Source organism: Klebsiella sp. RCJ4, from assembly GCF_009025755.1.
Lineage (GTDB): Bacteria > Pseudomonadota > Gammaproteobacteria > Enterobacterales > Enterobacteriaceae > Klebsiella > Klebsiella michiganensis.
The window spans coordinates 1-57,671 of sequence record NZ_WCIN01000010.1 but is presented as its reverse complement, the minus strand read 5'-3'; the positions used below and the strand labels follow the sequence as shown (position 1 = coordinate 57,671).

Below are 57,671 nucleotides of genomic sequence, written 5' to 3'. Positions count from 1 at the left end.
CGCCAGCGGTATCAGCTCCAGATCCCAGGGCCGCAGCTGCGCATAGCGGCTGACCTGACGCAGCGCGGCGTTACGCTGCTTCACCAGGCGCTTCAGGTTGCTCCAGGCGGTAAAGAATCCGGCTTCGTTGTGGAAGCATCCCCAGTCAAGGAACGCTCTTCTGTATTTGGGGCCGCCGTTGAGTAAAGTAAACCCCTCGGGCGTAATCAGCTGCATCGGCATCAGGTGCGCCAGCTCCGCCACTTTATGCCCGTCGGTACCATCGATACGCACCTTGCTGTCGCCCTGCTTATCTTTTGTCAGGCCGATAGATACTTCTCGCTCTTCGCCCTGCAGGCGACCGTGCAGAACAAATGACTCCTGCTCGTGACGAATCACGCGGCCAATCTGCAAACTACGAAACGCCCGACCGTGGCCAAGCGTGTAGATAGCTTCAAGCACGCTGGTTTTGCCGCTGCCGTTAGCGCCAACCAGGAAGTTAAAGCCGGGGGATAGGGCGAGATCCGCATTTTCAATATTGCGGAAGTCTTTGATTAGAAGTCGGGATAGCGACATATCAGCTCATAACCAGGGCGTTATCGGCGCAGTTAGTCTGGTTACGGCCAGCGCGCAGCAACCGGAGCGTACTAAAGTACGTGAGGATTGCGAGCACTGCCCGGAGCCAGAATAACAAGTAAGATAGCCCGATATTTTCTACAGCCTCATAGGCATGACGACATAGGCTGCGGATTGCGAAGCCGCATCCTCAATCTGCACGCTCGACACGGAATCGGTCAGCAGAATACGCACATTCTCGCACTTCAGCGCGTTAAGCACATCCAGTACATAGCTGACGTTAAAGCCGATTTCCATCTCAGTCCCGGCATAGGTGACGTCCAGAATTTCTTCCGCTTCTTCCTGTTCCGGGTTATTGGCGGTGATTTTCAGCTGATTTTCACTGACGTAAAGGCGCACGCCGCGGAATTTTTCGTTAGAAAGAATCGCCGCGCGGGCAAAGGCCTGCTTGAGAATATCGCAGCCGGCGTCCAGGTGCTTATCCGGGTTTTTCGGCAGTACGCGGCGATAGTCAGGGAAACGACCATCCACCAGCTTTGAAGTGAAGATAAAGTCGCCAACGTGAGCGCGGATATTGTTGCTGCCGATCTGCACGCGCAGCGGGGTATCGCCGCCGTCGAGCATACGCATCAGCTCAATCACGCCTTTACGCGGTACGATCACCGAATGATTGGGCAGGGACTCTTCCAGCGGCATCGAGCAAACCGCCAGGCGGTGGCCGTCGGTCGCCACGGTGCGCAGTTCGCTGCCTTCGGTTTCAAACAGCATGCCGTTCAAGTAATAGCGAACGTCCTGGTGAGCCATCGAAAACTGCGTCGCCTCGATCAGGCGCTTCATGGTCGCCTGCGGCAGGGTAAATTCAACTTCGCTCTGCCAGTCATCAAGGTTGGGGAAATCCGCTGCTGGCAGCGTAGAGAGCGAGAAGCGGCTGCGACCGGAACGCACCAGCATACGCTCGCCTTCCAGCTGTACCGCAATCTCCGCGCCTTCAGGCAGGCCGCGGCAGATATCAAAAAATTTACGCGCCGGAACGGTTGTTGCTCCCGCTTCGTGCGGCTGAATCAGCGCAACGCGCGCGACCATTTCCATTTCCAGATCGGTACCGGTCAGCGACAGCGCGCCATCGGTAACCTGAAGGAGCAGGTTGCCAAGAATCGGTAGCGTCGGACGACCACCTAAAGGACCGCTCACCTGTTGCAGCGGTTTTAATAAATGTTCACGTTCTACGGTAAATTTCATAGCGTCACGAGGATAATGTTCTGATTAAATTGGAAAAATCTTCTTTGATATCGTGGCTTTCTTCACGCAGTTGCTCAATCTTACGGCAAGCGTGCAGGACGGTGGTATGGTCGCGGCCGCCAAACGCATCGCCGATTTCCGGCAGACTGTGGTTGGTCAGCTCTTTTGCCAGCGCCATCGCCATCTGGCGGGGGCGCGCCACCGAACGGGAGCGGCGTTTAGACAGCAGGTCCGCTACCTTAATTTTGTAATACTCCGCCACCGTCTTTTGAATATTGTCGATGGTGACCAGTTTTTCCTGCAAAGCCAACAGATCGCGCAGCGCTTCGCGTACGAAATCGATGGTGATCGCCCGGCCGGTAAAGTTGGCGTTGGCGATAACGCGGTTCAGCGCCCCTTCCAGCTCACGTACGTTAGAGCGCAGGCGCTTGGCAATGAAGAACGCCACTTCGCCCGGCAGGCGGATGTCGTTTTCATCGGCTTTTTTCATCAGGATCGCCACGCGGGTTTCCAGCTCAGGCGGCTCGATCGCAACCGTCAGCCCCCAGCCGAAGCGTGATTTCAGACGATCTTCAACCCCGTTGATCTCCTTCGGATAGCGATCCGACGTCAGGATGATCTGCTGATTGCCTTCCAGCAGGGCGTTAAAGGTATGGAAAAACTCTTCCTGCGAGCGCTCTTTATTAGCAAAAAACTGAATGTCATCGATCAGCAGTGCGTCAACGGAGCGGTAATAGCGCTTAAATTCTTCAATGGCGTTGTTTTGCAGGGCTTTTACCATGTCCTGTACAAAACGCTCGGAGTGCATGTAAACCACTTTCGCATTGGGTTTACGCGCCACAATTCCGTTACCCACCGCATGTAAAAGGTGCGTTTTACCCAGGCCGGTGCCGCCATAAAGAAACAGCGGGTTGTACGCGCCGCCGGGATTATCCGCAACCTGACGCGCCGCCGCGCGAGCCAGCTGGTTGGATTTACCTTCGACGAAGTTATCAAACGTATGTTTGACGTTGACGTTAGAGCGGTAGGTCGGTTCTGCCGGCGCCGGAACGTTATCCCAGCCCGGACGCACGATAGTGGGCGCAACGCGCGCCGTCTGGATCTGCTGCGCAGGCGCTGCGGCCGCAACGCTTACCGTACCTCTCTGCATCTGAACGGCAGGCTTAGCGCCCACCTCAAACCGCAGCTGTGGGGCATCCGCACCGCAAAAATCATTGAGGAGTCCATTGATATTATTGAGGTATTTATCCCTTACCCAATCGAGCACAAAACGGTTTGGCGCATACAGTGCCAGCGTGTTATCGCTCAATTCCGCCTGCAAAGGGCGTATCCACATGCTGAATTCTGTGGCTGGTAACTCATCCTGCAATCGGGCAAGACACTGCTGCCAAAGCGAAAGTGACACGGCGGACTCCACTCGAACAAAAATCGATATATAAAGAGAAACTGAAACAATCGTGATTGTTGGCACACGTCGACAAGACCCTGCATAGCTGAAAAGCCCCTGCACAAAAGGGGTGACGTGCGAACCGCTATCTGCGGTTATTACCCGATGCGGATCTCTGGATCCCGATCGGGACCGGGGATCATAGCCTAAACTGAGAAAGAGATCTTGTGTTTCTCAACAGATTCTTCCCGATTTATCCACAGGAAGGATCGAAGCTGGGTAAGTGTAATCGATCCTGGCTGGAGTGGGGCACGATTTCAGCCGCATATTGGAAAAATTAATGAACTATCCTGGTTTTGGGCTTAATCGATCTAACAAAGATCCTTTGCGATCCTTGCGCTTTATCCACCAGGTCGTATAATCCACCACCCGGCGCGTAAAGCCCGTTTTCCGCAGCGTGCCATCGCCTGTTTTTTGTGCGGCAAGGTGCGAGAAATAAGGAAAGAGAATTGACTCCGGAGTGTACAATTATTACAATCCGGCCTCTTTAATCACCCACGCTGAGGCGTAGGCCGTTCGAAATTCGTTCGGATTTACGCGAAAGTCAGTGAAATTATTCAAGTTTAGGTAGAAATCGCCATGAAACGCACTTTTCAACCGTCTGTACTGAAGCGCAACCGTTCTCACGGCTTCCGTGCTCGTATGGCTACTAAAAATGGTCGTCAGGTTCTGGCACGTCGTCGTGCTAAAAGCCGCGCTCGTCTGACCGTTTCCAAGTAATAAAGCTAACCCTGAGTGGTTAAGCTCGCATTTCCCAGGGAGTTACGCTTGTTAACTCCCAGTCATTTCACTTTCGTCTTCCAGCAGCCATTACGGGCTGGCACGCCGCAAATCACCATCCTCGGCCGCCAAAATTCGCTGGGGCATCCCCGCATCGGTCTTACCGTCGCCAAGAAAAACGTCAAGCGCGCGCATGAACGCAATCGGATTAAACGTCTGACGCGTGAAAGCTTCCGTTTACGTCAACATGAACTCCCGCCAATGGATTTCGTGGTGGTGGCGAAGAAAGGGGTTGCCGACCTCGATAACCGTGCTCTCTCGGAAGCGTTGGAAAAATTATGGCGCCGCCACTGTCGCCTGGCTCGCGGGTCCTGATAGGCCTGATTCGGGTCTATCAGCGCCTGATTAGTCCGCTACTCGGGCCGCACTGTCGTTTCACGCCGACCTGTTCTCAATACGGAATTGAGGCATTGCGCAGGTTTGGATTGATAAAAGGCAGTTGGTTGACGGTGAAACGCGTATTAAAATGCCACCCTTTACACCCTGGTGGTGACGATCCCGTCCCGCCTGGACCATTTGATACCAGAGAACACTAACGATGGATTCGCAACGCAATCTTCTTATCATCGCTTTGTTGTTCGTGTCTTTCATGATCTGGCAAGCCTGGGAGCAGGATAACAATCCTCAACCCCAGCAGCAGACCACGCAGACAACGACCACAGCAACGGGTAGCGCCGCCGACCAGGGCGTACCGGCCAGTGGCCAGGGGAAACTGATTACGGTAAAAACCGATGTGCTTGACCTGACCATCAACACCCGCGGTGGTGATGTTGAGCAAGCGCTGCTTCTGGATTATCCGAAAGAGCTGAAGTCAACTGAGCCGTTCCAGCTTCTGGAAACCACGCCGCAGTTTACCTATCAGGCGCAGAGCGGCCTGACCGGTCGTGATGGCCCGGACAACCCGGCTAACGGACCGCGTCCGTTGTATAACGTCGATAAAGATGCGTTTGTGATGGCTGATGGCCAGAACGAAATCGTCATTCCTCTGACGTACACCGATAAAGCAGGCAACGTATTCACCAAAACTTTCACCCTGAAGCGCGGTGAATATGCGGTGAACGTCGGCTATAGCGTGCAGAACGCCAGCGAAAAACCGCTGGAACTGTCGACCTTTGGCCAGCTGAAGCAAACCGCCAACCTGCCGACGCATCGCGACACGCAGACCGGCGGTCTGACGACAATGCACACCTTCCGTGGCGCGGCGTACTCAACGTCTGAAACGAAGTACGAAAAATACAAATTCGATACTATCGTCGATAACGAAAACCTGAACGTCAGCACCAAAAACGGCTGGGTTGCCATGCTGCAGCAGTACTTTACTACCGCATGGGTTCCGCAGAACACCGGTACTAACAACTTCTACACCGCGAATCTCGGCAACGGTATTGTGGCAATCGGCTACAAATCTCAGCCGGTTCTGGTGCAGCCGGGTCAAACCGATAAGCTGGAAAGCACCCTGTGGGTCGGCCCGGCTATTCAGGACAAAATGGCCGCCGTTGCGCCGCATCTTGACCTGACCGTCGACTACGGCTGGCTGTGGTTTATCTCTCAGCCGCTGTTCAAACTGCTGAAATGGATCCATAGCTTCCTGGGCAACTGGGGCTTCTCCATCATCGTCATCACCTTTATCGTTCGTGGCATCATGTACCCGCTGACTAAAGCGCAGTACACCTCCATGGCGAAGATGCGTATGCTGCAGCCGAAGATTCAGGCAATGCGCGAGCGTCTGGGCGACGACAAGCAGCGTCAAAGCCAGGAAATGATGGCCCTGTATAAAGCTGAGAAGGTTAACCCGCTGGGTGGCTGCTTCCCGCTGATTATCCAGATGCCAATCTTCCTTGCGCTGTACTACATGCTGAGCGCCTCGGTTGAACTGCGTCATGCGCCGTTTATCCTGTGGATCCACGACCTGTCTGCGCAAGACCCGTACTACATCCTGCCGATCATCATGGGCGCGACGATGTTCTTCATCCAGAAGATGTCTCCGACCACCGTGACCGACCCGATGCAGCAGAAGATCATGACCTTTATGCCGGTCATCTTCACGGTGTTCTTCCTGTGGTTCCCGTCCGGTCTGGTGGTTTACTATATCGTCAGCAACCTGGTCACCATTATTCAGCAGCAGCTGATTTACCGTGGTCTGGAGAAACGTGGCCTGCATAGCCGCGAGAAGAAAAAATCCTGATACTCTTGAATTATTTTGAGTATTTACGGTAACGTTAATGCCAGAGAAGGCGGTCATTAGACCGCCTTTTTTACATCTACATAGAGAGTCACCATGAGCCATAACGACACTATCGTCGCCCAGGCAACCCCACCGGGACGCGGTGGTGTGGGCATTCTGCGCATCTCTGGCCTGAAGGCGCGCGACGTTGCGCAGGCGGTGCTGGGCAAGCTGCCGAAGCCGCGCTATGCCGACTACCTGCCGTTTAAAGACAGCGACGGCAGCGCGCTGGATCAGGGGATTGCGCTGTGGTTCCCCGGCCCGAACTCCTTTACCGGCGAAGACGTGCTGGAGCTTCAGGGCCACGGCGGCCCCGTTATCCTCGACCTGCTTCTGAAACGCATTCTGACGCTGCCGGGCGTGCGCATCGCCAGGCCCGGCGAGTTCTCCGAGCGCGCGTTTTTAAACGACAAGCTCGACCTGGCACAGGCAGAAGCCATTGCCGACCTGATCGACGCCAGCTCCGAGCAGGCGGCGCGTTCTGCGCTGAATTCGCTGCAGGGCGCATTCTCCACTCGCGTAAACCATCTTGTGGAAGCGCTGACGCACCTGCGCATCTACGTGGAAGCGGCCATTGATTTCCCGGACGAGGAGATCGACTTCCTCTCCGATGGCAAAATCGAAGCCCAGCTAAACGACGTTATCGCCGATCTTGACGCCGTGCGCGCCGAAGCGCGCCAGGGCAGCCTGCTGCGCGAAGGGATGAAGGTCGTCATTGCCGGGCGGCCGAACGCCGGGAAATCAAGCCTGCTGAACGCGCTGGCGGGCCGGGAGGCGGCTATCGTCACCGATATTGCCGGTACCACCCGCGACGTGCTGCGCGAGCATATCCATATCGACGGTATGCCGCTGCACATCATTGATACCGCCGGCCTGCGCGATGCGAACGATGAGGTAGAGCGTATCGGCATCGAACGCGCCTGGCAGGAGATTGAACAAGCCGATCGCGTGCTGTTTATGGTCGATGGTACCACCACCGATGCGACCGATCCGGCAGATATCTGGCCAGATTTTATCGCCCGTCTACCGAAAAACCTGCCGATTACCGTGGTGCGCAACAAGGCGGATATCACCGGCGAAACGCTGGGGCTGATCGAAGTGAATGACCACTCACTTGTTCGCCTTTCGGCGCGTACCGGCGAGGGCGTAGACGTGCTGCGTAATCATCTCAAGCAGAGCATGGGCTTTGAAACCAATATGGAAGGCGGCTTTCTGGCGCGCCGCCGCCATCTGCAGGCGCTGTCCGACGCCGCAGAGCATCTTCAGCAGGGTAAAGCGCAGCTGCTGGGCGCCTGGGCTGGCGAGCTGCTGGCGGAAGAGCTGCGCCTGGCCCAGCAGAGCCTGAGCGAAATCACCGGCGAGTTTACCTCCGACGACCTGCTGGGACGCATTTTCTCAAGTTTCTGTATCGGTAAATAAGCTCAGTATGTGAGCATTGACTAACCCGCATTAACGTCCTGTTAAAGCGGGTTAATTTTTTCCTTTAGCGTCTTCACGGCGTATCGCTTTGTCTATTACCCTTATCGGTACCCCCACTTACCGGATACGACAATGATGGCTGATTACACCTTTATTGATACCGTCCCTTCGGCGGAAGATTTTTGTCGCCTGCGCGTCATATCAGGTATGTCGCCGCGCCCGCTGGAAGGCGCCCGCGCGGGTCTGCCGCGTAGCTGCTACGGCGTGCATATCCTCTATGCGGGCGTGCCCGTTGGTATGGGGCGCATCGTCGGCGACGGCGCGCTGAACTTTGAAATCGTTGACGTCGCCGTGGACCCGGCCCATCAGGGAAAAGGTCTCGGTCGCCAGATCATGCAGAAAATCGTCTCCTGGCTGGATGAAAACGCGGTTAAAGGGGCATACGTCTCGCTGGTGGCGGATGTTCCCGAACTGTACGCCAAATTTGGGTTTTCCAGCGTCAGGCCAGAAAGTGAAGGTATGGCCAAGATCTGGAAATAATGCGGGACGCGATCGCTTGATTGGAAATATCAAAAAGCGATATAAAAACAAATAATTAAATTATATCCGCACATCTTCCAACCGTTTTTCCTCCCGGGAAATCGTTGTTGTCCAAATGGCAACTCGTACTCCCGCACGAACCCCACTATTCTGTACGGCATTCTTATGCGAGGGGTTCTATGGCACGCTTTCTTATCTGCAGTTTTGCGCTGGTTCTGCTTTATCCATCCGGCATCGATATGTATCTGGTCGGTCTGCCGCGCATTGCGCAGGATCTGGGGGCCAGTGAAGCGCAGCTGCATATCGCCTTTTCGGTTTATCTGGCGGGAATGGCCGCGGCGATGCTGTTTGCGGGTCGTATCGCCGATAAATCAGGGCGCAAGCCGGTGGCGATTTTCGGTGCCGTGGTCTTCATACTGGCCTCCCTTCTCTGCTCGCAGGCGCAGGTCAGCGCCCACTTCCTGATTGGGCGTTTTATTCAGGGGATTGGCGCGGGCAGCTGCTACGTCGTCGCCTTTGCGGTGCTGCGCGATACCCTCGACGATCGCCGCCGGGCGAAGGTACTTTCCCTCCTTAACGGTATCACCTGCATTATTCCGGTTCTGGCGCCGGTACTCGGCCACCTGATTATGCTGAAATACCCGTGGCAGAGCCTGTTCTATACCATGACAGGCATGGGCGTTCTGGTGGGACTGCTCTCGGTCTTTATCTTGCGGGAAACGCGCCCCACAGCCGCGCCACATGCGGCGATGCAGCAAAATAATGTCCCCGAGTCGCTGCTTAACCGCTTTTTTCTCAGCCGAATAATCATAACCACCCTGAGCGTGACGGCTATCCTGACTTACGTTAACGTCTCCCCGGTGCTCATGATGGAAGTGATGGGCTTCGATCGCGGCACCTATTCCATGGCGATGGCGCTAATGGCGCTTGTTAGCATGGTGGTGTCGTTCTCAACGCCGTTCGCTTTGACGCTATTTAAGCCCCGCACCCTGATGCTGACCTCGCAGGTGCTGTTCTTTATCGCCGGCGTGCTGCTGAGCCTCTCCACCAGCCAGACGATGACGATACTGGGTCTGGGGTTGATTTGCGCCGGGTTCTCCGCCGGCTTTGGCGTAGCAATGAGTCAGGCCCTTGGGCCATTCACCCTGCGCGCCGGCGTGGCGAGTTCTGTTTTGGGAATTGCTCAGGTCTGCGGCTCTTCACTGTGGATTTGGCTGGCGGCTATCATCGGACTCAGCGCGATGAATATGCTGATCGGGATACTTATTGCCTGTAGCATAGTGAGCATTGTTCTGATTATGGTCACCTCTCCGGCGCGGGCCGCGCAACGCTATGAAGAAACCCCTGTCGAGTCTCGATCTTAACCTGCTGCTGTGCCTGCAGCTCTTAACCCAGGAGCTCAGCGTCACCCGCACGGCGAAGCGGATGAACGTTTCGCCGTCGGCGGTGAGTAAATCGCTGGCTAAACTGCGCGCCTGGTTTGACGATCCGCTGTTTGTCAAAACGCCTCTGGGACTGTCACCCACGCCGCTGATGAGCAGTATGGAGCAGGATCTGGCGGACTGGATGCAGATGGGTAATCAGATCCTCGATAAACCTCATCACACCATGCCGAGCGGGTTAAAGTTTGAGCTGGCGGCAGAGTCGCCGCTGCTGATGATCCTGCTGAATACGCTTTCGCAGCGGATCTACCAGCGCTATCCGCAGGCGCTGATCCGCCTGCGTAACTGGGATTATGATTCGCTGGATGCGATTATTCGCGGTGAAGTCGACATCGGTTTTTGCGGCCGGGAAACCCATCCTCGCTCCCGTGAACAGCTCAGCCTGCTGCCCTGGTATATCGATTTTGAAATCCTGTTTACCGATCTCCCGCAGGTATGGCTGCGCGCCGATCATCCCGCGCTGAACGAAGAGTGGGATCTGGACACTTTCCTGCGTTATCCGCATATCAATATCTGTTGGGAACAAAGCGATACCTGGGCGCTGGATGATGTTCTGCACGATCTGGGGCATAAACGCACCGTGGCGTTGACCGTTCCGGGTTTTGAGCAGTCGCTGTTTATGGCGGCCCAGCCTCATCATACGATGTTGGCCACCGCCCCGCGCTATTGCCAGCGTTACAATCAACAGCACCATCTGCCGCTGGTTTCACTCCCGTTGCCGCTGGAGCCGTCCCAGCTGGAGAAAATACGCGTTCCCTTCACCCTCCTGTGGCATAAGCGCAACAGCTACAATCCGAAGATCGTCTGGCTGCGAGAAACGCTCAGGCAGCTCTATGTTGAACCGCTCTAGCGTTGGATTAGCCCGTCTTGCGCAATAAATTGTAAAATTTATGCAATTTATTGCGCAAGGAGTGATTTCCGCATTAAAACCTGGCAATTCTGAGCGATAATATAATTCGCAATTTTTATCATTGACCATTAATCACGGAGCGACGAATGGCAACGCATTTTGCAAGAGGGATACTCAACACCCGGGAACCGCTATCAACACGCCTGTCAGCGGCCTGTCATCAATCCGCCAGCCGCCTGCCTGAGTACCGACAAAGCCGCTATCGCGCATCACGGTCACTCCTCGCAGAACTCCTCTTTATGCTGTACGGCATCAGCGAACTTCCTGAAATTATTGACGAAGAGAATGGAAAACCCGCTTTCCGCGACGAAAATCTCCCGCGTTTTTCCATCTCCTATGCCGGGAATATTGTCGGCGTCGCGTTATCCACCGAAGGTGATTGCGGCCTGGATATGGAATTACCGCACGCCTCCCGCAGTTTACATGCCTCGCCCGACGCCGACCGCTACGTCTTTAACAGTAATGAGCGGGTATGGATTAGCAACCAGCACGATCCTGATGAAGCGCGCGCTCAGCTTGACGCACTCCGCAAAAGCGTCATGAAACTGACCGGTGAAAACGCCGTTAACCTCCAGCTTCTTCCGGGCTCCGGACGATTACGGACAAGCGGGACGCAGTCAATCGAAGCGGTGTGCGATGCCGAAACGGTGCTGGTCTGGTCCATCGCCGCCAGTCCGGATATCGGCCAGCTGAAAGTCTGGGAATATAATGGTAAAGAGGGCTGGCGCAGCCTGCCCGACGCGCAGGCTCGCGCCAAAGAGCCGTCCGCCCGGCTGATGCGTTTCACTCATTTACCGGTAGAAAAAGCCTTCTCCCTCAACTGACCGGATAACCCGGCCATCATGATGCAAAGGAGCAATCATGTCTGATACGTTGAAAGTTGTTACGTTACTCGGAAGTCTGCGCAAAGGCTCTTTTAATGCCATGGTCGCGCATACCCTCCCCGGCATCGCACCCGCAGGAATGGCGGTTTCCGCGTTACCGTCCATTGGCGATATTCCTCTCTATGATGCCGACGTCCAGCAGGAAGAGGGATTTCCACAAAGCGTTCAGGATATCGCTCAGCAAATTCGCGAGGCTGATGGTGTGGTTATCGTTACGCCGGAATATAACTACTCGGTTCCCGGCGGTCTGAAAAACGCCATTGACTGGCTGTCTCGCCTGCCGGAACAGCCGCTGGCCGGTAAGCCGGTACTGATTCAAACCAGTTCAATGGGGGCTATTGGCGGTGCGCGCTGTCAGTATCATCTGCGTCAGATTCTGGTATTCCTCGACGCCATGGTGATGAATAAGCCCGAATTTATGGGCGGCGTGATTCAGAACAAAGTGGATCCGCAGGAGGGGAAAGTCGTCGATCAGAGTACACTCGACCATCTGTCCGGACAGCTTAGCGCTTTTGCCGAATATATTCAGCGGGTTAAAGCCTGATAGACGCCGTCACTCTCGCCAGAACGGCTGAGTGTGACGGCGCGGGTATTAATGCGCGTCAATAAATACAATTTTCAGCACAAACAGCAGCGAAACCACAATCACGCATGGGCTGAGGTCGCGCAGTCGACCGGTACCGATCTTCATTACGCAGTAAGAGATAAAGCCTAAGGCAATACCTTCCGTAATGGAGAAGCTAAACGGCATCATCACGGCGGTAATAAACGCCGGCACTGATTCGGTTAAATCATCCCACTTCACGCGCGCCAGGCTGGAGGTCATCAGGACGCCAACGTAAATCAGCGCGCCGGCTGCGGCATAGGCCGGGACCATACCCGCCAGCGGTGACAGGAAGATCACCAGCAGGAACAAGAGACCAACGACCACGGCGGTTAAGCCGGTACGTCCGCCTACGGAAACGCCCGAGGAAGATTCAATATAGGCGGTTACGGAAGAGGTGCCGATAAAGGAGCCCGCAACGGACGAGACGCTATCGACAAACAGCGCCTGCTTCATCCGCGGGAACTTGCCCTGCGCATCGGCCAGACCGGCTTTATCGGTCACGCCGATCAGGGTGCCGGAGGAGTCGAACAGGTTCACCAGCATAAACGAGAAGATCACGCCCGCCAGGCCGAGATTCAGCGAGCCTGCCAGGTCAACATGCCCAATGACCGTCGTGACGCTCGGCGGCATGGATACGATGCCGGTGTAGTGAACGTCGCCCAGCAGCCAGCCCAGCAGCGTGGTAACCACGATAGAAACCAGCACCGCGGCGTGGATGTTGCGGGAAGCCAGAATCGCAATAATAAAGAAGCCAAGAATGCCCAGCAGTACGCTGTGGGACGTCAGGTTGCCGATGCTCACCAGGGTTTCCGGGTTGGCGACGATCACGCCGGCGTTCTTCAGGCCCATCATACCGATGAACAGGCCAATACCGCTGGTGATACCGATACGCAGGCTAACCGGGATATTGGCGATCATCCAGTAGCGTACGCGGAAAATCGTCAGCAGCAGCAGGCCAACCGCCCCCCAGAAAATCGCGCCCATCCCGACCTGCCACGGCAGGCCCATTGCCTGTACCACGACAAACGCAAAGAAGGCGTTCAGTCCCATCGCCGGCGCCAGGGCCACCGGAAGGTTAGCGAACAGGCCCATCATGATGCTGCCGAACGCGGCGATCAGACAGGTTGTGACGAACACGGCGCTGGTATCCATACCCGCCACGCCGAGGATCTGTGGGTTAACAAAAACGATGTACACCATTGTCAGAAAAGTGGTGAAACCTGCAATCGCTTCGGTGCGTGCCGTCGTACCGTGTTCACGTAGTTTGAACACGCGCTCCAGCAGACCCGGGCCAGATGACTGGCTGGTTTGTTGTTGACTCATTATCGGTTTCCGAACAAAGGAGGGAAAATTCGTCGCTATCCTATACCAAAATGCGACAATAAGGGCGGTTGTGAGATACTTTTTTTCATCGATTTTGCTTATACGGCAACGATTGCGTCTCACTAATCAGCAAGACGAAAACGTTAACTTATTAAAATGGAAACGACATGACCCAACCAGAAGCAGTATTTTTCGACTGTGACGGCACGCTGGTCGACAGCGAGGTGATCTGCTCCCGCGCCTACGTTCACATGTTCAGGGAATTCGGCATTACGCTGGATTTAGACGAGATTTTTAAGCGCTTCAAAGGCGTCAAGCTGTACGAGATTATCGACACCATTAACGCGGAGTACGGCGTTAATCTGGACAAGGCGACCCTTGAGCCGGTGTACCGCGATGAAGTCGCGCGCCTGTTTGATACTGAACTGGAAGTCATTTCTGGCGCACAGGCGCTGCTGGACGCGGTCAACGTGCCGATGTGCGTGGTCTCCAACGGCCCGGTGAGCAAAATGCAGCACTCTCTCGGTAAAACCGCAATGCTGCACCATTTCCCGGAGCGTCTGTACAGTGGCTACGATATCCAGCGCTGGAAGCCCGATCCGGCCCTGATGCTGCATGCCGCAAAAGCGATGAACGTTAACGTCGAGAACTGCATTCTTGTCGACGACTCCAGCGCAGGCGCGCAGTCGGGGATCGCCGCCGGCATGGAAGTGTTCTACTTCTGCGCCGATCCGCATAATAAGCCGATCGAACATCCGAAGGTGACGACGTTTACCCGCCTGGAAGAGCTACCTGAGCTATGGCAGGCGCGCGGCTGGAATATAACGCGATAAACCTGGAGCGTAGCGCTATCAGGGCGCGTCCCGCCTGCGCTACGCTGAAAGTGGATTACGGTTGACTCAATTCCGCAGCTGCCGCTTTATCAGCCACAATCACCAGGGAAGGATGTAATTTCAACACCGAAGCCGGAACCCGCTCGCTGACTTCGCCTTCAATCACCTGCCTTAGCGCCTGCGCTTTTGCCGCGCCGCTGACGATAAGCAGCAGGTTTTTCGCCGCCATGACGCTTTTTGGCCCCATCGTGACGTAGCTATCCGGCACCGCAGAGAAGTCGCCGCCCATCTCGCCGTGAGCGACAAGATCCACCATATCGCCGACGATAGGGACTTCCACCGTCGCATCGTGGAAGCGCGTGGTATTCGGCAAATTACCGCAAAAATGGCCGTCAGCGCCGAGGCCCATCACTATCAGATCGAGGCCCCCTTCGTCCTGTAACCGCTGGTCGTGATGCCTGAAGTTTTCATGGCTGAGCGGGTGGATATTCTCTTCAGGGATTTGCGCGGGGGTGAAAAACAGGCTGCGCAGATTAGAAATGGTCACGCCTTCACGATCCTGTCCGCGGAACGGAATCTCGTCAAAGTTGTAATAATGGACCTGAGAATAGAACGATTTACCTTTAACCGCGTCCGTCAGATGTTCATACATTTTCTTCGGCGTACTTCCTGCCGTTACCGCCAGGTTCACCCTGCGCGGCGCGGTGATGTAGCCCAGAACGTGATGGCTGGCGACCAGGCTCATCTCGGCATAATCTTCCGTCACGATTAATTTCATATTGTCTCCCTCAAGGTATTGAAGATAAGGAGCCAGCGAACTGGCTCCTTCATGTTATTTGAACAACTTCTGTACAAATTCGGCGTAGGCGGGACGCCAGACGTCCATTTCATGGTTCAGGCCCGGATACTCATGGTAATCAAAGTTGATTTTCTGCTTCTCCAGCTCCGCTTTCAGCCCGGCGATATCCTTGCCGGTAACCACGTCTTTCTCGCCCACGACGACGGTAAAGTTACGCAGCTGCTTGTTGATCGTCTGTGGGTTGTGTAGCTGCGCCTCGACGCCGGCATCCGGTACCGTGGTTGTCGTTACGCCGCTGAACGTCGCCAGCCAGCCGAAGCTCTCCAGATGGTTCATTCCGGAGACCAGCGCCTGATAACCGCCCTGCGACAGCCCGGCAAGCGCCCGGCCGTCCGCGTCTTTACGCACGTTAAAGCGCGCATCAATCAGCGGAATAATATCGTTCATCAGCTCTTTATCAGCCGCTTTCGCATTCAGCGGATAGAAGGTTTTACGCCGCTCCTGCGGCGGGAAGTTTTCCGCAACCGCGTCAGGAATATCGGTTTCGGTATCCGGCACCACCACCAGCATGGGCTTGATTTTGCCTTCCGCCAGCAGGTTATCCATGATTTGCGGAATACGGCCCTGGTCGATGGCCGACAGTCCGCTGTCGCCAAAACCGTGATAGAAATAGAGCACCGGCAGCGGTTCGCCGGTACCGGTATAGCCTGGCGGCGTCCACACGTAGACGCGACGCTCAGCGTTCAGCGCCTTTGAATGATAGGTCAGGGTTCGTAGCTCGCCGTGAGCGACCGCGCGATCGTCAAGAATGCTGCCGGGGACCAGGATCAGGCTGGTATTCACCTGACGCTGTGGCTTCTGATAGCGGCTACCGGTATCGACGGAACGGAATCCGTCGACATCAAAATAGTATTCGTAGAGATTGGGAGCCAGCGCATCGCTTTTCCATGTCCAGACCCCCTGCTCATCTTTACTCATATCATGCGAGACAAAGGTATCCGGCGTTGCCCCCGTTACCACGGACACCCGTTTTGCATCCGGGGCAAACAGGCGGAAGGTGATACTCTTATCGGCGTTAACCTGGGTAATATACTGGCTGACCGGGATCGCCGCGCTCGGCGTGGCCGGAAACGGCGCGGCATGAGCGGTAAACGCCGCGCCCGCCAGCGCCAGAGCGAAGTAAATAGCATGTCGTTTCATCGTTAATCCTCTTTAGAATTTTGTCCTGACCGTTGCCAGCCTTACCACCAGATTTCAGCCTGAGCGCCAACGGCAAACTGATCGTTCTTACCATCTTCAAAAATGCTGCTGGTATTGCTGTTAGCCGCCTTATCCAGGTCGATATCCTTCGCTTTAATATAAGTCGCATAGAAACGAATTTCCGGGCGGGAGGTCAGCATACTGGTATTCACTTTAAAGGTATGGAACAGGGTAGTTTTGTAGCCGGATTCGTTATATTTCTTGCCGGTACTATCTTTGTTCTGCTGCTTGAAATAGCCCAATTCAACGCCGGTCTGATTATATTTATCCCAGATCCAGGCCGGGCGCACGACGGCGCGAAGAGACTCAAAATCGGAGTGCGCGCCGGTCTCGTAGCTGTAGACATCATTACCAAAGGAGTAAACGATGGCGTTCGCCATAATGATGTCATCACTCAAATAGGTTTCCCCCTGCGAGGTCAAGCGAACGGCGGTGCCGTTGGTATGATCGCCATAGTATCTGCCGTTGAATGTGGTATACGGGCTGGATCCCGCGTAGCGCGAGAAGCTGCTGGCGATGGAGTTATTTGCCAGCAGGAAGGAAAATTCGTTAAATCCGCCGTTATCAAATTTCTGCGTTAACGACGTCCCCGCCATCCAGGTATCTTTCCATTCATAATATCCATTATTACCTTCATTATATTTCTCGGATGAGCTCTGATTTGCCGCGACATACCGGCCGCTGACCATCAATGACGCCTTATCCCAAAGCGGGATCTCTTTATAACGAATATCAATAGTATTGGTGTTAATTTGCTGGCTTTTGGTCAATGTACGGTTGTAGTCATCAACATCCTCGCGCACCAGCGCGATATCAAATTTACCCGCGCCCACTTTCCAGTTTTCAAGACCAACGCCGGCTGCGGCATCGGTTCTTTGCGTTTTCCAGTCCAGCATCTGGATTTCAATTTTCGGCGCACCGTGCTTACCCACCCAGAAATCCGCTTCCGGCGCGAATGGCAGGAAACCTTTGGTGTTGACGTACATATCAGAGAACTGCATATAGTTCTCGCCGCCAGCGTTATCGCCAAACCAGCCGGAGGAATACTGCTGCCCGACGTTGCCGTCAAGCATCACGATCGCATCAACCCGCTTATTGCCTTCCTGATAGACCCGCTGCTTAAGTTGTAAATCAAACCAGCCCGAATATTCATTACCAAAGCGACCCAGCGAGCCAATCGCCCAGGACTTAGGTGAACCATGGGATGCGGTCCCCCAGCCGGAACGGTAATAGCCGTTATAGCTGAAGCCAATTTCATCCTTCACAAACTTGCTGAAATCCTTCATTGTCATCGAGCTATAAATGGACTCACCGTTAGCCGCGGGCTGTTCGTTTTTCACCAGAACCGCCGCCGGTTTTGCAGCGCCGCCGGCCGGTGCGGGCGCGCTGACAACCTGCGCGGACGCACTCTGCTCAGGTGCGCCAGGCTGCGTACTGGCAATCCAGAGTCGATTTCTGGCCTTCTCTTCATCTTGATATTTTTTTAGTTCGCTCTGCGTATCTTTAAGCGCCTTCTCCAGAAGCTCAAGACGCTGTTCAACGGTTAGCGATTCCGCCATAGCATGGGTTGTATAAGCGAGCGGCGCCATAATAAGTATGGCCGAGGTAATCAGATTTTTTTTAAACATAAGTTCCCTTTATATAAAAACAGGTGCAACTGAATATCGCGATAAAATGTCAACTAACGCGAAGGCGTATTTTTATTTTTCTATCGAACAAAGCTTGTTACCGAAAAGGTGCTTCCCCTTAAGGAAAAAAGAACGTTATTAAAACCAGCACTATTATTTATTCGGTTAATACCATCCTGGTTTACCCACAAACAGCCTTGCATTAAATCAAAAAAAACCTGAAGCAATCCCCCTGCAGAAAACAGAAGAGGCTTGCTTCAGGTTTTGCCCGCGCTGCGGTAACAATCCCTTTCATCGGCTGATAGCGGATTATCTGGCAAAAAAAAAACCTGACATCACCAGGTTAACGGTGATGTCAGGTTTTGCCTGCTTGCGCAGTAACAATCCAGAGTTTTATTCGAGCCTTGCCGCAACAAGTCACTCGATTAATGTACCGCATTGTTACGCTATTAAAATCAAACCACAATTGATGAAATTATTATTTGTGACGACAATCGCACCAATTTTGTTAATTAAAAACAGGAGTAAGATTAATCATAACTAATTCTGATAAATCCTTTATCAGAATTAGTCTCTGTGATTTATTACTCTTTAGGATCTTTCCCGGCCAGCAGTTTATCCAGCTCGTCGCCGCCAACGTGACGGAAATCCTGACCTTTAACGAAGTAGAAAATATATTCGCAGATGTTCTGACAACGGTCGCCGATACGCTCAATCGAGCGGGCGCAGAACAGGGCGGTCAGGACGCTTGGAATGGTGCGCGAATCTTCCATCATATAGGTCATCAGCTGGCGCACGATGCCTTCATATTCCTGGTCGACTTTCTTATCTTCGCGATAAATACGCACCGCTTCATCAAGGTCCATACGCGCAAAGGCGTCCAGCACATCATGCAGCATCTGCACGGTGTGGCGCCCCAGCGATTCCAGGCTCACCAGCAGCGGCTGATGCTGCTGGGAGAATTTTTCCAGCGCGGTGCGGCAGATTTTATCCGCGACGTCGCCGATGCGTTCCAGCTCGGCGATGGTTTTAATAATCGCCATCACCAGACGCAGGTCGCTGGCGGTCGGCTGACGCTTGGCGATGATGCGCACGCAGGCCTCATCGATCGCCACTTCCATCATATTGACCTGCTTGTCGCCGTCAATAACGCGCTTTGCCAGTTCGCTGTCCTGGTTATGCATCGCGGTGATCGCATCAGAAAGCTGCTGCTCCACCAGCCCACCCATGGTCATGACCTGGGTGCGGATGTACTCCAGTTCAGCATTGAACTGGCCGGAAATATGTTTGTTAAGATTTAGGTTATCCATAGTATCTCCTGATTGCCCAATAGGTTAGAGCCTGGTAGCAGAAGGGCAATCAACCGTAGCGGCCAGTAATATAATCTTCAGTTTGCTTCTTAGCGGGCTTGGTAAACAGATCGTCCGTGTTGCTGAATTCAATCAGCTCGCCAAGATACATAAATGCCGTATGGTCGGAGCAACGCGCGGCCTGCTGCATGTTGTGGGTCACGATAACGACGGTGTAATCCTGTTTCAGTTCAGTGATCAGCTCTTCAATACGCCCGGTAGAGATCGGGTCCAGCGCCGAGCAGGGCTCATCCAGCAGCAGAACTTCCGGACGAATAGCGATACCGCGCGCGATGCACAGACGCTGCTGCTGGCCACCGGAGAGAGAATATCCGCTCTGATGCAGTTTATCTTTGGTTTCATTCCACAATGCGGCTTTGGTCAATGCCCACTGCACGCGCTCATCCATATCCGTGCGGGAAAGCTTCTCAAACAGGCGCACGCCAAAGGCGATGTTGTCATAAATCGACATCGGGAACGGCGTCGGCTTCTGGAACACCATCCCCACTTTGGCGCGCAGCAGGGCGATATCCTGGGTGTTGGTCAGAATATTATCGCCATCGAGCAGAATTTCGCCTTCCGCACGCTGCTCCGGGTACAGCTCAAACATTTTGTTGAACGTACGCAGCAGCGTGGATTTACCGCAGCCTGACGGTCCGATAAACGCCGTAACCTGGTTTTTGGTAATATCCAGGTTGATGTTTTTCAGGGCATGGAATTTTCCGTAGTAGAAATTCAGGTTACGAACTGAAAGTTTACCCGGGGTCGCATTCACCATACTCATCTCGTTCTTTTCCTCATTCGGCGCCGCGTTTCGCCGCGCCGCAAAAATTAACCGTGTTTATTCTTCGCGAAAACAACGCGCGCCAGAATGTTCAGCAGCAATACGCACAGGGTGATAATCAAGACCCCGGCCCATGCCAGTTGCTGCCACTCCGCAAAGGGACTCATGGCAAATTTGAAAATCGTCACCGGCAGGTTCGCAATCGGCTGCATCATGTCGGTGCTCCAGAACTGGTTGGAGAGCGCGGTAAACAGCAGCGGCGCCGTTTCCCCGGCGATACGGGCGATGGCCAGCAGAATACCGGTCATAATGCCCGATACCGATGCTTTCAGGGTGATCGCAGAGATCATGCGCCACTTCGGCGTACCCAACGCATATGCCGCCTCACGCAGGCTGTCCGGAACCAGCTTCAGCATGTTTTCAGTGGTACGAATAACGATAGGTACCTGCAGCAGCGCCAGCGCAATCACGCCCGCCCAGCCGGAAAAGTGCTGCATCTGCGCAACGACGATGGTGTAAACAAACAGACCGACGACAATCGACGGCGCGGAAAGCAGGATATCGTTAATAAAACGAATCACTTCGGCCAGCAAGGATTTACGGCCATATTCCGCCAGATAAATCCCCGCCAGAATCCCCAGCGGGGTACCGATAACCGTCGACCAGAGGATCAGCAATCCGCTGCCCGCCAGGGCGTTTGCCAGACCACCGCCCGCCGTATTTGGCGGCGGCGTCATTTCAGTAAACAGCGCCAGGCTCATGCCGTCGATGCCGCGGGTGACGGTGGACATCAGGATCCAGATCAGCCAGAACAGACCAAACGCCATGGTCGCCATCGATAGCGTCAGGGCGAGACGGTTTTTCATGCGGCGTTTTGCCTGCATTTTGCGACGGGATTCCGCCAGCTCCGCGGTGGTTTGTAATTCAATCGTCGCCATTAGCGAGCCCCCTCATTCTTAGCCAGGCGCATGATCATAAACTTCGATGCGGCCAGAACAATAAAGGTGATAACGAACAGAATCAGGCCCAGCTCCATCAATGCGGCAACGTGCAGTCCGGTTTCCGCTTCGGCAAACTCATTCGCCAGCGCGGAGGTGATGCTGTTGCCCGGCATATATAACGAAGCGCTATCAAGCTGGTAGGTGTTGCCGATAATAAAGGTCACCGCCATGGTTTCCCCCAGCGCGCGCCCCAGACCGAGCATTACCCCGCCGATCACGCCGTTTTTGGTGAAAGGCAGAACGATACGCCAGATAACTTCCCACGTTGTGCAGCCGATACCGTAGGCGGACTCTTTCATCATCACCGGCGTCTGTTCAAAGACGTCACGCATAACGGCCGCGATGTAAGGAATGATCATGATGGCCAGAATCACGCCCGCCGCCAGAATACCGATACCAAATGCCGGGCCCGCAAAGAGCGCGCCAACGAACGGAATGGTCGACAGAACGTTGCCAACCGGCTCCTGAAAATAGGTCGCAAACAGCGGGGCGAAAATAAACAGGCCCCACATGCCGTAAACGATACTGGGGATCGCGGCCAGCAGCTCAATAGCGATACCCAGCGGACGCTTCAGCCAGGCGGGTGACAGTTCCGTCAGGAACAGCGCGATACCGAAGCTCACCGGTACGGCGATCAGCAGCGCGATAAATGAGGTGACCAGCGTCCCGTAAATGGGTACCAGGGCGCCGAAAATCTGGTTCGGTGCATCCCACTCTTTGGTCCACAGAAAGGCAAAGCCAAATTTCTCAATGCTTGGCCAGGACGAGATGATAAGGGAGACGATGATGCCGCCAAGCATCAATAGCACAATCAGCGCCGCCAGTTTTACCAGCACGCTGAAAATTATGTCACCCTTTTTCCCCGGAGGGTTAAATGCCGGCTTGGTTGCAGCCATAAGTTACTCTTCAGTTTCGGGCCAGAAAAAATCGTAGTTTACTGATCTTTCTGGCAAAGGTAATGCCATACCCTAAATAATTCGAGCTGCAGGCAGGCAGCTGGCTTGTGGATCCCCGGGAACATAGATGGGCTATGTGACCGGGGTGAACAAGCGCTGCCAACGCACCTGTAGCTCGAAGGCTGACGGGTATTAGTACAGCGCTTTACCGCTGCTGTCCTTTACGTTGGTCTTCCATGCCGCGCGAACTTGCTCAACCACGCTTTCCGGCAGGGTGGCATAATCCAGCGCGTTGGCTTCTTTACCGCCGTTTTTATACGCCCAGTCGAAGAACTTCAGCACTTCGGCGGTCTGCTCTGGCTTGTTGGAAGCCTTGTGAACCAGAATGAAGGTGGTTGAAGTGATCGGCCATGCGTTGTCGCCTTTCTGATTCGTCAGATCCTGTGCAAAGGATTTGCTCCAGTCGATTTCTTTCGCCGCGTTAGCGAAGTTATCTTCAGTCGGGCTCACCGGCTTGCCATCGGCGGACAGCAGTTTGGTGTAAGCGAGGTTGTTCTGTTTTGCATAGGCATATTCTACGTAGCCGATAGAGCCCGGCAGACGCTGAACGAACGCGGCGATGCCGTCGTTGCCTTTACCGCCCAGACCGGTCGGCCAGTTAACGGTTGAGCCCGCGCCGATTTTAGATTTCCACTCTTCGTTCACCTTCGCCAGATAGCTGGTGAAAACGAAGGAAGTACCGGAACCATCGGCACGACGAACCACCGCGATGTTCTGAGAAGGCAGCTTCATGCCCGGGTTGAGCTTAGCAATCGCCGCGTCATCCCATTTTTTGATTTTGCCCAGGTAGATATCACCCAGCGTTTTACCGTCAAGCACCAGCTCACCGGATTTCACGCCAGGCAGGTTAATTGCCAGCACTACGCCGCCGATAACGGTCGGGAACTGGAACAGACCTTCCTGAGCCAGCTTGTCATCAGCAAGAGGGGCATCAGAAGCACCGAAGTCTACGGTGTTGGCCGTAATTTGTTTTACGCCGCCAGAGGAGCCGATACCCTGGTAATTGACTTTATTACCCGTTTCCTTGTTATAGGTATCTGCCCATTTGGCATACACCGGCGCGGGGAAAGTTGCACCTGCGCCAGTCAGGCTTGCTGCTGCAAAAACAGAGAAAGCGCTCATCGATAAGGTCGCGGCGACAACTGTTGCGACGGTGGTACGCATAACGTTCATAATGTCTCCTGCTGGATTCGTAAACCATTGTTTCGAAGCTATGGTGAGCAAAATAGGACAAACAGGTGACAGTAAAATGTACGAATTATTACAGTTTTATGACAAGCAAAAAGACGGGAATTTACGTTAAATAAAAACAATACAAATCATATTGTTACTATGGTTAATGATAGAAAGATTAGCGGAAAATTTTATTTTTATGACAGCGAAAAAGCGTCTCAAAAATGACAGGCTGTCATAAAGCGGGTGGGATCTCGCCGTTCACCGCAAATAAAAAGGGCCGCCGGACGGCAGCCCTTTCAACGCTGTAAAATCGTTATTCCACGGTAACGGATTTCGCCAGGTTACGCGGCTGGTCAACGTCAGTCCCTTTGATCAGCGCGACGTGATACGCCAGCAGCTGCAGCGGTACGGTATAGAAAATTGGCGCGATCGCCTCTTCAACATGCGGCATCTCAATGATGTGCATATTGTCGCTGCCGGTGAAACCCGCATCGCCGTCAGCAAAAACGTACAGCTGGCCGCCGCGAGCGCGAACCTCTTCAATGTTGGATTTCAATTTTTCCAGCAGTTCGTTGTTCGGCGCGACCACCACCACCGGCATTTCAGCGTCAATCAGCGCCAGCGGACCATGCTTCAGCTCGCCGGCAGCATAGGCTTCCGCATGAATATAGGAGATCTCTTTCAGCTTCAGTGCCCCTTCCAGGGCAATGGGATACTGATCGCCGCGGCCAAGGAATAGAGCGTGGTGTTTGTCAGAGAAGTTCTCAGCCAGCGCCTCAATACGCTTGTCCTGCGAAAGCACCTGCTCAATGCGGCTCGGCAGCGCCTGCAGGCCATGCACGATATCATGTTCAATCGACGCATCCTGGCCTTTGAGTCGCGCCAGTTTCGCCACCAGCATTAGCAGAACGGTCAGCTGCGTCGTGAAGGCTTTAGTCGAGGCGACGCCGATTTCCGTCCCGGCGTTGGTCATCATCGCCAGATCGGACTCACGCACCAGGGATGATCCAGGCACGTTACAAATCGCCAGCGACCCCAGATAGCCCAGCTCTTTCGACAGGCGCAGGCCGGCGAGGGTGTCCGCCGTCTCGCCGGATTGAGAGAGGGTGATCATCAGGCTGTTGCGACGCACGGCCGATTTGCGATAGCGGAACTCGGAGGCGATTTCAACATCGCACGGCACCCCTGCCAGCGACTCAAACCAGTAGCGGGACACCATACCTGAGTTGTAGGAGGTGCCGCAGGCGATGATCTGAATATGCTCGACCTTAGACAGCAGCTCGTTAGCCTGCGGGCCCAGCTCGCTTAAATCAACCTCGCCGTGGCTAATGCGCCCGGAGAGGGTATTTTTGATGGCGTTCGGCTGCTCGTAGATCTCTTTCTGCATATAGTGACGATAGATACCTTTATCGCCCGCGTCGTACTGCAGACTGGATTCAATATCCGGGCGCTGCACTTCGGCGCCGGATTTGTCAAAGAGAGTCACGGAACGGCGGGTGACTTCCGCAATATCGCCCTCTTCGAGGAAGATAAAGCGGCGGGTAACCGGCAGCAGCGCCAGCTGATCGGAGGCAATGAAGTTTTCCCCCATCCCCAGGCCAATCACCAGCGGGCTTCCTGAACGAGCGGCCAGCAGCGTACCCGGATCGCGGGAATCCATGATCACGGTGCCATAAGCGCCGCGCAGCTGCGGGATAGTCCGCAGAACCGCATCACGCAGAGTACCGCCCTGTTCCAGCTCCCAGTGAACCAGGTGCGCAATAACCTCCGTGTCAGTCTCGGAGGCGAAAACGTAGCCCCTCGACTGCAACAGCTCGCGCAGCGGCTCATGGTTTTCGATAATCCCGTTATGCACCACCACAATATGGTCAGAAACATGCGGATGCGCGTTACCTTCAGACGGTTCGCCGTGCGTCGCCCAGCGGGTATGGGCAATCCCGGTACCGCCGTGCAACGGATGTTCTTCCAGCGCCTGGGCCAGCATCTGTACTTTCCCGAGACGGCGAACGCGGTTCATATGACCTTCGTTATCGACGACGGCCAGACCGGCGGAGTCATAACCGCGGTATTCCAGACGACGTAAACCTTCGAGAAGGATTTCAGCAATATCACGCTGCGCGACTGCGCCAACAATTCCACACATAGTTTTTAATTCCGATTTTGGCTGTATGCCATACGTTGTCGGTCAACCTGTTTACCCGTATTTTCGGGCGCCCCGAGCCTTGTAGAGAGTGGGGTTATTTTTATGGGTACTGCCGTGGGGGGAGGATTATTTTATCCCCTCACCCCGCTCTTTCCCCCGAAAAGGGCGAAAGAGAAATAGCGTTACTTTTTCTTCACCGGGCGCTGCCAGCCCTGTTTATGAACCTGCGGCACGCGGCTTAACACTAATTCATTATCGGCAACGTTACGCGTTACCGTTGTTCCTGCGGCAATGGTGACCCCCTTGCCGACGGTCACCGGAGCGACCAGCTGGCTGTCTGAGCCAACAAACACGTCATCACCGATCACTGTTTTATGCTTATTTGCACCATCATAGTTACAGGTGATGGTGCCCGCGCCGATATTCACGTTATCGCCTATCTCGGCGTCTCCGAGATAGGAGAGATGCCCGGCTTTCGTGCCTTTACCCAGACGCGCCTTTTTAATTTCAACAAAGTTGCCGACGTGCGCGCCTTCGAGAAGCTCAGCGCCTGGGCGCAGCCGCGCGAACGGCCCAATGGTACAGGCGGCTGCCAGATGAGCATCCTCTACCACGGTATAGGGGCTGATCTCGCAATCATCACCAATGATGCTGTTCTTGATGACGCAGCCGGTGCCAATCTTTACCCGATCCCCCAGCACCACGTCACCTTCGAAGATAACGTTAGTATCAATTTCGACATCGCGCCCGTGTTTCAGCACGCCGCGCAGATCAAAACGCGCCGGATCGCGCAGCATAACGCCCGCGAGCAGCAGTTCTTCAGCCTTTTCAGACTGCCAGACGCGCTCAAGACGAGAGAGCTGCAGGCGGTTATTCACGCCTTCCACTTCGCTTAGACGCTGAGGATGAACAGCGGCAATTTCACGACCTTCTTCATAGGCCATGGCGATAATATCGGTGATGTAGTATTCACCCTGAACGTTGTTGTTGGTGAGCTTAGCCAGCCAGCGTTTAAGATCCGCGCCATTGGCGACCAGAATCCCGGTATTAATTTCCTGAATCCGGCGCTGCTCGTCGCTGGCGTCTTTATGCTCGACAATGCCCGTCACCGCTCCGTTATCGCGCGTAATGCGGCCGTAGCCGGTCGGATCGTCAAGCTTCACCGTCAACAGACCGATGCCGCCCTGCGGTTTCGCTTCCCGCAGACGCTTCAATGTTTCGACGGAAATGAGCGGCACGTCGCCGTACAGCATCAGGATATCTTCATCATCGCTGAAGAACGGCGCCGCCTGCTGCATGGCGTGGCCGGTACCTAGCTGTTCGGCCTGCAGGACCCAGTTGAGGTTGTCTTCGTGCAGCGTCTGGCGAAGCAGATCGCCGCCGTGTCCGTACACCAGATGTACGGCGGAAGCGCCTAATTCTTTAGCTGTATCAATAACATGCTGCACCATTGGCTTCCCGGCCAGCGAATGCAACACCTTAGGAAGATCGGAATACATGCGGGTACCTTTGCCAGCGGCAAGAATAACCACGCTCATCGGACTGTTTGACATACGCATCCTGACTGCTGTTGGAACGAAAAGTAAAAGCCTTTCACGTTGAAATATCTACATATTTTTCATCATGAAACGAGACGAAGATAAAATGCACAAGCGTAACGCTATACACCATTTTAGGTGGGTATTTTTAGTCAGCGCAAACCCGTTTAGCGCAAAAAAAGCATTTTAATGAGTGGCAATGCCGGCTATCCCTCTGCTTTTGCTGTTTTTTTGGCGGGTAAATAAAGAAAACCCATAAAATAAAACACAGTTTTAATATTCATTAATTGTGACGTGATAAATAGAAACGCCATTTCATTTTCCTGATAATGCCGGTTAATAATTACCCAGGAGAAAAGAATGAATAACAAAATACCTTTGGCATTAACCCTTTGCAGTACGATGATCGCGCTACCGCTGCAGGCCAACGAAGGTCATCAGTGGCGGGCAATCGCCTTTGGGCAATCTACCGACAGCAATTTTTCCTCGAATGTTCTGCCGGAAAAAATTGGCGTCAACGATGTCACCATCGCCGGCAAAAAACTGACGCCGCAGGACGTCGCCGACCTCAGCCAGCCCATTACCATCGAGAGCCGGGGAGGTAAAATAGCCAATTCTCACGACGGACTGACCTTCTTTTATACCAGGCTACCGACCAGCCAGAATTTTATCCTGCAGGCTACGGTGACCGTCAATCAGTTTGGCCCGGAAAATGGCGCGCGTCCTGCGGCACAGGAAGGAGCAGGACTACTGGTGCGCGATGTAATAGGAGTTCCGCGTCAACAGCCGCTGAAGGTCGGTTACGAAGAGTTTCCGGCGGCATCCAATATGGTGATGAACGCCATTATGACGCAGGATAAAAAAGATGGCTCACATATCAAATTGCAGGCTATCAGCCGGGAAGGGATAACCCAACCGTGGGGCAATGCGGGCGCATCAATAAAGCGTCAGAGCTATAAAGAGAAAATTGATATCCAGCAAACGCCGACGTTCCAGCTCAGACTGGAACGCACCAACGACGGGTTTATTACCTCATGGGCAGCAACGGGCAGCGAGGAATGGGTGAGCCAGCAGGTTCCGCACGCCGATCTGGTTGCCCGGCAGGATAAAGAACATTACTACGTCGGCTTCTTCGCCTCACGTAATGCAAAAATCACCGTCAGCAACGCCTCGCTCACCACCTCAGCGGCACATACGGTTCCCTCCGCGCCGTATGTCGCTAAAGGCTGGCCGCCGGTTATGCAAATTGCTTCGGGAACAGTAAGCCAGAGCAAAGCTTACATCCTACAGGCGCGCACCAACAGCGATGGGCGCATCACCGTTCGTCAGGATGAAGTGGTGATCGGGCAGGATAAAACCGTGAAGGCCGGGGAAATGTTTACCCAGCCTGCCGTACTGAAAGATAAAAGCACGTTCGAAATCCGCTTCACTCCGGCCACCGGCGCGGAAACGCTGACCCAGACGCTGACGGTTGAACAGAGTCCCCAAGTGACAGGCAATACGCTCTACGCCGCGCCAGAGGGACAACCTCAGGCAAAAGGGACGGCGGACTCGCCGCTGGATTTCGTCTCCGCTATCAAACTCGTCCCGCCCGGCGGGCAAATTGTATTAGCCGCCGGAGATTACCCGCAAACGGCCATTCCTGTCAGCGCCAGCGGCCTGAAGGACAAAATCAAAACGCTAAAAGCCGACGGAAAAGCGGTGATTCACGGGCTGCTGCTGGATGCCAGCTACTGGCATATCGATGGGATTGAGATCACGGACAAGAGCCTGCGCGTACAGGGCAGCCATAACCTGATCGAGAACGTCACCGCGTATCGTAACGATGATACCGGCATTCAAATTTCCTCTCCGGCCGATGTTGGACGCCCGCTGTGGGCCAGCTTTAACCGGGTAGTGAATTCTGAATCCTTTAGTAACGAGGATCCGGGCAAAATTAACGCCGACGGCTTCGCGGTGAAAATGCGCGTAGGAGAGGGTAACCGGCTGGAGGGCTGTTACTCGCACGATAATATCGACGACGGTTTCGACCTGTTTAATAAAATTGAGGACGGTGCAAACGGCGTTGTGGCGATCGAGAACTCTATTGCCCGCAATAATACCAGTAACGGGTTTAAGCTCGGTGGGGAAGGGCAGCCGGTCGCCCACGAGGTACGTAACAGCATCGCCATCGATAACCATCTGGACGGTTTTACCGACAACTTTAACCCCGGCAAGCTGGTGGTGGTTAACAACGTCGCGGTAGATAACCAGCGCTTTAACTACCTGTTCCGCCCGAGTCCGTACGGTGCGCCGGAAACGCAGGGCACCTTCAGCGAGAACCTTTCCCTGCGCAGCCAGCCTGGGAAATATGACGATGCCGTTGTCGGGAATGTTGACGATAGCAACTATTTTATCCACGGCGGCAGAAGCATCAACGCTCAGGGCAAGCGCATTAACAGCGCCGATTATCAGACGCTGGCGCTGCCGGACCCGCTGACGCGTGAGGCCGACGGCAGCTTCAACACCGGTAACTTCCTCAGCCGCAACTAACCCGCTATACGTGAAAAACATAAAGGTCGCCCTGGGGCGACCTTTTCACTTTCTGTCTGTTTCACACCGCATGTGTTGTCGTTTTAGTTAGCGGTACAGCGCAAAAACAGTCTGGAAAGTTGACTTCTTAGTGGTTGAACGTACCGAAGGTTACGTTCATAGCACTGAAGAAAGCGACGATTTTATTAAGCAGTTTCATGATCTCTTCCTGGATAGCGATTACGTTTTTGATGAATTTTTTTGTGACTCACATCACAAAAACAAGTCTACGCTTCATCTTTTAAACGATCAACAAAAATGAGACATGCATCACAAAATTTTTAAACCCGCTTTTTAGTTTTGCTTTTTCTGAAACGAAGCCATAAAAAAAGCCAGCCTGGAAACCAGACTGGCTTTTAGCGTTCAAGCCGGTGTTACATCGCTTTTTTGGTCAACTCGATAACGCGCAGTTTAGCGATCGCTTTGGCCAGTTCCGCAGACGCCTGAGCGTAGTCCACGTCACCATGAGAGCTCTTAATGTGCTCTTCAGCCTTACGTTTCGCTTCCAGGGCTCGCGCTTCGTCGAGATCCTGGCCACGAATTGCCGTATCAGCCAGAACGGTCGTGCTACCCGGCTGCACTTCAAGAATGCCGCCTGACAGGTAGATAAATTCTTCGTGACCGTGCTGCTTAACGATGCGAATCATACCAGGCTTAATGGCGGTGAGCAGCGGCGCGTGCCCCGGGTAAATACCCAGTTCACCTTCGCTACCCGTTACCTGGATTTTCTCGACCAGACCAGAGAACATTTGTTTCTCTGCGCTGACGACGTCCAGGTGGTAAGTCATTGCCATATCACCCTCCGATTAAGGCGTTAAAGTTTTTTGGCTTTTTCCACGGCTTCGTCGATAGAACCGACCATGTAGAACGCCTGCTCCGGCAGGTGATCGTATTCGCCTTCCATGATGCCTTTAAAGCCACGGATAGTGTCTTTCAGGGAGACGTATTTGCCCGGAGAACCGGTAAATACTTCTGCCACGAAGAACGGCTGGGACAGGAAGCGCTGAATCTTACGCGCGCGAGCTACCACCAGTTTATCTTCTTCAGACAGTTCATCCATACCCAGGATGGCGATGATGTCTTTCAGTTCCTGATAACGCTGCAGGATGGACTGAACGCCACGAGCGGTGTCGTAGTGCTCCTGACCAACAACCAGCGGATCCAGCTGACGGCTGGTGGAGTCCAGCGGGTCAACTGCCGGATAGATACCCAGAGAAGCGATCTGACGGCTCAGTACCACGGTTGCGTCAAGGTGCGCAAAGGTGGTGGCTGGAGACGGGTCAGTCAAGTCATCCGCGGGTACGTATACCGCCTGTACGGAAGTGATAGAGCCGGTTTTGGTGGAGGTGATACGTTCCTGCAGAACGCCCATCTCTTCCGCCAGAGTCGGCTGGTAACCTACCGCTGAAGGCATACGGCCCAGCAGTGCGGATACTTCAGTACCGGCCAGGGTGTAACGATAGATGTTATCGACGAACAGCAGAACGTCACGACCTTCGTCACGGAACTTCTCAGCCATGGTCAGGCCGGTCAGCGCAACGCGCAGACGGTTTCCCGGCGGCTCGTTCATCTGGCCATACACCAGGGATACTTTATCGATAACGTTGGAGTCGGTCATTTCGTGGTAGAAGTCGTTACCCTCACGAGTACGTTCACCTACGCCCGCAAACACGGAGTAACCGGAGTGCTCGATCGCGATGTTACGGATCAGCTCCATCATGTTTACGGTTTTACCTACACCCGCACCACCGAACAGACCAACTTTACCGCCCTTCGCAAACGGACACATCAGGTCGATAACTTTGATGCCGGTTTCCAGCAGTTCCTGAGAGTTTGACAACTCTTCGTAGGAAGGTGCTGCGCGGTGGATAGCCCAACGCTCTTCTTCACCGATGTCGCCTTTCATGTCTACCGGTTGGCCCAGTACGTTCATGATACGACCCAGCGTTGCTTTACCTACCGGGACTTCGATCGGATGCTCGAGGTCTTTTACTTCCAGACCGCGACGCAGACCGTCGGAAGAACCCATGGCGATGGTACGAACAATACCGCCGCCGAGCTGCTGCTGAACTTCCAGCACCAGATTCTCACTACCATTTTGTACCTCAAGAGCCTCGTACACGCGCGGTACGGCATCCTGAGGGAATTCGACGTCGACCACGGCGCCGATTACCTGGACAATTTTTCCAGTAGCCATCTTGAATCCTCTACGAATTAACCTGGTTATACCGCGGATGCTCCACCGACGATCTCGGTGAGTTCCTGAGTAATGCTGGCCTGACGAGCTTTGTTGTATACCAACTGCAGCTCTTTAATCAGGCTGCCGCCATTGTCGGTCGCGGCTTTCATCGCCACCATACGTGCGGCCTGCTCGCTGGCCAGGTTTTCTACCACGCCCTGATAAACCTGAGATTCCACATAACGGCGCAGCAGGGTATCCAGCAGCGCTTTCGGATCGGGTTCATACAGGTAATCCCAGGATTTACGCTTCAACTCACCATCTTCTGAAGCCGGTAACGGCAGCAGCTGAGTGATGGTTGGAACCTGAGACATGGTGTTAATAAATTTGTTGCTGACAATATACAGCTTGTCCAGACGGCCTTCATCGTAGGCCTGCAACATCACTTTTACCGGACCAATCAGTTCGGACAGGGATGGGTTATCCCCCATACCCGTCACCTGGGCGACAACATTACCGCTAACGGAATTAAAGAACGACACGCCCTTGGAGCCGATCATTGCGAGTTCGCACTGAACGCCTTTATCGGACCATGCTTTCATTTCCGCCAGCAGCTTTTTGAACAGGTTAATGTTCAAGCCACCGCACAGACCACGGTCGGTAGACACCACCAGGTAGCCCACGCGTTTAACGTCGCGTTCTTCCAGGTAAGGGTGCTTATATTCCAGATTACCGTTCGCAAGGTGACCGATCACTTTGCGCATCGTATCTGCATAAGGACGGCTGGCCGCCATACGCTCCTGCGATTTACGCATTTTGGAAGCGGCGACCATTTCCATCGCTTTAGTGATCTTTTGCGTGTTCTGGACGCTTGCGATCTTACTACGTATCTCTTTTGCGCCGGCCATGAGCTTCTCCTCAATGCCTTGCGGCCTGCCCTAGAGCAAGCCGCCAGACTTTACCAGGATTGGGTTGCTTTGAAGGAATCGAGGATGCCTTTCAGCTTGCCTTCGATTTCGTCGTTATAGCCACCGGACTGGTTGATCTCTTGCATCAACGGAGCGTGATCACGGTCGACGTAAGCCAGCAGAGCGGCTTCAAAGCTACCGATTTTCGACAGCTCGACATCCGCCAGATAACCACGTTCTGCCGCGAACAGAACCAGAGACTGCTGCGCAACGGACATCGGCGCATACTGTTTCTGTTTCAGCAGTTCGGTCACTTTCTGACCGTGGTCCAGCTGCTTACGGGTTGCATCATCAAGGTCAGAGGCAAACTGGGAGAACGCCGCCAGTTCGCGATACTGTGCCAGAGCGGTACGAATACCACCGGACAGTTTCTTCATGATCTTGGTCTGAGCTGCACCACCAACACGGGATACGGAGATACCCGGGTTAACCGCAGGACGAATACCGGAGTTAAACAGGTTGGTTTCCAGGAAGATCTGACCATCGGTAATGGAAATTACGTTGGTCGGAACGAACGCAGAAACGTCACCCGCCTGGGTTTCGATAATCGGCAGCGCAGTCAGAGAACCGGTTTTACCCTTCACTTCACCTTTGGTGAAAGCTTCAACGTATTCGACGTTAACACGTGCAGCACGCTCCAGCAGACGAGAGTGGAGGTAGAATACGTCGCCCGGGAATGCTTCACGTCCAGGCGGACGGCGGAGCAGCAGGGAGATCTGACGATAAGCAACGGCCTGTTTAGACAGGTCATCATAAATGATCAGCGCATCTTCACCGCGGTCGCGGAAGTATTCACCCATTGCACAACCGGCGTACGGCGCCAGGTATTGCAGTGCGGCAGATTCAGATGCGGTTGCAACCACAACGATGGTGTTAGCCAGCGCGCCGTGTTCTTCCAGTTTACGTACCACGTTAGAAATCGTGGACGCTTTCTGGCCGATGGCTACGTAGACGCACTTGATGCCGGAATCACGTTGGTTGATGATGGCGTCGATAGCCAGCGCGGTTTTACCGGTCTGACGGTCGCCGATGATCAGTTCACGCTGTCCACGACCGATTGGGATCATGGCATCAACGGATTTATAACCGGTCTGTACCGGCTGATCGACGGACTGACGTTCGATTACGCCCGGCGCGATAGCTTCAACGGCGGAGAAGCCGTCGTGCTCCAGCGGACCTTTACCATCAATCGGTGCACCCAGGGTGTTAACCACACGTCCCAGCAAGCCGCGGCCAACCGGAACTTCAAGGATACGGCCAGTACATTTAACCTTCATACCTTCGGCGAGGTCAGCGTACGGACCCATCACAACTGCACCTACGGAGTCGCGCTCCAGGTTCAGTGCGATAGCGTAACGGTTACCCGGCAGAGCGATCATCTCACCCTGCATACAATCGGCCAGGCCGTGAATGCGGATAACACCGTCACTTACAGAAACGATAGTACCTTCGTTATGAGCCTCGCTCACAACATTGAACTGAGCAATGCGCTGCTTGATCAGTTCGCTGATTTCGGTGGAATTCAGTTGCATGCTCCAGTCCCCTTAAGACTGCAAGACGTCTGCAAGGCGTTCAAGACGGCCGCGTACGCTACCATCAATGACCATATCACCCGAACGGATGATTACGCCTGCCATTACAGACTTATCGATTTTGCAATTCAGCTTAACTTTGCGTGACAGACGTTTTTCCATCGCGGCGGTAATTTTCGCAAGCTGTTCGTCACTCATTTGAGCGGCAGAAATAACTTCTACCTCTGCGGTTGCCTCACTGGCAGCGCGCAGGTGAATGAACTGCTCGAGAACATCAGGGAGCGCTTTCAGACGACCATTTTCAGCCATCACCCGGATCAGGTTTTGACCATTTTCGTCCAGTTGCTCACCACAAACCGCGATAAACACATCAGAGAGCGTTTCCGGCGCCAGTGCGCCAGAGAGTAGCTCTGCCATTTCTTCGTTTTTAGTCACTTCAGCAACAAACGCCAGCATATCCTGCCAGCGTTCAACGCTGTTGTGTTCGACGGCAAAGTCAAAAGCTGCTTTGGCGTAGGGGCGAGCTACCGTTACAAATTCAGACATCAGCCCCTCCCTCCTTACAGTTCAGCGACAAGTTTATCCACGATGTCGCTGTTAGCAGCTTCATCCACGGAACGTTCGATGATCTTCTCGGCGCCAGCAACAGCCAGGATAGCAACCTGCTTACGCAGCTCCTCACGGGCACGTTTACGTTCGGCATCGATTTCAGCCTGCGCCTGTGCGACGATTTTGGTGCGTTCCTGTTCTGCTTCCGCTTTTGCTTCATCCAGGATCTGAGAGCGACGCTTGTTCGCCTGCTCGATGATTACCTGGGCTTCCGCTTTCGCTTTTTTCAGCTGGTCGGTCGCGTTGGCCTGTGCAAGGTCCAAATCTTTCTTAGCGCGTTCTGCAGAAGCTAAACCGTCAGAAATTTCTTTCTGGCGCTTTTCGATGGCAGCCATTAAAGGCGGCCATACATACTTCATGCAGAACCATACGAAGATAACAAACGCGATGGCCTGGCCGAGGATTGTTGCGTTCATGTTCACAGCACAATACCTCTTAAAAAATAACTCTGTGGCTTAGGTTTCTTTCGAACAACTTACTACGCGACGGCGAACATCACGTACAGACCCAGACCTACAGCGATCATCGGGATAGCATCCACCAGACCCATAACGATAAAGAACTGAGTACGCAGCAGAGGAATCAGATCCGGTTGACGCGCTGCGCCTTCCAGGAATTTACCCCCGAGGATGCCGATACCGATCGCAGCACCGATTGCCGCCAGACCCATCATCACAGCGGCAGCCATGTACAGCAGATCCATATTCAGGTTTTCCATGACAGTCTCCAGTTTGTTTCAGTTAAAACGTAGTATGTTGGTAAAAATCAATGTTCTTCAGATGCCATCGACAGATAGACGATCGTCAGAACCATGAAGATGAAGGCTTGCAGCGTAATAATCAGGATGTGGAAAATGGCCCATGGCACATTCAGAATCCACTGTGACCACCACGGCAACAGGCCAGCAATCAGAATGAAAATCAGCTCACCGGCATACATGTTGCCGAACAGTCGCAGACCCAGTGATACAGGTTTTGACAGCAGGCTTACCCCTTCAAGGATTAAGTTGACAGGAATGAACGCCCAGTGATTGAACGGCTGCAGGGTCAGTTCTTTAACGAACCCGCCCACGCCTTTCATTTTGATGCTGTAGAAAAGAATCAGGATAAATACGCCAAGCGCCATCGACAGGGTGATGTTAACGTCAGCTGACGGCACCACGCGCAGAGCAGGCAGACCGAGAACGTGTTCGCCGATCCAAGGGATAAAGTCGATAGGCAGCAGATCCATCAGGTTCATCAGGAATACCCAGACGAACACGGTGAGGGCCAGCGGAGCAATGACCTTGCTCTTGCCGTGATACATATCTTTGACGCTGCCATGGACGAAGCCGATGATCATCTCAATGAAGGTCTGGAATTTACCAGGTACGCCGGTTGTCGCCTTTTTAGCCACGCTGCGGAACATAAACAGGAATAACAGACCGAGCACCACTGAGAAAAACATGGAGTCAATGTTGAGCGTCCAGAAGGTGGCCGGGGGGTTGTGCGGATCCACCAGCGAGAATGTACGCAGGTCCAGCTGAAGGTTGTTCAGATGGTGGCCTATGTAATCCTGCGGCGTCATATTTTCTGAAGCCATGATGCCTTTTACCCTTTGTTGTTAATTACAGCTGGCGCCAGAACTTGTACCACCAGCACCAAAACCCACGTCACTATCAGCGGCAAAAATACCACTTTCAAAACCGCCAGCGCCACCGCCAGAAAGGCGAAGGTCAGCAACACCTTGAAGGCTTCACCAATGGCGAAGGACCAAGCCACTCGGCCTTTAGCTGGTGTATGCGCCTGATGACGCCAGGCAAAAATCATAAATATCATGTTTGGCAAAAGAACCGCCAAACCTCCACTCACCGCGGAGATGCCCCAGAAAGGGTCTTTGAGGCTGAACAGCAGTCCACTTGCTATTACTGCCAGTAACTGAATAAACAGAAGCTTACGAGCAACGTTTCGACTCAAGAGCGACACTGACATCACGTTTTTACTCCTGCTCCCTTCGAGGTATGTCGCGTGTCGTATAAAACGTCCTTTAAGACGAAGAGTCAAGCATCAAAAAGCGGACAAATTATACGGTGACGCCTCGTGATTTCAAACAATAAGTAGCAAAATAGTGAATAAATGTTTAATTATTTTCCGACTGACAACTTTTCATGCATTTCACCGATCTGTGAGCCGTCATGCAAAACTGCAAATACCGCGAAAAATCGGCAATTAAAGCGTGCATCAGATCACATAATAAACATTTTTCGCGAAATCGAATTAATTCTGTACATAAAACTCAATTTTTTATCCGTTTGATATTCAACATAAAAACCAGGCATTCTTTCTAAAACAATCCCATATACAATAAAAACCTTTTATTGACATTCATAATAAATATTTAACATCAGTATGAACGGCAAGCAGCGAGATTTTTAGCGTACTGATATTTTCAATGTTGACTATTCTGTTGGTAAAGTAACCGGCCAAAGTTAACGGAAAGAAAACCCCTGGTAACCCAAGGGTTAAAGACAGGCCGATAATACCCTGCCGTGACTTTTATTTTTGTAACATGCACGGCCCGTCTTTTTTTCACATTTTTTGATAAAAATTAAATCATTTTTGGCTGAATTACCACAAGGTGACGCTCCCCTTCCAGCTGAGGCACATGCAGTTCGACAACCTCCTTAATGACGACCCCTTCCGGCAGATTTGCCATTTCATCTTCCTGCGCTAAGCCCTTGAGCGCATAAAAGTGACCGTTCTCTGCAGGTAAATGATGGCACCAGCTCACCATGTCATTCAGCGACGCAAATGCGCGGCTAATCACGCCGTCAAACGGCGGCTCTGCCGGGAACTCTTCCACACGGCTTTGTACCGGGGTGACGTTATCCAGTTTGAGTTCATGCTGGACTTGCCGAAGGAAACGTACTCGCTTGCCCAGACTGTCCAGCAGGGTGAAGTGGGATTCAGGACGCACGATAGCCAGCGGGATCCCCGGCAGCCCAGGCCCCGTACCGACATCGATAAAACGCGTTCCTTTTAGGTATGGCGCAACAACAATGCTGTCGAGGATGTGGCGTACCAGCATCTCGTCAGGATCGCGAACCGAGGTCAGGTTATAGGCCTTATTCCACTTATCCAGCATGCCAACGTAGGCGACAAGCTGGTTTTTCTGGTGATCGGTAAGTGAAATACCTGCTTCATCAAGCAGACGAGAAAGTTTGTTGAGCACGATCGTTACCTGTTTAAAAACAATGAGCCCGGAGGCGATACGCTTACCGGGCTGAGAAATTGACCTGACGGATATCTGATGCGCTATTCGCCCATGTATCGTTCAGTGGAATATCAGGCGCTACGGCGCAGCATTCCCTGCTTTTTTAACCACACCAGCAAAATCGAGATTGCCGCAGGTGTAATGCCGGAAATACGCGATGCCTGCCCTATCGAAGACGGCTTATGGTCGTTCAACTTGGCAATGACCTCGTTCGACAGCCCATTCACCTGCCGATAATCAAGCGTAGCAGGCAGCAACGTGTTCTCGTTGCGCTGTTGTTTCTCGATTTCATCCTGCTGGCGCGCGATGTAGCCTTCGTATTTTACCTGAATTTCGACCTGTTCAGCCGCTTGCTTGTCCTCAAGACCCGGCGAGAACGGCGTCATCTGCACCAGCTGTTCGTAGGTCATTTCCGGACGACGGAGCAAATCTTCACCGTTAGCTTCACGGGACAAAGGCGCCGTCAGTCGAGCATTCACTTCCGCAGCGCTTTCCGCCAGCGGATTAACCCAGCTGGTTTTCAGGCGCTGACGTTCACGTTCAATGCTCTCAAGCTTCTCGTTGAAACGCGCCCAGCGTTCGTCATCCACCAGACCCAGTTCACGACCTTGCTCGGTCAGGCGCAGATCGGCGTTGTCTTCACGCAGCATCAGGCGGTATTCCGCACGAGAGGTAAACATGCGGTACGGTTCTTTGGTACCGAGAGTACACAGATCGTCCACCAGGACGCCAAGGTAGGCCTGAGAGCGGCCAGGCGCCCACCCCTCTTTCTCGGCGGAGAAACGAGCGGCGTTCAGGCCTGCCAGCAGGCCCTGAGCGGCGGCTTCTTCATAACCGGTGGTGCCGTTAATCTGGCCGGCAAAGAACAGGCCATGGATAAATTTGCTTTCCAGCGTTGGTTTCAGGTCGCGCGGGTCAAAGAAATCGTACTCAATAGCGTAGCCAGGGCGAACGATTTTTGCATTTTCCATCCCCTGCATTGAGCGGACGATTTGCATCTGGACATCGAACGGCAGGCTGGTGGAGATGCCATTTGGATAAATTTCGTTGGACGTCAGGCCTTCCGGCTCGAGGAAAATTTGATGCTGGTTACGATCGGCAAAGCGCATGACCTTGTCTTCGATCGAAGGACAGTAGCGGGGACCGATCCCTTCAATCACGCCGGCATACATCGGGCTGCGATCGAGGTTATTACGGATCACGTCATGCGTTTTCTCGTTGGTATGCGTGACGTAGCACGGCACCTGACGCGGATGCTGCGAAGCATCTCCCATAAACGAGAAGACCGGCATCGGATTATCGCCGTGCTGCTGTGCCAGAACGCTGAAATCAATCGTCCTCGCGTCGATACGCGGCGGGGTACCGGTTTTCAGGCGGCTGACGCGCAGCGGTAGTTCACGCAAGCGGCGGGACAGCGGGATCGACGGAGGATCGCCTGCACGACCGCCGCTGTAGTTATCCAGACCGATATGGATCTTACCGTCGAGAAAGGTTCCGACGGTCAGTACCACCGCTTTGGCGCGGAATTTAAGCCCCATCTGGGTGACGGCGCCAATAACACGATCGTTTTCGACAATCAGATCTTCCACCGCCTGCTGGAAGATCATTAAATTAGGCTGGTTTTCCAGCGCGGTACGTACGGCCTGCCGGTACAGCACACGGTCTGCCTGAGCGCGAGTCGCCCGAACGGCAGGGCCTTTGCTGGCGTTTAGTATCCTAAACTGGATGCCGGCGTGGTCAATTGCCTTCGCCATCAGGCCGCCAAGCGCATCCACTTCTTTTACCAGGTGTCCTTTCCCAATGCCGCCAATCGCCGGGTTGCAGCTCATCTGCCCCAGCGTGTCGATATTGTGTGTCAAAAGCAGAGTCTGTTGACCCATTCGCGCTGCGGCCATCGCGGCCTCAGTGCCTGCATGACCCCCGCCAATGATGATGACGTCAAAAGGATCCTGATAAAACATGGTGGTATGCCTCGCATAAAGCGGTTTGAAAATAGAGTGAAGCCCGGGCCGTGGATTCTACTCAACTTTAGCCTTTCGAGAAAGCGCCGGGATCCTGAGTATTAAAAAGAAGATCTTTTATTTAGAGATCTGTTTTATTGTGATCTCTTATTAGGATCGGCTTGTCTTGTGGATAAGTCAGATCCGCGATTTAAGATCAAACGCTTAAGAAGGATCGCTTTCTGTGAATGATCGGTGATCCTGGTCCGTATAAGCTGGGATCAAAATGAAGGGTTATACACAGCACAAAAATCAGTCAAGGGTTATACTTTGGATAACTACCGGTTGATCCAAGCTTTTAAGCATAGTTATCCACAGAAGAAAGTATGATCTTTACAATTCTCAGAGCAAGTTTTTCCAGGATCCCAGCCAAATCTCGGCCGGATCTTCCGGAATTTCATGTTCGAGAACGTTAATTTTTAGCGTTTCACCGATCTGTTTTGCCCCGCAGGCGTTGAGCGCCGTCTCGAGCTTATCAATTGCTCCGCAGAAGGTATCGTATTCACGGCTACCGATGCCGACTGCGCCAAAACGGACCGCAGAGAGGTCGACCTGCTTCTCCTGAAGCGCTTCATAGAAAGGCAGAAGATTATCGGGAATGTCCCCGGCGCCATGCGTCGAAGAGATAACCAGCCAGATCCCTTCCGCCTGCAGATCGTCGATCAGCGGGCCGTGCTGAATAGTCGTGCTGTGCCCAGCCTCTTCCAGCTTTTCCGCCAGATGTTCTGATACATATTCTGCGCTACCCAGCGTACTACCGCTGATAAGAGTTATCTCTGCCATGATCGCCCGCTCCACTATTCAGAGTGGCGTATTGTACGCTGTGAGCGAGCTGGGATCTACCTGTGGAAAAATGTGGGATTAAAAAGCTCGATCACGGGCGGATGGTACGCATAATCGGGTTTTGCAGGACGATCAGCGTTTCAGTGGACTGAATTTCATCAATTGTTTGGATCTTGTTGATAAGTACATGCTGGAGCGCATCAATCGATCGGCACATCACCTTTATAAAGATGCTGTAGTGTCCGGTGGTGTAATAGGCTTCAGTAACCTCATCCAGGCTGTTTAGCCTGGCCAGCGCGGAGGGGTAGTCTTTCGCGCTCTTCAGAATGATGCCGATAAAACATCCCACATCGTAACCCAGCTGCTTGGGGCTGACGTCGATGCGTGCGCCGGTAATAATTCCGGCCTGCTTCATTTTCTCTACCCGCACGTGAATGGTCCCCGGGCTGACGCCAAACTGTTTTGCCAGTTCAGCATAGGCGGTGCGCGCGTTGGCCATTAAGGCCTCAAGAATGCCGCGGTCCAGATTGTCGATCTGATAATTTTCCATAGGTTTTTCTTATGAAGTTTGACGAATATTTCTATTTTAGCCTCAAATTTTAATGAATCAAAATCGATGCAGGCTTTTTGTTGTTGGATTATTGAATTGCAGCGCTGTTTTGTTGCTTAATCAATGGCAACAGGACGCAGGAGTTATAAAAAATGAAAACCGCATACATCGCAAAACAACGCCAGATTAGTTTCGTTAAGTCACATTTTTCCCGCCAGCTTGAAGAGAAGCTCGGCCTGATCGAAGTCCAGGCGCCGATCTTAAGCCGCGTGGGCGATGGGACCCAGGATAACCTCTCTGGTTGCGAAAAAGCGGTTCAGGTTAAAGTGAAAACACTGCCAGACGCCCAGTTCGAAGTGGTTCATTCACTGGCGAAGTGGAAGCGTCAAACCTTGGGACAACACGACTTCAACGCGGGCGAAGGGCTGTACACGCACATGAAGGCCCTTCGCCCCGATGAAGACCGATTAACTCCCATCCATTCCGTTTACGTTGACCAGTGGGACTGGGAGCGCGTAATGGGTGATGGAGAGCGCCACTGCGGCACGCTGAAAGCAACCGTTGAAGCGATCTATGCCGGGATCAAAGCGACCGAAGACGCCGTCAGTAAAGAATTTGGCCTCACGCCTTTCTTGCCGGAGACGATCCAGTTTGTTCACAGCCAGGAGCTTTTAAGCCGCTATCCGGATCTTGATGCCAAGGGCCGCGAGCGGGCGATCGCGAAAGAGCTGGGCGCGGTATTCCTGATCGGTATCGGCGGCAAGCTTTCCGATGGCCAGCGTCACGACGTTCGCGCGCCGGATTACGATGACTGGAGCACGCCTGCCGCTGAAGGCTATGCCGGTCTGAACGGTGATATTCTGGTGTGGAACCCGGTGCTTGAAGATGCATTCGAGCTCTCTTCAATGGGGATCCGCGTGGATGCCGACGCGCTGAAGCGTCAGCTCGCGATGACCGGCGACGAAGATCGCCTGCAGCTGGAATGGCACCAGGCGCTGCTGCGCGGAGAGATGCCGCAGACGATTGGCGGCGGCATTGGCCAGTCTCGCCTGACGATGCTGCTGCTGCAGCTTGAGCATATCGGCCAGGTGCAGTGCGGCGTGTGGCCAACCCAGGTTCGTCAAAGCGTTGCTGCGCTTCTTTAATCAGTGATTAACGCCGCCAGCGTCTCAGCAGGCGGCTACGCAACCCGGTATCAAAGCGCCAGATATGATCGAATACGCGCATAATGCCGGGCTTGCCGTGTACCGACATCGCCACCGCATGAAAACGATGTTGATGTTTATGCTGTAGCTCTCCCACCTTATTGATCACCTCATCCGGCAAGCGCTGGGCGATAAAATCAGAAATCACCACCGCATCCGCATCGACCCACTGCGGATTCTGCATACGCTCAATCACCGCCCGGAAGCAGCTGGCCAGATCGGTGCCGCCGCGAAAGCGCTGGCTCAAGAAACGAATCGCCTGTTCCAGCCCCTGCGGGCCGGTGAGTTCGTAGTGCACCACTTCGCTGGAAAACAGCATAATGAAGCAGCGGCGGTTATCCGCCAGAGCGACCCGCATCAGCGCCAGACAAAACGCCTTGGCGCACTGTTCATTGAAACCGCCCATTGAGCCGGAAGTATCGACGCAGACGATAAACGGCCCGCGCGGCTGTTCATCAACGTCCTGGCGCGTTACCGGCCGTTCGGTGATCTTTTCCTTCCACGCATCGCCGTGTAGTCGATAGGTCAGCAGCTGCTTTTCAACCAGCTTGCGGTAGAACTCAAACTCCAGCTCGGTGATGCCGAGGGTAGCCAGCTCAGGCGGCAGCAGACGTAGAATATCGTCGCTCTGCTGAAGACCGTCGACCTGCTCCGGTACGGTAGCCGGTTCGCGCACCAGGCTGCGGAAGGTCTCCATCGGCGCATCTTTTTTCGGCACCGCTTTCGCTTCACGCGAGCGCCCCAGCTGTTCGGCGAGCTGCATGAGTTCAGGTTGTTGGCTTAAAAAGTCCCCGTAGCGAACGATCAGCTGGTAATCGCCTCGCTTCAGCTCTCCGGCGCTCATGTCCCACAGGTGTCCCGCCGCATTATCATTTTCCACCAGCACGGGCTCGAGCTGGCCGCTGAGGGTCATGCGCTCCTGAACTTCGCTCAGCAGCTGATCGCGCTCTTCATCCAGCAGCTGCTGATTAAGAGAGGTTGCCTGCACCACCAGGCTCAGACGCCAGCGCTGAAGGAATAACGTGTGCAGCGCCGGCGTAAAGGTGCTGTTGTTGTCCACCAGCTGCTGCGCCTGGCTGGCAAAAGGGGAGTGCAGCTTATGCAGCTGGCTCAGAATTTGCGGCAGCTGGACGATAAACTGCGAGGTGGAAAGCCGCTGTGATTGCTGATAGCACTGAACTTCCGCATCCAGCTCGGGCGGGACGTTGGTCTCTTTTAGTCGCGATCTGACCGCTTCCCGCCAGCGAGGAATGTCGGCGGCGATAATATTTTTGAGCCGCGGAAATTTTTCAAAGAATACCGCGAGTTGAGGCGCTGCCAGCAGGGCCAGCAGCATCTCATCGATCATGCCCTCTTCGCCGACTGCCAGCATGACATTCAGCATGTCCAGCGTCATGACTGGCGGGCCTGTTTAATCTGCGTTCCCACGTCCTGCAGGCTGGCTTCAATGCGCCCCAGCCACTCGCCGGGAATAAACAGACATTTCTGCTGTTCGCTGAAGCGGTTATGTTGCTGATGCCATTCGTCGTCCAGCGCCTCCAGCTGTTGCCTGATTTCTGCCGGCATATTTTCCCGTGATTCGCTACCGGGCAGGGAGAGTCGCGACCCCTGCAGGCTCACATCGCGCACGACCAGATGCTGGCTGGTATCGACATCCATATTCAGCTGCTGGGCAAAACCAATGCCGTTGAGCTTGCCGCGGATCTCACCCCCTTTCTCCAGCCAGTGAGCAAGCTCTTCACGAACAAACGTAATATGAATCACTTCCAGGTCGTGCAGTTTTAGCGGCTGCTGGAGAAGCAGCGTTAGCGTGGGGTCCTGCACTTCAGCAGGCAGTTCATAATGAGGTTTACGGCTGAACATCCCGCCGAGACGGGTGACTTTTAGCGCGGTCTTATCGCTTTGCTGCTGTTGAAGCTGAATGCGCCGTTGAATAATCGACCCGAGGCGGGTGAGCATCGCCTGCTGCTGCCAGGCGTGGCTGGTCATTAAGGTCTCAATCTGCACGGACATCAGATTCATCGTCTCAATATTGTGCCACAGGCAATCCTTCAGCAGGATCAGGTCTATTGGCGCAATGGTGTCGCGGCCGCTGAAAAAGGCGCTGGCCTGCAGCAGACGAATGGCTTTTTTCCAGCGACGATCTGAGACGTAAGGCGCGTTTGGCAACGTATCCAGCTGCTGGCGCAGCTGGAAAATCAGTTCAAATACGCTGTCCGGTAGCTTCACGCTGCCGATATCCTGCTGCCATTGCAGAAATTCCTCGTCGCTGACCTGCAAACTCGCCGGGACAGGATTACTGTTCTCGTCCTGCTGGCTTATCAGCATTGAGCGGAAGTTCGTTTTATCCTGTACCTTATCCAGCCATAGGCGAATAAGCATACGATCGTATAAGGCTTCCAGACTGTTGTCTGCCTCCGGGAGCTCGTTCGACGCCGCCACCAGCAGGCGCATGGGGATCTTCTCTTCGGTCGCCCCGTTGCGGAAATGGCGTTCGTTTATCGCCGTCAGCAGCGTATTGAGAATCGCCGGGCCCGCTTTCCAGATCTCATCGAGAAAAACAATTTCAGCTTCCGGAAGATAGCCGGCGGTCAAACGTTCGTAGCGCCCTTCATCTTTCAGCGCCTGAATGGAGAGTGGGCCAAAGACCTCTTCCGGCGTGGAGAAACGAGTCATCAGGTATTCAAATGCGCGAGCCTGCTGGAAGGCGAACTTGAGGCGACGGGCAATCAGGCTTTTGGCGATCCCCGGCGGGCCCAGCAGAAAAACGCTCTCGCCGCTGAGGGCGGCAAGCAGGCAAAGGCGTATTGCGTGGCTGCGTTCGAAGAGTCCTTTTTCCAGCGCGGCGCTGAGCCGGGAAATTCTTTCTGCCAGTAAATGTGATTGAGCCATAATAGAGTTGCGTGCTTTTTAGAATGTCGTTGTTAGGTCGAGTATAGATGTTTGATTAGGGGTGGTAATAGCCTGAAGAATCGATTTATTTTCTTTGAGTCAGGTTAAGATGATGTCAGTTAGGGGTACGATTCAGCAAATAATCGTGCATACTGTGCGCTTTTTGTGGGCCAAGGGACTAGGCACACATTTGTTTTATAAACGAAAAGACTAGTCTATGAGCACTGATAATAAGCAATCGCTGCCGGCAATAACGCTGGCGGCAATCGGCGTGGTATACGGCGATATCGGCACCAGTCCACTGTATACACTTCGTGAATGTCTGTCAGGTCAGTTTGGCTTTGGCGTTGAGCGTGATGCTGTTTTTGGCTTCCTGTCGCTCATTTTTTGGCTATTAATTCTTACCGTTTCACTCAAATACATCACCTTCGTGATGCGGGCAGATAACGCCGGTGAAGGCGGGATCCTGACGTTAATGTCGCTGGCGGGGCGAAACACCTCCGCGCGCGCCACGTCCATCCTGGTGATCCTTGGGCTTATCGGCGGCAGCTTCTTTTATGGCGAGGTGGTCATTACCCCTGCCATCTCGGTGATGTCGGCGATAGAAGGTCTGGAAATTATCGCTCCGGACCTGGATACCTGGGTTGTGCCCATATCCATCATTGTCCTGACGCTGCTATTTGCCATTCAAAAGCACGGTACCAGCATGGTGGGTAAGCTGTTCGCGCCGATTATGCTGATCTGGTTCCTGCTGCTGGCGGTACTGGGCGCGCGCAGTATTTTCGCTAACCCTGAAGTGCTGCAGGCGTTGAACCCTTACTGGGCGGTTCATTTCTTCCTCGAATATAAAACCGTCTCGTTTGTGGCGCTGGGGGCGGTGGTGCTGTCGATTACCGGCGTGGAAGCGCTGTATGCCGACATGGGGCATTTCGGCAAATTGCCGATTCGCCTGGCCTGGTTTTCGGTCGTGCTGCCTTCGCTGGTACTGAACTACTTTGGTCAGGGGGCGCTGCTGCTTAAACATCCGGAAGCGATTAAAAACCCGTTCTTTCTGCTGGCGCCGGAGTGGGCGCTGATCCCAATGCTGATCATTGCCGCCCTGGCGACGGTTATCGCTTCCCAGGCGGTTATCTCCGGCGTCTTCTCTCTGACTCGCCAGGCCGTGCGTCTGGGGTACCTGTCGCCGATGCGTATTATTCACACCTCGGAAATAGAGTCCGGGCAGATTTACATCCCGTTTATCAACTGGCTGCTCTATATCTCGGTGGTCATCGTTATTGTTAATTTTGAGCACTCCTCGAATCTGGCGGCGGCATACGGTATTGCGGTGACGGGAACGATGGTGCTGACCACCATTCTGTTCACGACGGTGGCGCGGCAAAACTGGCACTGGAATAAGTTTATTGTGGCGCTGCTGCTGGTTGCCTTTATGTGCATTGATATCCCGCTCTTCTCCGCGAACCTCGATAAAATCGTCTCCGGCGGCTGGCTGCCTCTGACCCTCGGTCTGGTGATGTTTACCATCATGACCACCTGGAAAAGCGAGCGTTTCCGCCTTCTGCGTCGGATGCATGAGCACGGTAATTCTCTGGAGGCGATGATCTCTTCTCTTGAAAAATCGCCGCCGGTTCGCGTGCCGGGTACCGCTGTTTATATGTCCCGTGCGCTGAACGTGATTCCTTTCGCGCTGTTGCACAACCTGAAGCATAACAAGGTGCTGCACGAGCGGGTTATTTTGCTCACGCTGCGTACCGAAGACGCGCCGTACGTACATAACGTTCGTCGCGTGCAGATTGAACAGATATCGCCGTCGTTCTGGCGCGTCGTTGCCAGCTACGGCTGGCGCGAAACGCCGAACGTCGAAGAGGTTTTCCACCGCTGCGGGCTGGAAGGCCTGAGCTGCCGGATGATGGAGACCTCCTTCTTTATGTCGCATGAGTCGTTGATCATCGGCAAGCGGCCGTGGTATCTGCGCCTGCGCGGCAAGCTGTATCTGCTGCTGCAGCGCAACGCCCTGCGGGCGCCGGACCAGTTCGAAATCCCGCCTAACCGGGTTATTGAGCTCGGCACCCAGGTTGAGATCTGATTCGCTAAGGCCCTTCTTGATGAAGGGCTTTTTTGTTTTATCTGCTCGCTTCAGACTTATCTCGCTGCTGCGTTGCGAAACGTTTCGATGATGATCACAATTCTCACATCTGGTGATGGTTTTCTGTTCTCTTATTGCTAATACTTATACCAGCGAAACGTTTCGCTAATGGAGCAAAAGAGAAAATGAAAAAAGGTACCGTCCTCAATGCTGATATCTCGTCGGTCATCTCCCGTCTGGGGCATACCGATACGCTGGTTGTTTGCGACGCTGGTTTACCGGTTCCCCGCAGCAGCACGCGTATTGATATGGCGTTAACCCACGGGGTTCCCTCCTTTATGCAGGTTCTGGAGGTGGTGACGAGCGAAATGCAGGTTGAAGCGGCTATCCTGGCGGAAGAGATTAAAACCCTTAATCCGCAGCTCCATGCGACGTTGCTCACTCACCTTGAGCAGCTGCAGCAGCACCAGGGAAACACCATTGAAATTCGTTACACCAGTCATGAGCAGTTTAAAAAAGAAACCGCAGACAGTCAGGCGGTGATTCGCAGCGGGGAGTGTTCCCCGTATGCGAACGTTATTCTCTGTGCCGGCGTGACGTTCTGAGGTCGCCGATATGGAAGCCTTATTGCAACTAAAAGGGATCGATAAAGCGTTCCCTGGCGTCAAGGCGCTCTCCGGCGCCTCGCTAAATGTCTATCCAGGCCGCGTGATGGCGCTGGTCGGGGAGAACGGTGCCGGCAAGTCCACCATGATGAAGGTGCTGACCGGTATCTACTCCCGCGATGCCGGTTCGCTGCTGTGGTTGGGGAAAGATACCACCTTCAACGGACCTAAATCTTCTCAGGAAGCCGGAATCGGCATCATTCACCAGGAACTCAACCTGATCCCCCAGCTGACGATCGCCGAGAATATTTTCCTCGGTCGTGAGTTTGTGAATCGCTTTGGCAAAATTGACTGGAAAACGATGTATGCCGAAGCTGACAAGCTATTGGCAAAGCTGAACTTACGCTTCAACAGCCAAAAGCTGGTGGGCGATTTGTCGATCGGCGATCAGCAGATGGTCGAGATCGCTAAGGTGCTGAGCTTTGAGTCGAAGGTCATCATTATGGATGAACCCACCGACGCGCTAACCGACACCGAGACCGAATCCCTGTTCCGCGTGATCCGCGAACTGAAATCGCAGGGGCGCGGTATTGTCTATATCTCTCACCGTATGAAAGAGATCTTCGAGATTTGCGATGACGTCACGGTCTTCCGCGATGGGCAGTTTATCGCCGAGCGCGAAGTGGCCAGCCTGGATGAAGATCTGCTGATTGAGATGATGGTTGGCCGCAAGCTGGAGGATCAGTATCCGCATCTGGACAAAGCCCCGGGCGCGGTTCGCCTTAAGGTCGACAACCTGTGCGGCTCAGGGGTGGAGAACATCTCCTTTATTCTGCGCCAGGGCGAAATCCTCGGCGTTGCCGGGCTGATGGGCGCCGGACGAACCGAACTGATGAAGGTGCTCTACGGTGCGCTGCCGCGCAGCAGCGGGTCGGTTACCCTGGATGGGCATGAGGTCATTACGCGTTCTCCGCAAGATGGCCTGGCCAACGGCATTGTTTATATCTCCGAAGACCGCAAGCGCGATGGTTTAGTGCTCGGTATGTCGGTTAAAGAGAATATGTCGCTCACCGCGCTGCGTTACTTCAGTCGCGGCGGCGGTAGCCTGAAGCATAAAGATGAACAGCAGGCGGTAGGCGATTTTATCCGCCTGTTTAATGTGAAAACGCCGTCGATGGAGCAGGCTATTGGGCTGCTATCGGGCGGTAACCAGCAGAAGGTGGCGATTGCCCGCGGCTTGATGACCCGTCCGAAGGTGCTGATCCTTGATGAACCGACCCGCGGCGTCGACGTCGGGGCGAAGAAAGAGATCTACCAGCTGATTAACCAGTTTAAAGCCGAAGGCCTGAGCATCATTCTGGTCTCTTCGGAGATGCCGGAAGTGCTGGGCATGAGCGATCGCATCATGGTGATGCATGAAGGGCACCTCGGCGGTGAATTCACACGCGAGCAGGCCACCCAGGAAGTATTGATGGCTGCCGCTGTGGGCAAGCTTAACCGTGTGAATCAGGAGTAAAAAAGATGAATAACCCGGCTGTTTCTGGTCGTCGCTACTTCACAAAAGCGTGGCTGATGGAGCAAAAATCGCTGATTGCCCTGCTGGTGCTGATTGCGATTGTCTCGACCATGAGCCCCAACTTTTTTACCGTGAATAACCTGTTCAATATTCTGCAGCAGACTTCAGTTAACGCCATTATGGCGGTTGGGATGACGCTGGTTATCCTGACTTCGGGCATCGACCTGTCCGTCGGCTCCCTGCTGGCGCTGACCGGCGCGGTGGCGGCTTCCATTGTCGGGATTGAGGTCAACGCGCTGGTGGCGGTGGCCGCTGCGCTGGCGTTAGGTGCGGCAATTGGCGCCGTGACCGGCGTGATCGTGGCGAAAGGGCGCGTACAGGCATTTATCGCCACGCTGGTCATGATGCTGCTGCTGCGCGGCGTGACGATGGTGTATACCAACGGCAGCCCGGTAAACACCGGCTTTACCGACAACGCCGATCTGTTTGGCTGGTTCGGGATTGGCCGTCCGCTGGGGATCCCAACGCCGGTGTGGATTATGGCGATCGTCTTCCTGGCCGCCTGGTACATGCTGCACCATACCCGCCTGGGTCGTTATATCTACGCGCTCGGCGGCAACGAAGCGGCAACGCGTCTTTCCGGCATCAGCGTGAATAAAGTTAAAATCATCGTCTATTCTTTGTGCGGCATGCTGGCCTCGCTGGCCGGCATTATTGAGGTCGCGCGTCTCTCTTCCGCGCAGCCGACGGCGGGCACCGGATATGAACTGGATGCGATTGCGGCGGTGGTGCTCGGCGGTACCAGCCTTGCGGGCGGTAAAGGCCGTATTGTCGGGACGCTGATTGGCGCATTGATCCTTGGCTTTCTGAACAACGGACTGAATTTATTAGGCGTTTCATCCTATTACCAGATGATCGTGAAAGCGGTGGTTATTTTGCTGGCGGTACTGGTAGATAACAAGAAGCAGTAACTGATAACTCTACAGGACATCTTAACTATGAATATGAAAAAACTGGCGACCCTGGTCTCTGCTGTAGCGTTAAGTGCGACCGTAAGCGCAAACGCGATGGCCAAAGACACTATCGCTCTGGTTATCTCAACCCTTAACAACCCGTTCTTTGTCTCGCTGAAGGATGGCGCGCAAAAAGAAGCGGACAAACTGGGCTATAACCTGGTGGTTCTGGACTCTCAGAATAACCCGGCCAAAGAGCTGGCTAACGTGCAGGATTTAACCGTTCGTGGTACCAAACTGCTGCTGATCAACCCAACGGATTCCGATGCGGTGGGTAACGCCGTGAAGCTGGCTAACCAGGCTAAAATTCCGGTTATCACCCTCGACCGTCAGGCGTCAAAAGGCGACGTGGTGAGCCATATCGCGTCTGATAACGTGCTGGGCGGTAAGATGGCCGGTGACTATATCGCGAAGAAAGTCGGTGAAAGCGCGAAGATCATTGAACTACAGGGCATTGCCGGGACGTCCGCGGCGCGCGAGCGTGGCGAAGGTTTCCAGCAGGCCGTTGCTGCGCATAAGTTTAACGTTCTGGCCAGCCAGCCGGCAGATTTTGACCGTACCAAGGGCCTCAACGTCATGCAGAACCTGCTGACGGCGCATCCTGATGTGCAGGCCGTATTCGCCCAAAACGATGAAATGGCGCTGGGCGCGCTGCGTGCCCTACAAACGGCAGGCAAATCTGATGTGATGGTTGTTGGATTTGACGGCACTCCGGATGGCGAAAAAGCGGTAAATAGTGGCAAACTGGCAGCGACCATCGCCCAGTTACCGGAGCAGATCGGCGTGAAAGGCGTTGAGACAGCCGATAAAGTGCTGAAGGGCGAAAAAGTGGAAACCAGCTATCCGGTTGAGTTGAAACTGGTCATTAAGCAATAATGTGCGATTCGGATCGGTGACGGTCCGAGGGACAACATAATAAAGAAAAGCAGGGCATGCGCCACCGGATTCCGGTGGCGCGCTTTCCGGGAATATTGATTATGAAAACCGCAGGCAAACTTGTCGTCCTTGGCAGTATCAACGCCGATCACATCCTGAATCTTGACGCCTTCCCAACGCCGGGTGAAACCGTTACCGGTCATCACTATCAGGTCGCTTTTGGCGGTAAGGGCGCAAACCAGGCGGTTGCTGCCGGACGCAGCGGAGCCAATATCGCCTTTATCGCCTGTACCGGCGATGACGATATTGGCGAACGCGTTCGTCGTCAGTTGGAAAGCGATAATATCGACGTCGCGCCGATCAGAGCCGTAGCCGGAGAATCAACCGGCGTGGCGCTGATTTTTGTTAACGCTGAAGGTGAGAATACTATCGGTATTCATGCTGGCGCTAACGCCGCGCTCAGCGTGGCGCAGGTTTATGCGGAAAAAGAGCGTATTGCCGGCGCGCAGGCGCTGCTGATGCAGCTGGAATCGCCGCTGGAAAGCGTACTGGCCGCGGCGAAAATCGCTCACCAGAATCAAACCTCAGTTATCCTCAATCCGGCGCCGGCACGTGAACTGCCCGATGAACTGCTCACGCTGGTGGATATCATTACCCCTAACGAGACCGAAGCGGAAAAGCTCACCGGCGTTCGCGTAGAAAGCGACGATGATGCGGCAAAAGCCGCCAAAGTGCTCCATGATAAAGGTATTGGTACGGTGATCATTACGCTTGGCAGCCGTGGCGTATGGGCCAGCAGCGAAGGTGAAGGTCGTCGGGTTCCCGGTTTTAAAGTGCAGGCGGTTGATACCATCGCCGCTGGCGATACCTTTAATGGTGCGCTGGTCACCGCGCTGCTTGAAGGTAGCGAACTGGCGCAGGCGATTCGTTTTGCCCATGCCGCCGCCGCTATCGCCGTCACCCGCAAAGGGGCTCAGCCCTCCGTGCCCTGGCGAAAAGAAATAGACGAATTTTTACGTCAACAGGGGTAACGATTGGCTACCATGAAGGATGTAGCCCGCATTGCGGGCGTTTCCACTTCGACGGTTTCTCATGTCATCAACAAAGATCGTTTCGTTAGCGAAGCTATTACCGCTAAAGTCGACGCCGCGATTAAGAGCCTGAACTACGCGCCGTCCGCGCTGGCGCGCAGCCTCAAATTAAATCAAACCCGCACCATAGGTATGCTCATTACCGCCAGTACCAATCCGTTTTACTCGGAGCTGGTGCGCGGCGTGGAGCGCAGCTGCTTTGAACGGGGTTATAGCCTTGTGCTGTGTAATACCGAAGGCGATGAACAGCGGATGAACCGTAATCTGGAGACGCTGATGCAAAAGCGCGTCGATGGTTTACTGCTGCTGTGTACTGAAACGCATCAACCTTCGCCGGAGATTATGCAGCGCTACCCTTCTGTACCGACGGTGATGATGGACTGGGCGCCGTTCGACGGCGATAGCGATCTGATTCAGGATAACTCTCTGTTGGGCGGCGATATGGCGACGCAGTATCTGATCGACCAGGGCTATACGCGGATTGCCTGTATTGCGGGTCCGCTGGATAAAACTCCTGCCCGACTGCGCCTGGAGGGATATCAGGAAGCGATGGCCCGAGCCGGACTCACGGTACCTGAAGGATATGTGATTAGCAGCGATTTTGAGTTTGGCGGCGGTTTCAGCGCCATGCAGAAGCTGCTGATGCTGCCAGCGCTGCCGCAGGCGGTGTTTATCGGTAACGATGCGATGGCGGTAGGCGCCTATCAGGCCCTTTATCAGAGCGGTCTGCGTATCCCACAGGATATGGCGCTGGTAGGCTATGACGACATTGAACTGGCGCGCTATATGACGCCGCCGTTAACCACAATTCATCAACCGAAAGATGAACTGGGCGAGCTGGCCATCGATGTGCTGATTCACCGTATGGCCGACCCGGGACAAAAACAGCAGCGCGTACAGTTAACCCCCGAGCTGGTGGTTCGCGGCTCAGCCTAACGCTTGTGCCGCTCCTTAATCAGGTTGCGGCCATCTTTTGCTCTTAATAAGGTAAATACCAGCGCCGATACCACGGTGATAACCCCCATGGTAATAAAGGTGTAGTGAAACTGCTCGATGGTATTTGCGCTATCGAATCCTTCATAAAACCGCAGCACCGCCGCGCTAACGGCGACCCCGAGACTGATCGATAGCTGCTGCGTCACGGCCAACATGCTGTTGCCGCTGCTGGCGTTTTCATCGGTTAAATCGGCGAGCGTGATGGTGTTCATGGAGGTGAACTGGGTGGACATTGCCATTCCCAGAATGAAGAGCGGCAGCAGCAGCATCCAGATCGACATATCCGGCGATTGCAGCGAAAACTGAGCGATCATCAGGCCAATAAATATCGTGACCCCAACCAGCGTTTTACGGTAACCAAACCAGCGAAGAATCTGGGTGACGGTTGATTTCGCAATAATCGAACCGATAGCCGTAGGCGCTATCATGCAGCCGGCGACGATCGCCGGATAACCGAAGCCAACCTGTAACATCAGCGGCATCAGGAACGGAACGCAACCGGTACCCAGGCGCGTGGCCAGGTTTCCCGCAATCCCGACAGAGAAAGTATGCGTCTTAAATAAAGAAAGCGAAATGAGCGGCGTGGGATGGCGGTGAGCGTGACGAATATAGGCCCACAGTAAAACGATGCTCAGGGCGATAACCGCCAGAGCCATCCATGTGGCGACAATTTTCTCGCCAAACAGCTCGATTCCGCTGGAAAACAGAACCAGGCTCAGGCCAAACAGGATAAAACCGAGCGTGTCGAAGCGGCGCCGTGGCGTGGTGAAATCCGGCATATACTTGCGGGCATACACGATCCCGATAATACCGATGGGAATATTAATCAGGAAAATCCAGTGCCAGCTGGCCCAGGTCACCAGTACGCCGCCGAGCACGGGACCGAGGATAGGGCCGACCAGTCCAGGCATCGTGACGAAGTTGAGCACCGGCAGCAGTTCGCTGCGCGGATAGGCGCGCAGTAGCGCCAGCCTGGCTACCGGCATCATCATGGCCCCGCCGATGCCCTGAATGACGCGGAAGATAACCAGTTCCATCAGGGAGTTGGAAAGCGCGCAGGCCAGGGAACCGAGGGTAAACAGGCTGACGGCGATGATAAACACTTTTCGCGTGCCGAAGCGGTCGGCCAGCCAACCGCTGACCGGGATAAGCATGGCCACCGTCAGCGTATAGCTGATAATGGCCGACTGCATCGCTAGCGGTGAACGGTTGAGGCTATGAGCGATAGCGGGAAGGGCTGTATTCAGAATGGTGGCGTCGAGCGCCTGCATAAAAAAAGCCATCGCTGCGATCCATGGCAGCCCGGCCATACTGCGGGCTTTCTTTTTGGTCATTCGATACCCTTGCTATTTGTCGGAATGGTTGGGAGCGCTCAACAACGCCTGGCAGGCGCTCAGCGCCCGCAAGCCGTCGCTATCCAGAATGGCATCAACGATTGCCTGGTGCAGATCCAGTTTCACCACTTCATTCTGCGTAATCGACGTGAAGTAGGTGTGATAGACAGAATGAAATAAAGAAGCGAAAGAGATCAGGAAAGGGTTGCCGCTCATTTCATATATATGTTCATGCCAGGCCATATCGACTTCAATCCAGCGTTCGCGCTGAAAGTTCCTCTTCAGCTCAACCATCTCCTCCATCAAAGCGTTGAGCTGGGCTTTTTGCTCCGGCGTCCCTGAGGTTGACGCCAGAAAACAGGCTTGAGGTTCCAGACTGCCGCGCATCACGAGGAAATGGCTGACAACATCGGAGAAGTTATCTTCTGTTAACCACCAGGCCAGGAGTTCTTTATCGAGAAAGTTCCAGCTGCTGCGTGGCATCACCCGCGTTCCGATGCGCGGTCGTGGTAAAAGCATGCCTTTTGCCGCTAGCGTCTTCACTGCTTCACGCACGGCGGTGCGGCTCACGCCAAACTGCTCGCCCAGTTCCATCTCGCCTGGAAGGATACTTTCTGGCTGATATTCACCGGTCAAAATTTTTTGAGCCAGCTTCTCCGCTAATACCCAGGAGATATTCTTTTGTGCCGCCAACTGCTGTGCGCTTAAAGACATACGTGCCGTTCCTTTCTCTTTTTTACCTTACCAGTATGCCATCTGGCGGCTTACTTCGTTGGTTAAAACGGCAAAACGCCGGTTTTTTGCTACATTACGCGCCGTAATGATGAAAAAAGAGGCGGTTAAAAAGTTTTTTGCATTTAGCCCTTGTCACTTCGGAATAACTCCCTATAATGCGCCTCCACTGACACGGAACAACGGCTTACAGCCCGCCGGGTCAGCGGGATTCAGCGATGAATACCGGCAGAGAAAAGCGAAATTAAACGCTTGACTCTGAATGAGGAAAGCGTAATATACGCCACCTCGCAACGGTGAGCGAAAGCCGCGTTGCACTGCTCTTTAACAATTTATCAGACAATCTGTGTGGGCACTCAAAGTGACATGGATTCTTAACGTCGCAAGACGAAAAATGAATACCAAGTCTCTGAGTGAACACGTAATTCATTACGAAGTTTAATTCACGAGCATCAAACTTAAATTGAAGAGTTTGATCATGGCTCAGATTGAACGCTGGCGGCAGGCCTAACACATGCAAGTCGAACGGTAGCACAGAGAGCTTGCTCTCGGGTGACGAGTGGCGGACGGGTGAGTAATGTCTGGGAAACTGCCTGATGGAGGGGGATAACTACTGGAAACGGTAGCTAATACCGCATAACGTCGCAAGACCAAAGAGGGGGACCTTCGGGCCTCTTGCCATCAGATGTGCCCAGATGGGATTAGCTAGTAGGTGGGGTAACGGCTCACCTAGGCGACGATCCCTAGCTGGTCTGAGAGGATGACCAGCCACACTGGAACTGAGACACGGTCCAGACTCCTACGGGAGGCAGCAGTGGGGAATATTGCACAATGGGCGCAAGCCTGATGCAGCCATGCCGCGTGTATGAAGAAGGCCTTCGGGTTGTAAAGTACTTTCAGCGGGGAGGAAGGCGATAAGGTTAATAACCTTGTCGATTGACGTTACCCGCAGAAGAAGCACCGGCTAACTCCGTGCCAGCAGCCGCGGTAATACGGAGGGTGCAAGCGTTAATCGGAATTACTGGGCGTAAAGCGCACGCAGGCGGTCTGTCAAGTCGGATGTGAAATCCCCGGGCTCAACCTGGGAACTGCATTCGAAACTGGCAGGCTGGAGTCTTGTAGAGGGGGGTAGAATTCCAGGTGTAGCGGTGAAATGCGTAGAGATCTGGAGGAATACCGGTGGCGAAGGCGGCCCCCTGGACAAAGACTGACGCTCAGGTGCGAAAGCGTGGGGAGCAAACAGGATTAGATACCCTGGTAGTCCACGCTGTAAACGATGTCGACTTGGAGGTTGTTCCCTTGAGGAGTGGCTTCCGGAGCTAACGCGTTAAGTCGACCGCCTGGGGAGTACGGCCGCAAGGTTAAAACTCAAATGAATTGACGGGGGCCCGCACAAGCGGTGGAGCATGTGGTTTAATTCGATGCAACGCGAAGAACCTTACCTACTCTTGACATCCAGAGAACTTAGCAGAGATGCTTTGGTGCCTTCGGGAACTCTGAGACAGGTGCTGCATGGCTGTCGTCAGCTCGTGTTGTGAAATGTTGGGTTAAGTCCCGCAACGAGCGCAACCCTTATCCTTTGTTGCCAGCGATTCGGTCGGGAACTCAAAGGAGACTGCCAGTGATAAACTGGAGGAAGGTGGGGATGACGTCAAGTCATCATGGCCCTTACGAGTAGGGCTACACACGTGCTACAATGGCATATACAAAGAGAAGCGACCTCGCGAGAGCAAGCGGACCTCATAAAGTATGTCGTAGTCCGGATTGGAGTCTGCAACTCGACTCCATGAAGTCGGAATCGCTAGTAATCGTGGATCAGAATGCCACGGTGAATACGTTCCCGGGCCTTGTACACACCGCCCGTCACACCATGGGAGTGGGTTGCAAAAGAAGTAGGTAGCTTAACCTTCGGGAGGGCGCTTACCACTTTGTGATTCATGACTGGGGTGAAGTCGTAACAAGGTAACCGTAGGGGAACCTGCGGTTGGATCACCTCCTTACCTTAAAGAACCTGCCTTTGTAGTGCTCACACAGATTGTCTGAT

51 protein-coding genes and 1 rRNA gene (1 of these 52 running past the window's edge) are annotated in these 57,671 nt (G+C 53.9%); 21 read left to right on the top strand and 31 right to left on the bottom strand.

Annotated elements, in window-relative coordinates; all coding sequences use genetic code 11:
- The 3 genes from recF to dnaA form a co-directional block, all read right to left on the bottom strand.
- Positions 1 to 555: the 5' portion of a DNA replication/repair protein RecF gene (gene recF, locus F8562_RS03120; RefSeq protein WP_004126948.1), read on the bottom strand. 519 nt of this gene lie to the left of the window's left edge; only the first 555 of its 1,074 coding nucleotides appear in the window; the start codon lies at positions 553 to 555; its stop codon lies beyond the left edge, outside the window.
- 138 nt (positions 556 to 693) lie between these two features.
- Entirely contained in the window at positions 694 to 1,794 is a 1,101-nt protein-coding gene (dnaN, locus tag F8562_RS03115) for a DNA polymerase III subunit beta (protein WP_004107206.1), read from the bottom strand.
- Between the two features lie 4 nt (positions 1,795 to 1,798).
- Positions 1,799 to 3,199 carry a chromosomal replication initiator protein DnaA gene (gene dnaA, locus F8562_RS03110; protein ID WP_004871826.1) on the bottom strand — a complete coding sequence of 467 codons (1,401 nt, stop codon included), beginning with the start codon at positions 3,197 to 3,199 and terminating at the stop codon, positions 1,799 to 1,801.
- A 621-nt stretch (positions 3,200 to 3,820) separates the two neighbouring features.
- On the opposite strand from dnaA, the gene rpmH reads away from it, so the two are divergent.
- From rpmH to F8562_RS03060, 10 genes are all read left to right on the top strand, one after another.
- Positions 3,821 to 3,961 carry a 50S ribosomal protein L34 gene (gene rpmH, locus F8562_RS03105; protein WP_004871828.1) on the top strand — a complete coding sequence of 47 codons (141 nt, stop codon included), beginning with the start codon at positions 3,821 to 3,823 and terminating at the stop codon, positions 3,959 to 3,961.
- A gap of 15 nt (positions 3,962 to 3,976) precedes the next feature.
- Positions 3,977 to 4,336: a ribonuclease P protein component gene (gene rnpA / locus F8562_RS03100; RefSeq protein ID WP_004871829.1), complete on the top strand. Its 360-nt coding sequence runs from the start codon at positions 3,977 to 3,979 to the stop codon at positions 4,334 to 4,336.
- Positions 4,300 to 4,557: a membrane protein insertion efficiency factor YidD gene (yidD, locus tag F8562_RS03095; protein WP_004871831.1), complete on the top strand. Its 258-nt coding sequence runs from the start codon at positions 4,300 to 4,302 to the stop codon at positions 4,555 to 4,557. Before rnpA ends, yidD begins: the two co-directional genes overlap by 37 nt.
- Positions 4,558 to 4,559: 2 nt before the next feature.
- Positions 4,560 to 6,206, top strand: a complete 1,647-nt coding sequence (gene yidC, locus F8562_RS03090; protein WP_004855708.1) for a membrane protein insertase YidC — start codon at positions 4,560 to 4,562, stop codon at positions 6,204 to 6,206.
- 93 nt (positions 6,207 to 6,299) lie between these two features.
- Positions 6,300 to 7,664: a tRNA uridine-5-carboxymethylaminomethyl(34) synthesis GTPase MnmE gene (mnmE, locus tag F8562_RS03085; protein ID WP_014839855.1), complete on the top strand. Its 1,365-nt coding sequence runs from the start codon at positions 6,300 to 6,302 to the stop codon at positions 7,662 to 7,664.
- Positions 7,665 to 7,796: 132 nt separating this feature from the next.
- Positions 7,797 to 8,204 (top strand): GNAT family N-acetyltransferase, encoded by a 408-nt coding sequence (locus F8562_RS03080; protein WP_014227336.1) that lies wholly within the window; start codon positions 7,797 to 7,799, stop codon positions 8,202 to 8,204.
- Positions 8,205 to 8,383: 179 nt separating this feature from the next.
- Complete coding sequence (locus tag F8562_RS03075) at positions 8,384 to 9,568, top strand: MFS transporter (protein ID WP_014839856.1); 1,185 nt, start codon at positions 8,384 to 8,386, stop codon at positions 9,566 to 9,568.
- The gene (yidZ, locus tag F8562_RS03070; protein ID WP_014839857.1) at positions 9,537 to 10,496 is read left to right on the top strand and encodes an HTH-type transcriptional regulator YidZ; all 960 of its coding nucleotides are present in this window, start codon (positions 9,537 to 9,539) and stop codon (positions 10,494 to 10,496) included. Before F8562_RS03075 ends, yidZ begins: the two co-directional genes overlap by 32 nt.
- A gap of 146 nt (positions 10,497 to 10,642) precedes the next feature.
- Positions 10,643 to 11,380 carry a 4'-phosphopantetheinyl transferase family protein gene (locus tag F8562_RS03065; RefSeq protein ID WP_014227339.1) on the top strand — a complete coding sequence of 246 codons (738 nt, stop codon included), beginning with the start codon at positions 10,643 to 10,645 and terminating at the stop codon, positions 11,378 to 11,380.
- Positions 11,381 to 11,417: 37 nt separating this feature from the next.
- The gene (locus F8562_RS03060; protein WP_014839858.1) at positions 11,418 to 11,984 is read left to right on the top strand and encodes an NADPH-dependent FMN reductase; all 567 of its coding nucleotides are present in this window, start codon (positions 11,418 to 11,420) and stop codon (positions 11,982 to 11,984) included.
- 48 nt (positions 11,985 to 12,032) lie between these two features.
- Here the strand turns inward: F8562_RS03060 and adeP are convergent, their stop codons facing one another.
- On the bottom strand, positions 12,033 to 13,370 hold the full coding sequence (gene adeP / locus F8562_RS03055) for an adenine permease AdeP (RefSeq protein ID WP_014839859.1): 1,338 nt from the start codon (positions 13,368 to 13,370) through the stop codon (positions 12,033 to 12,035).
- 167 nt (positions 13,371 to 13,537) lie between these two features.
- Between adeP and yieH the strand changes: the two genes are divergently transcribed.
- Positions 13,538 to 14,203 carry a 6-phosphogluconate phosphatase gene (gene yieH, locus F8562_RS03045; protein ID WP_014227342.1) on the top strand — a complete coding sequence of 222 codons (666 nt, stop codon included), beginning with the start codon at positions 13,538 to 13,540 and terminating at the stop codon, positions 14,201 to 14,203.
- Positions 14,204 to 14,258: 55 nt separating this feature from the next.
- Here the strand turns inward: yieH and F8562_RS03040 are convergent, their stop codons facing one another.
- From F8562_RS03040 to glmU, 10 genes are all read right to left on the bottom strand, one after another.
- Positions 14,259 to 14,981 (bottom strand): glucosamine-6-phosphate deaminase, encoded by a 723-nt coding sequence (locus F8562_RS03040; RefSeq protein WP_014227343.1) that lies wholly within the window; start codon positions 14,979 to 14,981, stop codon positions 14,259 to 14,261.
- Between the two features lie 54 nt (positions 14,982 to 15,035).
- Positions 15,036 to 16,202 carry an alpha/beta hydrolase-fold protein gene (locus F8562_RS03035; RefSeq protein WP_014839860.1) on the bottom strand — a complete coding sequence of 389 codons (1,167 nt, stop codon included), beginning with the start codon at positions 16,200 to 16,202 and terminating at the stop codon, positions 15,036 to 15,038.
- Positions 16,203 to 16,243: 41 nt separating this feature from the next.
- Positions 16,244 to 17,890, bottom strand: coding sequence for a carbohydrate porin (locus tag F8562_RS03030; RefSeq protein ID WP_014839861.1), 1,647 nt, complete (start codon positions 17,888 to 17,890; stop codon positions 16,244 to 16,246).
- A gap of 584 nt (positions 17,891 to 18,474) precedes the next feature.
- Complete coding sequence (phoU, locus tag F8562_RS03025) at positions 18,475 to 19,200, bottom strand: phosphate signaling complex protein PhoU (protein WP_004107251.1); 726 nt, start codon at positions 19,198 to 19,200, stop codon at positions 18,475 to 18,477.
- Positions 19,201 to 19,249: 49 nt separating this feature from the next.
- Positions 19,250 to 20,023 (bottom strand): phosphate ABC transporter ATP-binding protein PstB, encoded by a 774-nt coding sequence (pstB, locus tag F8562_RS03020; RefSeq protein ID WP_004855746.1) that lies wholly within the window; start codon positions 20,021 to 20,023, stop codon positions 19,250 to 19,252.
- A gap of 47 nt (positions 20,024 to 20,070) precedes the next feature.
- Positions 20,071 to 20,961: a phosphate ABC transporter permease PstA gene (gene pstA / locus F8562_RS03015; RefSeq protein ID WP_004855748.1), complete on the bottom strand. Its 891-nt coding sequence runs from the start codon at positions 20,959 to 20,961 to the stop codon at positions 20,071 to 20,073.
- Positions 20,961 to 21,920, bottom strand: a complete 960-nt coding sequence (gene pstC / locus F8562_RS03010; protein ID WP_004107261.1) for a phosphate ABC transporter permease PstC — start codon at positions 21,918 to 21,920, stop codon at positions 20,961 to 20,963. Before pstC ends, pstA begins: the two co-directional genes overlap by 1 nt.
- Positions 21,921 to 22,112: 192 nt before the next feature.
- Positions 22,113 to 23,153, bottom strand: a complete 1,041-nt coding sequence (gene pstS, locus F8562_RS03005) for a phosphate ABC transporter substrate-binding protein PstS (protein ID WP_004127017.1) — start codon at positions 23,151 to 23,153, stop codon at positions 22,113 to 22,115.
- A 316-nt stretch (positions 23,154 to 23,469) separates the two neighbouring features.
- Positions 23,470 to 25,299, bottom strand: coding sequence for a glutamine--fructose-6-phosphate transaminase (isomerizing) (gene glmS, locus F8562_RS03000; RefSeq protein WP_014227346.1), 1,830 nt, complete (start codon positions 25,297 to 25,299; stop codon positions 23,470 to 23,472).
- A 182-nt stretch (positions 25,300 to 25,481) separates the two neighbouring features.
- The gene (gene glmU / locus F8562_RS02995; protein ID WP_014839862.1) at positions 25,482 to 26,852 is read right to left on the bottom strand and encodes a bifunctional UDP-N-acetylglucosamine diphosphorylase/glucosamine-1-phosphate N-acetyltransferase GlmU; all 1,371 of its coding nucleotides are present in this window, start codon (positions 26,850 to 26,852) and stop codon (positions 25,482 to 25,484) included.
- A gap of 345 nt (positions 26,853 to 27,197) precedes the next feature.
- Here glmU and F8562_RS02990 point away from each other — a divergent pair, with 345 nt between their 5' ends.
- Entirely contained in the window at positions 27,198 to 29,369 is a 2,172-nt protein-coding gene (locus F8562_RS02990) for a right-handed parallel beta-helix repeat-containing protein (protein WP_038423897.1), read from the top strand.
- Between the two features lie 413 nt (positions 29,370 to 29,782).
- Here the strand turns inward: F8562_RS02990 and F8562_RS02985 are convergent, their stop codons facing one another.
- The 13 genes from F8562_RS02985 to asnC all read right to left on the bottom strand — a co-directional run bounded on the left by F8562_RS02985 (position 29,783) and on the right by asnC (position 41,281).
- Complete coding sequence (locus F8562_RS02985) at positions 29,783 to 30,202, bottom strand: F0F1 ATP synthase subunit epsilon (protein ID WP_004107274.1); 420 nt, start codon at positions 30,200 to 30,202, stop codon at positions 29,783 to 29,785.
- A 20-nt stretch (positions 30,203 to 30,222) separates the two neighbouring features.
- Positions 30,223 to 31,605 (bottom strand): F0F1 ATP synthase subunit beta, encoded by a 1,383-nt coding sequence (gene atpD / locus F8562_RS02980; RefSeq protein ID WP_004107276.1) that lies wholly within the window; start codon positions 31,603 to 31,605, stop codon positions 30,223 to 30,225.
- A gap of 26 nt (positions 31,606 to 31,631) precedes the next feature.
- Entirely contained in the window at positions 31,632 to 32,495 is an 864-nt protein-coding gene (gene atpG, locus F8562_RS02975) for a F0F1 ATP synthase subunit gamma (RefSeq protein WP_004107278.1), read from the bottom strand.
- A gap of 50 nt (positions 32,496 to 32,545) precedes the next feature.
- Positions 32,546 to 34,087, bottom strand: coding sequence for a F0F1 ATP synthase subunit alpha (gene atpA / locus F8562_RS02970; RefSeq protein ID WP_004127029.1), 1,542 nt, complete (start codon positions 34,085 to 34,087; stop codon positions 32,546 to 32,548).
- 12 nt (positions 34,088 to 34,099) lie between these two features.
- Entirely contained in the window at positions 34,100 to 34,633 is a 534-nt protein-coding gene (atpH, locus tag F8562_RS02965; RefSeq protein ID WP_004855764.1) for a F0F1 ATP synthase subunit delta, read from the bottom strand.
- A 14-nt stretch (positions 34,634 to 34,647) separates the two neighbouring features.
- Entirely contained in the window at positions 34,648 to 35,118 is a 471-nt protein-coding gene (gene atpF, locus F8562_RS02960; protein WP_004107293.1) for a F0F1 ATP synthase subunit B, read from the bottom strand.
- Positions 35,119 to 35,174: 56 nt separating this feature from the next.
- Positions 35,175 to 35,414, bottom strand: coding sequence for a F0F1 ATP synthase subunit C (gene atpE, locus F8562_RS02955; protein ID WP_000429386.1), 240 nt, complete (start codon positions 35,412 to 35,414; stop codon positions 35,175 to 35,177).
- A 47-nt stretch (positions 35,415 to 35,461) separates the two neighbouring features.
- The gene (atpB, locus tag F8562_RS02950) at positions 35,462 to 36,277 is read right to left on the bottom strand and encodes a F0F1 ATP synthase subunit A (RefSeq protein WP_004127037.1); all 816 of its coding nucleotides are present in this window, start codon (positions 36,275 to 36,277) and stop codon (positions 35,462 to 35,464) included.
- 8 nt (positions 36,278 to 36,285) lie between these two features.
- A complete protein-coding gene (atpI, locus tag F8562_RS02945; protein ID WP_004127040.1) occupies positions 36,286 to 36,666 on the bottom strand; it encodes a F0F1 ATP synthase subunit I in 381 nt (126 codons plus the stop codon).
- 616 nt (positions 36,667 to 37,282) lie between these two features.
- Complete coding sequence (gene rsmG, locus F8562_RS02940; protein WP_004855770.1) at positions 37,283 to 37,906, bottom strand: 16S rRNA (guanine(527)-N(7))-methyltransferase RsmG; 624 nt, start codon at positions 37,904 to 37,906, stop codon at positions 37,283 to 37,285.
- 113 nt (positions 37,907 to 38,019) lie between these two features.
- Positions 38,020 to 39,909 carry a tRNA uridine-5-carboxymethylaminomethyl(34) synthesis enzyme MnmG gene (mnmG, locus tag F8562_RS02935; RefSeq protein WP_014839867.1) on the bottom strand — a complete coding sequence of 630 codons (1,890 nt, stop codon included), beginning with the start codon at positions 39,907 to 39,909 and terminating at the stop codon, positions 38,020 to 38,022.
- Positions 39,910 to 40,290: 381 nt separating this feature from the next.
- Positions 40,291 to 40,731 carry an FMN-binding protein MioC gene (mioC, locus tag F8562_RS02930; RefSeq protein ID WP_009653317.1) on the bottom strand — a complete coding sequence of 147 codons (441 nt, stop codon included), beginning with the start codon at positions 40,729 to 40,731 and terminating at the stop codon, positions 40,291 to 40,293.
- Between the two features lie 91 nt (positions 40,732 to 40,822).
- Positions 40,823 to 41,281: a transcriptional regulator AsnC gene (gene asnC, locus F8562_RS02925; protein ID WP_004107306.1), complete on the bottom strand. Its 459-nt coding sequence runs from the start codon at positions 41,279 to 41,281 to the stop codon at positions 40,823 to 40,825.
- A gap of 152 nt (positions 41,282 to 41,433) precedes the next feature.
- Here asnC and asnA point away from each other — a divergent pair, with 152 nt between their 5' ends.
- On the top strand, positions 41,434 to 42,426 hold the full coding sequence (asnA, locus tag F8562_RS02920) for an aspartate--ammonia ligase (RefSeq protein WP_014227352.1): 993 nt from the start codon (positions 41,434 to 41,436) through the stop codon (positions 42,424 to 42,426).
- Positions 42,427 to 42,433: 7 nt separating this feature from the next.
- Here asnA and viaA read toward each other — a convergent pair whose 3' ends face one another.
- Complete coding sequence (viaA, locus tag F8562_RS02915) at positions 42,434 to 43,882, bottom strand: ATPase RavA stimulator ViaA (protein WP_014839869.1); 1,449 nt, start codon at positions 43,880 to 43,882, stop codon at positions 42,434 to 42,436.
- A complete protein-coding gene (gene ravA / locus F8562_RS02910; protein ID WP_014227354.1) occupies positions 43,879 to 45,378 on the bottom strand; it encodes an ATPase RavA in 1,500 nt (499 codons plus the stop codon). Before ravA ends, viaA begins: the two co-directional genes overlap by 4 nt.
- Before the next feature lie 217 nt (positions 45,379 to 45,595).
- On the opposite strand from ravA, the gene kup reads away from it, so the two are divergent.
- From kup to rbsR, 7 genes are all read left to right on the top strand, one after another.
- Complete coding sequence (gene kup / locus F8562_RS02905; RefSeq protein WP_151891884.1) at positions 45,596 to 47,464, top strand: low affinity potassium transporter Kup; 1,869 nt, start codon at positions 45,596 to 45,598, stop codon at positions 47,462 to 47,464.
- 185 nt (positions 47,465 to 47,649) lie between these two features.
- Positions 47,650 to 48,069 (top strand): D-ribose pyranase, encoded by a 420-nt coding sequence (gene rbsD, locus F8562_RS02900; RefSeq protein WP_014227356.1) that lies wholly within the window; start codon positions 47,650 to 47,652, stop codon positions 48,067 to 48,069.
- Between the two features lie 10 nt (positions 48,070 to 48,079).
- Positions 48,080 to 49,585 carry a ribose ABC transporter ATP-binding protein RbsA gene (gene rbsA / locus F8562_RS02895; protein ID WP_014227357.1) on the top strand — a complete coding sequence of 502 codons (1,506 nt, stop codon included), beginning with the start codon at positions 48,080 to 48,082 and terminating at the stop codon, positions 49,583 to 49,585.
- Positions 49,586 to 49,590: 5 nt separating this feature from the next.
- On the top strand, positions 49,591 to 50,556 hold the full coding sequence (gene rbsC, locus F8562_RS02890; RefSeq protein ID WP_004855792.1) for a ribose ABC transporter permease: 966 nt from the start codon (positions 49,591 to 49,593) through the stop codon (positions 50,554 to 50,556).
- Between the two features lie 27 nt (positions 50,557 to 50,583).
- Positions 50,584 to 51,474 carry a ribose ABC transporter substrate-binding protein RbsB gene (gene rbsB / locus F8562_RS02885; protein ID WP_004855794.1) on the top strand — a complete coding sequence of 297 codons (891 nt, stop codon included), beginning with the start codon at positions 50,584 to 50,586 and terminating at the stop codon, positions 51,472 to 51,474.
- 98 nt (positions 51,475 to 51,572) lie between these two features.
- Positions 51,573 to 52,505 (top strand): ribokinase, encoded by a 933-nt coding sequence (gene rbsK, locus F8562_RS02880; protein ID WP_162140822.1) that lies wholly within the window; start codon positions 51,573 to 51,575, stop codon positions 52,503 to 52,505.
- A 3-nt stretch (positions 52,506 to 52,508) separates the two neighbouring features.
- Positions 52,509 to 53,501 (top strand): ribose operon transcriptional repressor RbsR, encoded by a 993-nt coding sequence (gene rbsR, locus F8562_RS02875; RefSeq protein ID WP_014227359.1) that lies wholly within the window; start codon positions 52,509 to 52,511, stop codon positions 53,499 to 53,501.
- Here the strand turns inward: rbsR and mdtD are convergent.
- Together mdtD and F8562_RS02865 are read right to left on the bottom strand one after the other, a co-directional pair.
- A complete protein-coding gene (mdtD, locus tag F8562_RS02870) occupies positions 53,498 to 54,895 on the bottom strand; it encodes a multidrug transporter subunit MdtD (protein WP_014839872.1) in 1,398 nt (465 codons plus the stop codon). The genes rbsR and mdtD overlap by 4 nt on opposite strands.
- Before the next feature lie 12 nt (positions 54,896 to 54,907).
- Positions 54,908 to 55,609, bottom strand: coding sequence for a FadR/GntR family transcriptional regulator (locus F8562_RS02865; protein WP_004855803.1), 702 nt, complete (start codon positions 55,607 to 55,609; stop codon positions 54,908 to 54,910).
- A gap of 478 nt (positions 55,610 to 56,087) precedes the next feature.
- On the opposite strand from F8562_RS02865, the gene F8562_RS02860 reads away from it, so the two are divergent.
- Positions 56,088 to 57,627 (top strand): 16S ribosomal RNA (locus tag F8562_RS02860).
- Positions 57,628 to 57,671 lie beyond the last annotated feature (44 nt).

Bases quoted from the DNA above. Each gene is read 5' to 3' on its own strand.
- atpG (WP_004107278.1), bottom strand. From the start codon at position 32,495: ATGGCCGGCGCAAAAGAGATACGTAGTAAGATCGCAAGCGTCCAGAAC.
- kup (WP_151891884.1), top strand. From the start codon at position 45,596: ATGAGCACTGATAATAAGCAATCGCTGCCGGCAATAACGCTGGCGGCA.
- F8562_RS03035 (WP_014839860.1), bottom strand. From the start codon at position 16,202: ATGAAACGACATGCTATTTACTTCGCTCTGGCGCTGGCGGGCGCGGCG.
- asnA (WP_014227352.1), top strand. From the start codon at position 41,434: ATGAAAACCGCATACATCGCAAAACAACGCCAGATTAGTTTCGTTAAG.
- pstA (WP_004855748.1), bottom strand. From the start codon at position 20,961: ATGGCGACGATTGAATTACAAACCACCGCGGAGCTGGCGGAATCCCGT.
- rbsB (WP_004855794.1), top strand. From the start codon at position 50,584: ATGAATATGAAAAAACTGGCGACCCTGGTCTCTGCTGTAGCGTTAAGT.
- F8562_RS02865 (WP_004855803.1), bottom strand. From the start codon at position 55,609: ATGTCTTTAAGCGCACAGCAGTTGGCGGCACAAAAGAATATCTCCTGG.
- atpI (WP_004127040.1), bottom strand. From the start codon at position 36,666: ATGTCAGTGTCGCTCTTGAGTCGAAACGTTGCTCGTAAGCTTCTGTTT.
- phoU (WP_004107251.1), bottom strand. From the start codon at position 19,200: ATGGATAACCTAAATCTTAACAAACATATTTCCGGCCAGTTCAATGCT.
- mdtD (WP_014839872.1), bottom strand. From the start codon at position 54,895: ATGACCAAAAAGAAAGCCCGCAGTATGGCCGGGCTGCCATGGATCGCA.
- yidZ (WP_014839857.1), top strand. From the start codon at position 9,537: ATGAAGAAACCCCTGTCGAGTCTCGATCTTAACCTGCTGCTGTGCCTG.
- yidD (WP_004871831.1), top strand. From the start codon at position 4,300: ATGGCGCCGCCACTGTCGCCTGGCTCGCGGGTCCTGATAGGCCTGATT.
- atpH (WP_004855764.1), bottom strand. From the start codon at position 34,633: ATGTCTGAATTTGTAACGGTAGCTCGCCCCTACGCCAAAGCAGCTTTT.
- mioC (WP_009653317.1), bottom strand. From the start codon at position 40,731: ATGGCAGAGATAACTCTTATCAGCGGTAGTACGCTGGGTAGCGCAGAA.
- yieH (WP_014227342.1), top strand. From the start codon at position 13,538: ATGACCCAACCAGAAGCAGTATTTTTCGACTGTGACGGCACGCTGGTC.
- atpB (WP_004127037.1), bottom strand. From the start codon at position 36,277: ATGGCTTCAGAAAATATGACGCCGCAGGATTACATAGGCCACCATCTG.
- mnmG (WP_014839867.1), bottom strand. From the start codon at position 39,909: ATGTTTTATCAGGATCCTTTTGACGTCATCATCATTGGCGGGGGTCAT.
- F8562_RS02990 (WP_038423897.1), top strand. From the start codon at position 27,198: ATGAATAACAAAATACCTTTGGCATTAACCCTTTGCAGTACGATGATC.
- rbsA (WP_014227357.1), top strand. From the start codon at position 48,080: ATGGAAGCCTTATTGCAACTAAAAGGGATCGATAAAGCGTTCCCTGGC.
- asnC (WP_004107306.1), bottom strand. From the start codon at position 41,281: ATGGAAAATTATCAGATCGACAATCTGGACCGCGGCATTCTTGAGGCC.
- rbsD (WP_014227356.1), top strand. From the start codon at position 47,650: ATGAAAAAAGGTACCGTCCTCAATGCTGATATCTCGTCGGTCATCTCC.
- F8562_RS03080 (WP_014227336.1), top strand. From the start codon at position 7,797: ATGATGGCTGATTACACCTTTATTGATACCGTCCCTTCGGCGGAAGAT.
- rbsC (WP_004855792.1), top strand. From the start codon at position 49,591: ATGAATAACCCGGCTGTTTCTGGTCGTCGCTACTTCACAAAAGCGTGG.
- pstS (WP_004127017.1), bottom strand. From the start codon at position 23,153: ATGAACGTTATGCGTACCACCGTCGCAACAGTTGTCGCCGCGACCTTA.
- atpA (WP_004127029.1), bottom strand. From the start codon at position 34,087: ATGCAACTGAATTCCACCGAAATCAGCGAACTGATCAAGCAGCGCATT.
- dnaN (WP_004107206.1), bottom strand. From the start codon at position 1,794: ATGAAATTTACCGTAGAACGTGAACATTTATTAAAACCGCTGCAACAG.
- F8562_RS03030 (WP_014839861.1), bottom strand. From the start codon at position 17,890: ATGTTTAAAAAAAATCTGATTACCTCGGCCATACTTATTATGGCGCCG.
- mnmE (WP_014839855.1), top strand. From the start codon at position 6,300: ATGAGCCATAACGACACTATCGTCGCCCAGGCAACCCCACCGGGACGC.
- rpmH (WP_004871828.1), top strand. From the start codon at position 3,821: ATGAAACGCACTTTTCAACCGTCTGTACTGAAGCGCAACCGTTCTCAC.
- F8562_RS03060 (WP_014839858.1), top strand. From the start codon at position 11,418: ATGTCTGATACGTTGAAAGTTGTTACGTTACTCGGAAGTCTGCGCAAA.
- glmU (WP_014839862.1), bottom strand. From the start codon at position 26,852: ATGTCAAACAGTCCGATGAGCGTGGTTATTCTTGCCGCTGGCAAAGGT.
- glmS (WP_014227346.1), bottom strand. From the start codon at position 25,299: ATGTGTGGAATTGTTGGCGCAGTCGCGCAGCGTGATATTGCTGAAATC.
- ravA (WP_014227354.1), bottom strand. From the start codon at position 45,378: ATGGCTCAATCACATTTACTGGCAGAAAGAATTTCCCGGCTCAGCGCC.
- F8562_RS02985 (WP_004107274.1), bottom strand. From the start codon at position 30,202: ATGGCAATGACTTACCACCTGGACGTCGTCAGCGCAGAGAAACAAATG.
- F8562_RS03075 (WP_014839856.1), top strand. From the start codon at position 8,384: ATGGCACGCTTTCTTATCTGCAGTTTTGCGCTGGTTCTGCTTTATCCA.
- yidC (WP_004855708.1), top strand. From the start codon at position 4,560: ATGGATTCGCAACGCAATCTTCTTATCATCGCTTTGTTGTTCGTGTCT.
- F8562_RS03065 (WP_014227339.1), top strand. From the start codon at position 10,643: ATGGCAACGCATTTTGCAAGAGGGATACTCAACACCCGGGAACCGCTA.
- atpE (WP_000429386.1), bottom strand. From the start codon at position 35,414: ATGGAAAACCTGAATATGGATCTGCTGTACATGGCTGCCGCTGTGATG.
- atpD (WP_004107276.1), bottom strand. From the start codon at position 31,605: ATGGCTACTGGAAAAATTGTCCAGGTAATCGGCGCCGTGGTCGACGTC.
- adeP (WP_014839859.1), bottom strand. From the start codon at position 13,370: ATGAGTCAACAACAAACCAGCCAGTCATCTGGCCCGGGTCTGCTGGAG.
- viaA (WP_014839869.1), bottom strand. From the start codon at position 43,882: ATGACGCTGGACATGCTGAATGTCATGCTGGCAGTCGGCGAAGAGGGC.
- pstB (WP_004855746.1), bottom strand. From the start codon at position 20,023: ATGAGTATGGTGAATGCGACCCCGGGTAAACTTTCAGTTCGTAACCTG.
- pstC (WP_004107261.1), bottom strand. From the start codon at position 21,920: ATGGCTGCAACCAAGCCGGCATTTAACCCTCCGGGGAAAAAGGGTGAC.
- F8562_RS03040 (WP_014227343.1), bottom strand. From the start codon at position 14,981: ATGAAATTAATCGTGACGGAAGATTATGCCGAGATGAGCCTGGTCGCC.